This is a genomic window from Candidatus Methanomethylophilaceae archaeon (assembly GCA_017524805.1).
GTDB lineage: Archaea > Thermoplasmatota > Thermoplasmata > Methanomassiliicoccales > Methanomethylophilaceae > Methanoprimaticola.
The window spans coordinates 1-57,671 of record JAFXUX010000031.1 but is presented as its reverse complement, the minus strand read 5'-3'; the positions used below and the strand labels follow the sequence as shown (position 1 = coordinate 57,671).

Genomic DNA, 57,671 nt, shown 5'->3' with positions numbered 1-57,671 from the left:
TTCGCGATATGGAAAGCGGCCAAACCCGGTGAATGCTCCTGGGATTCCCCCTGGGGCCCTGGAAGGCCCGGGTGGCACATCGAATGCTCCGCGATGATCGAGAGATACCTTGGGGAGCAGATCGACATCCACGGCGGAGGCAACGACCTTGTGTTCCCGCACCACGAGAACGAAATCCTTCAATCGGAAGCCGTGACCGGGAAACCCCTGGCGAACTATTGGATGCACAACGGGATGCTCATCGTCAGAGGCCAAGGCATGAGCGAAGCCGAGAAGATGTCTAAATCCAAAGGGAATTTCTTCACCGTGAAGGATGTCTCGAAGAAATTCGACCCTCAGACCATCAGATTCTACTTCCTCAACGCGCACTACATGAGCGAGCTGGAATACAGCGAGGACATCCTCAACGAATCCAAGGCCGCGCTCTCGAGGCTCGCCAACAACTACGAAAGCTTAATGGAATGCGCCAAGAACGGCCCTGATGGGGATGCCGAGAGCGACGACTGCTGCGATCTCATCGAATCCTACAGGAAAGCGTTCAGGAACGCAATGGACGACGACTTCAACACCCGCGCCGCCATCGAAGTGATGTACCAGATGGCCAGGGCGACTAACAAAGCGATGGGCGAGAAGACCCTGTCCAAGAAGGCGGCTGAGAGGCACCTGAAGCTCATAGATGAGTTCAACGGCATATTGAACATAATCCCGAAGCCGAAAGAAGCAGACGATGGAGCTATCGATTCGCTGGTATCAATACTCATCGACCTCCGCGGGGAGATGCGCAAGAACAAGATGTATCAGTACGCCGACATGATCCGCGACAGGCTCAAAGAAGCGGGCATCCAATTGGAAGACTCCGCGGATGGAGTGAAATGGAAGAGGATCTGATCGGATCCCCTTCCTAAACCGTTTCTGGCGGCTTGCTTCGGAGCCGCCGATTATTTCTTGAACAGGCCTTTGAGAATGCCTTTGCCGATCTCCCTACCGGCGGTGGCCGCCGCTCTGTTGATGGCCTTCTCCGCGACTTTCGTTGCCGTGCTTTTGGACGAGCGGCTTTTGGCGGATGCTGTCGCGGCAGATTTCGGAGCGGCTTTGGCTTTGGATTCCGCGGCCTTCGCTTCCATCTTCTGCTTCTCCTCCTCCATGCCCTTCATAGTCTCGTATGCGGATTGCCTCTCCTGGCGCTCCCTGTACTTGGATTCGAAGCGGGACGATTTTATGATGCTCTCATACTCTGCCGGGCTCAGAGGATCCAGGCTGCTCTGAGGCGGAAGGATGAAAGCCCTCTCGACTATCGAAGGTATGCCTTTCTCGTCCAGGCAGGAGACCAACGCCTCTCCCACTCCCAACTCGGTGATGGCGGTCTCGGTCTTGAACTTCTCATTGGTGCGGAACGATGATGCTGCCGCCCTCACCGATTTCTGCTCCGCCGGAGTGTAAGCGCGGAGGGCATGCTGGACGCGGTTGCTCAGCTGCGCAAGGACGCTGTCCGGTATGTCCGAGGGGCTCTGAGAAACGAAATAGATTCCGACGCCTTTGGATCTGATGAGCTTGACCATCTGCTCTATGTTCTGGATCACCGGCTTCGGAGCGTCTGAGAACAGCATATGGGCCTCGTCGAAGAAGAACACGAGCTTCGGCTTCTCTGGGTCCCCGGCTTCCGGAAGCCTCTCGAACAGCTCCTGGATCAGCCACATCATGAACGTGCTGTAAAGCTTCGGGCTCCTCGCCAGCTTCTCGGAATTCAGGACATTCAGAACGCCCTTCCCGTTCTCGTCCGTCCTTATCCAATCGAAGATGTCCAAGGCCGGCTCGCCGAAGAAGAAATCGCCGCCCTCATCTTCGAGAGTGCGGACGGACCTTTGGATCGCCCCCAAAGTCTGGGAGGACATGTTCCCGTATTCCGCGATGTAATCGTTGCGATTCTGGGCGATATGCTGGAGAACGGAGATGAGGTCCTTGGAATCGATCAGGTCCCAGCCTTTGTCCTTGCATATCCTGAATATCATAGCCAGAACATCGCTCTGGACGTTGGTGAGATCCATCAGGCGAGCTAATAGGGAAGCGCCCAGAGAGGAGACAGTCGTCCTGACCGGATGCCCGCAATCCCCGTATACGTCCCAAAAAACGGTTGGGAAGCCTTTGAATTCGAATCCCTCGGCGCCCAGCTTCTCCGCGCGGCCGCGCATTTTCTCCGTATCTTCCCCGGCCTTGCATACGCCGCCGACATCCCCTTTCATATCGCTGAAGAAGACTGGCACGCCCGCGTCGCTGAACGATTCGGCCAGAACCCTCATGGTCACTGTCTTCCCGGTTCCGCTGGCTCCCGTAATCAGGCCGTGCCTGTTGGACATGCGGGGAAGCAAATACACCCTCTCATCGCCTTTGGCTATCCAGATCTTCCCTTCCGAATACATTTTAACACCGCCGGCACTGCCGGGCCATAAAAGTAAGCGCTTTCTGATAAATAAGTGATTGTCCGGAGGAAAAAGGAAACCATGAAAATACAATGACACTATAGTTCTATCAACTATAGGGTAACTATTCAGAACCCTCTCCAGACTGTAGTCTTACCTCATTAAATTGAACGTGTTTTCGATAACTCCATAGGTATAAATTATACCTACATATGTCAAAATAGGTATATTTATATATACCTATTACTATATAGTTGCGGTGGAAGCGACGTCTATCGTGAAAATGACCAACAAGAAGACCGGGGTGACCTATGTCTATGAATCCACATCATACTGGGACAAAGATAAGCATCAGGCCCGCAACAAGCGCAAGTTGATAGGAAAGATTGATCCAGACACGGGCGAGATCGTACCCACGGGCAGAAGGGGATCGGCAACATGGTCCGCTGCCGCGGACCCCCAATTACCGAAATCTTTCGCCGAGGGGCACAAATTGAGTCCTACCCAGGACGAAAAGGATGCGGAAATACTCGAGCTTAGAAAGAAAGTGCTAGATCTGGAGATGCAGCTCAGCAAGAAGACGTCAGTGCTAGACAGAATCAGGCGCGCCCTCGAATCATCCGAGTGAGAGATGGAAGAGCATTCCGATTCATACCGCAATGCCAGCAGAGAAGATCTGCTGGCATACATCGATCGTCTGCTACAGGATTGCCTGGCCAAGGACGAAATGATCAAGGCGCTCCAAGAGAGGATCAAAGAGCTGGAAAGGAGGACTAGGATGAATTCGACAAACAGCTCTAAGCCCCCTTCCAGCGACGGCTACGCGAAGCCTGCGCCCAAGAGCCAGCGCGTCAAGAGCGGCAAAAGGCCCGGCGGCCAGCTAGGGCACGAAGGGCACAATATGAGTGTCCCCCACGAACCCGACGAGGTCATCCCTTGCATCCCTGAAAGCTGCTCGGGCTGCCCCAATCTGGCCAAATGCATTAGCGATAAAACCCTTGAGGCTGGCGAGAGCAGATTCGTGGTAGACGCGGTCATGGACGTGAGGGTCCGCGAATACAGGTCTATGGGCGCCAAATCGTGCCCTATGGGGAACTGGCAGGGTCCAGAGGAGATGTCGCGCGTTCGGTTCCCCGAAGACGTGGATGCGCATGTCCAGTACGGAGATTCCTTCGCAGCCGTGGCTGGGATCCTCAACACGTACGGGGCGATCAGCTTCTCGCGTGTCAGTGACATAATCCGCAGCATGTTCGGCGTATCACTGTCTCCGGCTACGGTCGAATCCATGGTCCGCAAATGCGCCGAGAGCGTCGAAGACGCTTTGGAAGGGATCCGCCAGAGCATCGTCAAACGCGATGTGTGCCACTTCGATGAGACCGGAGTGAGGTGCGGCGGCAAACTCATGTGGGTCCACAATTCTTCAACGGCAGAACTGACCTACCAAACCATCAGCGAAAAGCGCGGGATAGAAGGGATTCTGGAGAACGGTGTTCTTGGGAAGTTCAGGGGGATAGCCGTCCACGACTGCTGGCTGTCGTATTGGGGCGGCTTCGAGGTCGAGCATTCCGTCTGCTGCGCCCACATTCTTAGGGAGCTGACAGCGATAGAGGAGATGGAACCGGGCCATGAATGGCCCGGAGAAATGAAAAGGCTGCTTCTACAGATGAAGTCCGAGAAGGAATGTGCGCTGTCCACGGGGAGGAGGTCCATCGACGCAGTCACTCTGGGTTACTTCGATGAAAGGTACGACAAGATACTCAGCTTGGCGGATTCCGAGCGCCCTCCTCCGCCGGTTCAGGACGAGAGGAAGAGGGGGAGAATAAAGCTTGGCAAGGAGCGCGCTCTCATCGAGCGCCTCCGCGCCCTGAAAGGTTCGGTGACGCTTTTCCTCCACGATTTCAGGGCACCGTTTGATAATAATCAAGCCGAGCGTGACATACGCAACCTGAAGACGAAGACCAAGGTCAGCGGATGCTTCCGCACAGTCGGCGGTGCCAGAAGGCATCTTTGGGTTATGTCATATCTCAGCACCGTCAGGAAACAAGGCGGAAACGCCTTCGGATCCTTGAAAGAGGCACTTTCAAAGCTTCAGAACTCTGTGTAAGTTTTCACACCATAGTTCTATCGAAAGAGAGGGTTCTGAATAGTTACACTATAGGACTCAAGTTTCAAGATACCTGGATGTCACTCTGATTCGCGAGATTACAGACTATAGTGCTATTATAAAATAGACTATAGTCTTACAAACAGCACAGCAAACGATATACGGACGCAACGAAATCTTCAGTCATGGGCGAGACCAAAGACCACCACGTTATGGAAGTGCTCGGATTGGCCGTAGTCACCGTCGAGAACGGAAAGATAGTGAGCATCGAACCTCCGAAGCTGAGATTCTGCCCTTTGTTCAACAAATTGCTGGGGATCGAGAATATCGATACGGAAGCCGTCCGCAAGAACATCGAATTCCGCATAAAGGACTTCGGGCTCTTCACGGAGAACCGCGTCGCGCGCGCCGGAGACTACGTAACCTTCGGAGTGTCGGAGATCCTCTCGACGGCGCTGTCCAAGGGACAGATCCAAGCCTCGGTGATCGTGGCCGATGGGGCCGGAAGCTTCATAAGCGAAGACCCGGAGATCGTCCAGGGGATGTGCGGCAGGATTTCCGGGATAATCGAGACCAGCCCTCTGAAAAAGGTCATTGCCGATGTTGGACCGGAAAACGTTCTTGACCCGGATACGGCAAAGATAGATCAGAAAGCGTGTGCGGAAAAGGCCGCCGCCCGCGGATATGAAAGATTCTCGGTCACCGTCACCAATGCGGACGACGCCAAATTCATCAGAGAAAAATACGGGAGCAGAGCCGTGATAATAGCCGTCCATACCTCCGGCACCAGCAGATGCGATGCCAAAGCGATGTTCGATAACTGCGATTTCATAACAGCCTGCGCTTCCGGGCCTCTGAGGGAAGAGGCTCTGTCCAGAAGAGACGATATAATAATCGCGGGAAACAAAGTGCAGATCTTCGCGGTCACCGACATCGGGAAGGAGATGGTCGTAGGGAAACTGCATTCGATAGGCAAAGAGCCGTGGGACGGAAGCCCGGAGTGGGTGAATCCGAATCCCCTTCTGCGATCGCGCCCCGCCGGAGATTCTTCTCCTGGCCTCCTGAAGGAGCTCGCAGGATTTGCACCGGTTGCCCACGGTCGGCTCCCCGCATGAACAAAGCTTTAGATTGGATGGGGGCAGCTCCCTGTACAGCATCGGACGCAGCGTGTCGTACGAAGAAAGGATGCTGAATTTCGAGCCGGGGGAGCGCTCCTCCAAATCGTCGACTATGTCGCGGTACTGATTTCTGAGGGCTTCTTTCCAATAGGGGCATTCCCCGTCCCAGAACTCCAGCCCGGAGACCAACGCATACAGAAGAGTCTCTTTCTCCGGGATCGTCCTCAAAGGAAGGAATCTGGGTATGAGCCCGGGCTGGACCTTCTCATGGGGACCAAGACGGGCAAGCCTCTCCACGTCTCCGCGGACGAAGTTCATCATCACGGATTGGGCCATATCGTCAAGGTTATGGCCGGTAGCCAGGTATTTCGCGCCGATCTTCCGCGCTTCGTCGTTCATCAGACGGCGCCTGAACACCCCGCAATAAGTGCATGGACTGCTCTCTTCGGACAGCGGCGCGATCCCGTCCATGGTCACCCCCAACTCCGTGAAAGACCTGAGATGGAAAGCTATCCCGTTGGATTCGCAATACCTGCGGACTATGTCCACGCTCGGCGGACGGTATCCCTCTATCCCCTCGTCGATTGTTATCGCATGAACTTCTATCCCATTCCTGGGGCCGAAAACAGACGATACCATCGACAGAGCCAGCATGCTGTCTTTGCCGCCTGAGACGGCCACGGCTATCTTGTCGCCCGAGTAGACGTGGATCTGCTTCCTGATCTCTTTCTTCACCCTTCTGTCGACATAGCGCATGAAGTGCCTGCCGCAGAGGTGCGTGCCGTTGTATCTGATGAAGGTGACCGCGTCCTCTCCGCAGATGTCGCATCTCATTCGGAAGCCTTCTCGATCAAGGTTTCGACCTTCTCGGCCAGGACCTTAGACGGGATTCCCGGGAGGGATATCCTCGTGGTCCTGCCGCTGGCCTCGTTCACGACCGCCGTCTTGATGACGCCCAGCTTCTCAATGTCTTGGATGTAGGTCCAGAATTGGGTGTGCTTCCTCGGGGTCTCCCCGTATTCCTCGCAGACAACGGCGTAAGTCTTCTCCGCGGCCGTGATGCTTATCGACGTCTGCTTTCTTATCGCCCTGGAAACGGCCAGCAGAGCCAGCATCCTGCTCCTGTCCAATGTTTTGAGCTTGGATTCGGACACTGTGCTGTATATCATGGCCTTCGCTCCGCGCACATGCTCCGCATCGATCTCGTCGGCTCCCTCTCCCTCGGCCATATTAGCGGCCCTGTCCAGAAGCTCTATCGCCATCCTGGCGTCGCCGTATTCGGAGGCGGATTCAGCGATCATGTCGATCGGCTCGTCCCCTATCCTTCCGGGCAATATCCCGGCGTTGGCTCTCTGGAGGACTATTTCCCTCAGCTCCGGCATGTCATATCTGTCGAAGATGACAGAGTTCGTCCTGCGGAAAGAGGAGAATGAAGCCTCGTCCAAGAGATCGAACAGCGGCTCCTGGGAGATCATGACCAGCGATACGGAGCGGCCTATGTCCGGACCGCCTTCCGTAAAGCGCGATATCTGATACACCAGATCCATCGAGCTTTTCTTCAGGAGAACATCGACCTCGTCCAGAACTATGACTATATCCTTCCCTTCACCCGATATCTGCTGCCTGAGCGCCCTCCACATCTGGTCGGGCGAGAAACCCCTGTCCGGGAACCCTCTGTCGAAATGCTGGACCATCTGGAGGAGCACGGCCGCCTCGGAGTTTCTCGCCCTGCAGTTGACGAAGATCGCCTCTATGGGCGAGCCTTTTTTGGCGCAGTGCTCGGCCAGGTCCCTGCAGAAGCATTTCGCGGCTGCGGTCTTTCCGGTTCCGACCGGACCCATGAGAACGGCGGTGCAGGACCTTCCGTATTCCGCAAGAGGGCGGAAGAGGAGCTCCATCGTGCTCAGCTGCTCATCCCTGCCGATCAGCTTCGGAGGTACGTAGTCGTAATCGAAGACCTTGGGGTCGCGGATTATGCGGGAGCCTCTCTCGAACATCTCAATTCCTGCTGTGGCGCGTGAATCCTGAGCAGGGGATGATCTCTATCCCCTCTCTTTCCCAGATATCGCATATGAGATTGACGCCCAAAGAATCCGAGGACATGTGCCCGGATATGACCAGATTCACGCCGAACTTTCTGGCCTCTTCGAGATGGCTGTCCGGAAAATGCATTCCGATTACGGTTCCGACGCCCGCCCAAGCCAGCTTCTCATAGATCTCCTTGGGGGACGAGGTCCCGCCGTTCATCTTGCAGATCACCTTCCCGCAGCGGGAATCCGGATTGCCTACCATTATCTTCGGAGGAGAGTTGAACCTCGCTGCATCGCGGTATTCCGGCTCCGTGTAAAGGGCGTCGATGATGTCTGATAACCTGTAAGGATTGACTCTGCCGAAAAGATCGGTCAGATAGCTCTGGACCATGTTGTCAGCAGGGCAGTGGACGTTGAACAGAGGGATCCCGAGAAGCCTGGCCGCGTCCGCCCCCTGGTTGTAGTTGGATCCCATTACACCCCTCAGAACCTCCTCGGTCCTCGGCGCTATGACGCATTCGGCGATGTTTATCGGCACCCCTGCGTTGTGGTAGAGATCGGCCTGCAAACTCACGACCTCCGGGAAACATGTGCGGGCGGTCCCGATCGGATGGTGGGCGGCCACCGCAGAAATCGTTCTCCCTTTCTCCCTGAGCCTGTCGGCCAGCAGGATCTCCGCCGGCCCTATGTCGATGCCCCACATGATGGCCTCCGCCTCCAGATCCTAGGCTTCCTCGGCCATGACGGAGAAACGGGAATCGGCATATGGATTCCAGAGGCGCTCGGGATCGAAAAGATCCTTCCTGTCCTCGGGAAGGCGGTCATACGCTTCCTTCGCCTTGGACAGGGCCCTCTGAATCTCTGCCTGAGGGCGCGGGTCCTTGGAGATCCCGGCTTCGATGGCCATCCTATAGGCATCGTATATCTTCATGCGCAGGGTATCTGAAATAAGGCAATTAAAAATATCCGCGAACTTCCCGCATCTCTTTTATATCTTCTCGGCATGGAATCTATGGGATGCGTAGCGGTAAGACCCGTTCCTTATGCATGGAGACGACCGAGCTCCTTCAATTTGAACTTGGACAGGCCCGCGTCAGGCGCAATCGCCTGCGCATCCTTCAATTCTTTTCTATCTCGTAACGGATCAGCCAGCCCAGAATGATTCCTACGCCGGCTCCGGATACGACCCCCGTAAGGAACCTGGTGATGGGAAGGTCTCCGAAATAGGGCTCGACCGCCCATTCGACTATCGTGAAGCAGACCATCGCAGAGGCTATGGCGATCTGCTTCCTCCCGATCTTCAAATCGGCAACGAGGTGCGCCAAACATCCGAGCGCGAATCCCAGCAGCAAACCGGTGTCCCTTATGCAGACCGGCATCTGAGACCCGTTGAGAACGAAGCTTCTCGCCGCCTTCTGATGGCACAGAATATCCCCCAACAGATACGGGAATTCGGAGATGCTCCAATCATGGTCGATGTGGGCTGGGCTGCCGTCCAGACCCCAATACGTCCCATAAGGGGCGGCGAAAGGTGCCAAGATGAACATCGCCAAGAAGATCGAAGCTATCGCGACGAAGAACAGCATTATGCGCTTCATACGACGATCGCAGCCCTGCGGCATTGTTTGATGCAGACCATCGACGAAATCTTGATAACCTTCTCAAACCAGGAGTATGCGTATTCCCATGCGTCCAAGCTCTCCGAATCGAAAGGCATCTCCGCTCTGAGGGCGCGCTCCCTTTTGGTCTCGGCGTTCGGCACGAAGACGCATCCCACCCTCGAAGACAGCTCATCTGCTTTGGACAGTATTATCTCCGGGTCCGGGAAGCCCTGCCCGATGCGGATCTCGAACCAAGCGACGCCCTCGGACAATCCCGCCACGAAATGCAGATTCTTGATCCCGGGATCGAACTTCATCCGATCTTTCTTTCCCGGCCTATCCGCGCGCACGCTGGAAAGCTCACCGATCCTGTCGTAGAGCCCCGACCAAAATGGCTCCAGCTTATCTTCGCCCAACATGATGGGAGAAATCACGGACACAGATTTAACCGATGCCGTGTATGCGCAACCATGCCCACCTTTTCCTTCGGCGACATCAGAAAATACGAAGGATGCCCGCAAGCATACAGGCTATCAGCCATGTCGGATGACTGGAGGATCTCCCTCCAGGATTGCCTGGACATCTCCGTCCACAGGATGATGGCCCATGCCAACAGCAGGCGCGTTATGGGGCACAAAGTCTCCGCCGCGGAAGCCCTGGCCATGTTCAGGGAGGAGTGGGACGCCTGCATGGAAGATGTCTGCACGGGAGAGGGGCAGGACATCGCCGAATTCTACAGGAAAGGAGAGGCCTGCACCAGAAAATACGCGGAATTCATCGCCGAATCCGACGGCAGCAGCATCATAGCATTCGATATCAGAGGTGTTCAGAGCCTTCCGCGCGGGAAAACCGCCAGAGTCTCTATCGATGAGATATACAGGAGAGGCGATTCGGCCGTCCTGTGCAGATACATAACAGACGACGCCGGCCTCAGGAAGGATCTGACCGAGGATCTGGAGTCCAAGGTCTCTGCATTGTGGGCGACCTACAGCCTCCAGGGGACCGACAGGATCGTCCTGCAATGGAGATACCTTCTGACCGGCGACGAGACGGAATGCCCGGTGAGGAAGCAATCCATGGGCGAGGCCGCAGAGAAGCTGTCGGAAAGGATAGGGGAGATCGAAGGGGATCTGAATTATCCTCCCAAACTCGGGGAAGGATGCGCATACTGCCCCCACAGAAACAGATGCCAGCCTTATCTCTCCTCGATCAACGGGAAAAAGAGGATGCCCGCGGAAGAGATCGAAGAGCTCGTCCAAGAATACTCCGATCTGGACGAGAAAATAGCGGCCCTCAAACAGCGCATGGAAATGCTCCAAAGCAGGAGGGACACAGTCAAAGCGAAGATCGTGGCATACGCGGACTCGGCGAGATGCGATCTGGTCGACGGCAGGGATGCCACCATCAGCATACGCCGCTACAGAAGGGCCAACCTTCCGAAGGACAAGACCGCCGTCATAAAAAGGCTGAAAGAGACGGGCCAGTACGACAGCATCAGCATGGTGAACTATTCCAGGCTGAGGGCGGACATCGCCAAGGGAATCGCCGATCCTGTGATATCGGATATGGCGGACATCACATATGACATCAGGATGTCTCTCATCAAGAAGAAGCGAGATCAGAAATCGACGCGGGAAACCCTGACGGCTGCGGAGCATGCCATAACGTGGACGCAGATGATGACGCTGAGAATCGCCAGCGGGATTATTAGATCGCTAAACCACTCGCCGGAGAGAAGCCCGTAAACCCATGCGGCCAGCCCGGCCGTGCCCATCAGGAAACTCACCGAAGTTTTCATCATCATCAGAGCCATGTATGCGATGATGGGGAAGAAAACGAACAGAGACATGCATATGCACAGGCTGTTGTTCTCCGTGATTATCATCCCGTCGTTGACCTGCGTGTCGTAAAGGACCGTAGCAAGAGTCAGCACGAAAGATACCGCAAGAAAAATCACGGCCGGCTTCCAGACGAATGCCCTCACCCTGCCATTCTTTTTCCTCATCTCTGCGCTGCGCCTCGCCTGCAGCTCCGGATCGATGCTTTTGGCGATATCGAGGATCGAACGGCCGTCAGTACTGTCGGCGGCAGAGGCTGCGCTAGGCTCCGCTGTAGTTTTAGAAAGCAGACCGACGGATTCTGGCATCGCAACGGGGATGCGCGAACTTATGGTTAAAATTGACGCAAGGAAAAGCGGGGCCGGAAGACGGATGATGCCGTCCCAGGCGCCCTGAGATGTCCGCATGACGCGGGATGGAGGGGGATGGGCCGATTCGCAGGACTTACAGCGGTCAGATCAGATGTACATGTAATCGGAGGACTTCTTCCAGGCGTCGCTCTCGATCATCTTCTTGATCTCCCCATCGACCTTGTCCACGGTGTCCAAGGACATCTGGATGAAGGTTGCGACCACTTCTGGCTTGAGGTTGATGACGCAGTCCGGTATGCTGTACTGGAACACTGGCGCATATCCCTCATCTATCGGGTGAAGGTAGAAGCGCCCGTAGCGGATGTCGTTGTTCAGGGAGTTTATCCTGTCGAGAACTCCGACCTTGTGGGATTCGTCCACGGAGAAAGACATCAGAACGAGTATCCCTATGGAGTTTTCGTCGGAAGCCGCGACAACCCTCATGGGTATGTCATCGCCCATCACGTCACAGATAACGCTGCCGTTCTCATCGACATCATACTTGTATTCCATCAGATCGAAGGATTTCCTGACGGTTTCCTTGATCTCGGAAAGGCTGTGCCCCTTCCCGGCGGACACCCTCTTCTTAAGCCCAAACATGATTGGGTCAATAGATTAAGCATTATGAAAAACTATTGTCATAATACAGACAGTGATTGTTAATTTTCGAACATCACTATCACTATAGTGCTTTTTATAGCAAATCGGGCGGGAGCAATGGCCCCGCCTTCATGATTCAGGCGCGAATACATCGGAAAACTATTCCGCAGCAGACGCAGAAAATTATCTGGCCGATCGGGCACATCAGACAGAATCTCCACAGCATCTTTCTGATCCCTTCTCCGCTCCCGAGGCTTCCCATAAGCACCGCTATCGTTGCGCAGAGCTCCGCCAGATACACCGAAAGCACGGCGGCAGTCCCGTCCATGCCGGCGAATCCGTCAATCTGCGACAGGGGCGCCAGCATGGAGACGCTCATACCCAAAACCATAGGCGCGAAGAAGACCGCGGTCACCAGCATCATGTCAGTCATACTCTTGAGATTCATCTCCAATCTCCGCCATGCGTGGTTCCTGTTCTGGAACTGCCTTCCCAGCGCTATCGCCAAGCGCCCGGCGTCTGTGACGTCCCTGCGGGAACAGCGGCAAATGTCTGCGAAAGCCACCGCCACATCCCCTGATATTGGTCTTATGGATCTTGCAACAGCCTTCACCGCATCTCCTTTGCATAGGGAAAGCTCCCTCGAATAAGCGGCTGCGGCATCCGCGCACTCGCTTCTGACAGCGATCGCACCTGAGGAAGCGCTTTCGAAATTGTCGCCTGAGATCATCCTGCTGCCCATGTCGAACACGCAATCCCTCAGGCCGCCTTCGCATTTCGCACGCTTCTTGTCCTCCGCTACGTCTTTCCACATGAAAGCCAGCGAGGCGACGGAAGCCGGAGCCAACGTGAATAGAACCAACTCGTCCACGCCCCCTCCAAGACTGAGGTATACTATTGCCAGAGGGATGGCCAGCAGAAGGGGGAGAGCGCAGCGGAGTTCGCGGGCCTCGAACTCGGCGATGAGAAATGGGTTGGTATATCTGAGCCAAAACGATATCATCAGAATGGCGGCCGGGATCAGAGCCAGAGTGACGAACACGATCGTTCCTTTGTCTATGGTCCCGATGCCCATCATGCCCCCGAGGCTGAGCATAGGCAATATCGACATCAGTATCATGGGCACGAGGATTCCTATCCCGAATACCGTCATGCACGGTGTGTTCAGTGATGCTCCATATTCGTCTCCCATATCCTTCACCGCGGTCAACGCGATGTCGGAGGCGTCCTTCAGCATGTTAGACCTCTCGTCCTGGCCGGAGGATTCCGAGGCCGCCATGCACATGTGGACCGCTCTCCGATATCCCGCCGCGGATTCCGGAAGCTCGGACATTGCATCGGATACGCATGAAGACATCGTCTCGGAGGATTTGGTGTCCACCTTCCTGACGATCGATGAGAAGAGCTTCCTGGACAGCGGCGGCCCCTCGGAAGCCACCATCCTCACAGCCGCGTCCCAAGATCCTCCAGACTCCAGCGACGATGTCATCATCCCGACCACTGTCGGGCATTCGTTCAGCAGCCTTTTGCTGTCGGTTCCGCTGAGAGCCTTCTTCATATCAGGGACACCCTCCTTTTGAGCTCGTCGAGAGCGGCTTCTGCCGGGGCCGACGGAGGCATCCTAGACAGTATATCATTGGACAGGGTGACCCATTCAGGGCCGAAGAATCTCTCGTCGGTCTTTCCCTTCTCTGCCAGCCAGTACCTCATCGCGGACCTAGCGCGGATGTCCTTTGCGGCTTCGGCCTTTCCCATCTGTGACATCCTCATCGCCCTTTTCATCGAAGGCGCCTCGAACATAACAGATTGGTCGGTCATGTCGATGAACTTCCCTGGCTCCGATGCGGTACAGACGAATTCCACCGCCCTTCTGACGAGGCTTCCGGTTCTCCTGTCCTTGACCGTTCCCAACGATACGATGGCATCGGTGGCCATGAACGCTTCAGGGGCGATTCCCATATCGTAGACGACGCGGTTGTATACCGACATGGCCGAATCGCCGTGGATCGTACCCATGATAGCGCTCCCGGCTTTCCCCGTCCTCATGCTCTGATAGAGAGTGCGAGCCTCGTCGCCTCTGACCTCGCCCATGACTATCGCCGACTCTCCCATCCTCAGCGAAACCCTGAGAGCCTCATCGGCATTGGTAAGCGGGCTGCCATCATTTCTGTCGTCCACCAGAATGGTCTGCACCTTGTAGCCCATGCTGCGCATCTGCTCCCCTGGCAGCTCGATAGTGTCCTCTATAGTGAGAATCCTCTGGCCCAGCGGGAACTCGAACATCAAGGCTGACAGAAGGGAGCTTTTCCCGGCTCCCCTCGGCCCGCAGATAAGGATTGTGGAGCGGTTGTTTACCATGAATGACAGCAGACCCGCCGCACGCTGATCTATCGTCCCGTTCGCCAGCAACCTAGTCAGCGTCCAAGGCCTCGCAGAGTGCTTCCTTATCGCCAAAGCATCCCCGTTGGGGCTCATCGGGAAACCGATGAGAGTTGCTCTGGCGTCGAACTCGCGGAAATCCGTCTCCAGAACCGGAGATGACTGGCAGAACCTGAGACCGCTCTCCCTCTTCAGGATGTTCACGATGTTGTCCATCTCCCTGCGGTCGGCCATCAGATTGGTCCTGCAGCGCATATGAGAATTCACGCCGTCGATGCCGTTGATCGTCACATGCACTCTGTTCCTGTCGCAAGGAGCATCGATGTACACATCCTCTATGTGCGGATCGGACAGAAGCACCTCGAAAATCCCTGCCCCGACGGAATGCCTGTATGATGCGGAGCATATGTCGTCCATCAGGCCATCCAGATTGGCGGAATTCCCGCAGGCTTCCTTTATGTCGTCATACCTGTTGGCGGCCAGCGCGCGGGCGGTGCCGATGACGGAATCGCGGTCCAACCTTCCGCCGTGCAAGCGATACTCTACGCGGATCCCGCGGATGACATCGGAAACCACCGAATTGACGGAATCGTCGAAGGAGTATTCCCGGGGCATCAGCGAGTATTCGGTCTGGCCGTCGTTGGCCATTCCTATGGTGACATGAGCGAACTGGGTCGAATAGCTTGATATCGCTTTGAGATTCTCCTGCGTCCCGACCAGCCAGCACTCGGCATACGAGGGCTTCGTCCTGAGGTCCTTCCAGACCATCGATGAGAACAGAGATGTGAAATCGTTCTTCGACGCGGAAGGGTCGTGCGGAAGGCTGGGCTCGGTCCTCGGCATAGTTCTGCTGACCGATTCCAGCGGATCGGCATCCCAATAGAACGGAATCTCCCGATCGTCATTGCTCCCGGCGGATTTGCCGTGGGAGAAAAAAGGCGGCAATCTGGCCATCGCAGAGTCCTCCCGGAAAGGTCCGCCATCCGCTCCTCTATCTCCTTGAGCCCGGTTTCTATCTGCTCTATTGCGCGGCGTGTGCGGAGGACGCAAAGATCGCATTCCTTGCCTTGGGGGCGCTTCCCTTCGACGAAAGCCAGAGCCTCCGCGATGCCTCCGGAAGGGAAACCGTCCCACAGGACGTCCATGACCTTGGACCTGGAGACCTCGCACATCCTGCACCTTCCTTTCGGGGCCTCCTGCGGGAACGACCATCTCATCACCGATGCTGCATCCTTGATGACCTTCCCGGAACGCCCGGCAATTTCCAGATCTTTTCCCGTGCGCAGAACGATCCTCCCGGAGCTACCTTTGGAGCACATCGACGATACCATGCATCTGATGCATTCCGCGGTCCCGGGATCGGGGGCATACCTGCACCCGGAGCAGTTGATTATCAAGGAATCCCCGGAAATCGCCGCCGGAGGCTCGTAACGTTTCGGGATATCCTGCCCCTTCCCTTTGGCGCGGGGAATTGCCCCGGCCATCCTTCCGATTATGTCCATGGGTACGGTTCGACGCGGACGCTTAATATTCCAGCGCGTGCGGTAACGCTGCGTCATCAGGATCTCCCGTAAAATGCTTATAAACTATTTATCCTAAGGAACACCGTGGAAATACTGGCGCCCGTAGGGTCTCCGGAAAGCCTCCCGGCGGCTGTCAAGGCCGGGGCTGATGCGATATATCTGGCTGGGAAGAGCTTTGGCGCCCGCGCTTTCGCGGGGAATTTCAGCGACAAAGAGCTCGAAGGGGCCGTCGGATATGCCCATGACAACGGCGTGAAAGTCCATGTGACGGTCAACACCCTCGTCAAAGATTCAGAGATAGAAGACGCAGTATCCTTCGTCAGATTCTTGGCGGACATCGATGCGGATGCCGTCATAGTCCAGGACCTCGGTCTTCTCAAGCAGCTCAGCAGCGTCGACATCAGGAAGCATGCGTCCACCCAGATGCAGATCCATTCTCTGGAGGGCCTGAGATGGTGCTCGGAGAACGGTTTGGACCGCGCCGTGCTCGCCAGAGAGCTCACCATGGATGAGCTGGGAAAGATGGTTCCTGAATCCCCCGTCGAAACCGAGGTGTTCATCCAAGGCGCGCTATGCTATTGCGTATCCGGAGGGTGCCTAATGTCCAGCCACATAGGCGGCAGAAGCGGGAACCGCGGGTCCTGCGCCCAGCCCTGCAGAAAGAAATACTCCACCGACGAAAAAGAAGGCTATCTCCTGAGCTGCGCCGATCTGTTCGGGATGGAATACATGGATAAGCTGCGCGAGATAGGCGTGGATTCCCTGAAAATCGAAGGGCGCATGAGATCCCCGGCGTATTCGTACCTGGCGGCCAAAGCGTATTCCATGGCAGAAAAGAAAGAGACGGGAAAAGAATTCGACGATACTATGGAGCTTCTGAGGACGGTGTTCAACCGCGGGACCTGCTCCGGGTATCTTGGGGAATTCGTATCCCCGGTCCAGCCCCTTTATCCCGACAACAGAGGGTTCTTCGTCGGGAACGCCGCCATCAAGGACAGGAAGCTTGACCCATCGCAATTGAGCGAGAAGATCGGCATCAGAGATGGGCTCTCCATTTTCGACGGGGACAAAAAAATTGGCGGTTTCAAAGTCACCGATCTGGTGTCCGCCCAAGTGCCTTTCAAGATCAAAGACGGGAAGTACAGCATCTATCGCACGTACGACCCGCGCATTGACGAGATCAAAAACGGATTCGGGCCGGCTCCGAAACTGGAAGGTTCCACGAAGAGGAGACCGGTCAAGCTGAAGCGCGAGAGCTTCCGCAAACCCGAGGAGAGAACCCAGCTGTCATTCTATGTGTCATCGATAAAAACGCTGGAAGCCGCTCTGCCCTATGCCGACCGCATATACTACGATGCCACCGGAAAGATCGGAGAAGCAAGGGAAATCTGCAACGCAGCAGGAAAAGAGATCGTCTCCTTGCTCCCCAGATTCGACCCTCTGGACGAGTTCGCGGAGACGAAGCATCCCGTCATGGTGAACACGGTGGCCCAGTACCGCGCTTGCAAAGGTTCTGAGAGAATCTATGGAAGCAGCGTGCTGAACGCATTCAACTCGTATTTCCCTCTTAAGCTGTATCAGACGACGCTCTCCACGGAGCTCTCCAAGGGCGAGATATCGGAGCTTACAGCGCATTATCCCATCAGGACGGAAGTCATGGCTTTCGGAAGGGCGGAGCTCATGATCACCCGCGATCCGGGCATGTCAGATTGCTCTCTGAAAGACGAAACGGAAGCTTCCTTCCCCGTCTACAAGGACAAACGCGGTTATTCCCACATATTGAACTCTGCGGACCTGAACCTCCTGGACAGGCTGGACGAGTTCAGGCGCTTCGGCGTCGCCTCCGCCGGATTGGACCTGAGGAAAAGGCCGGCCGCGGTGGCGAAAATGGTGGGCGAGATGTGCGTCAACCCTTCGGAGAAAACGCTGGGAAAACTCTCCGAGATGTGCGGCAGCAGCTTCACCAAAGGCCTGTACATCCGCGGGGTATGAGATCCGTCGATAACCGGCCTGATAACATAATCGGGATGCGACGTACGCGCACGCATCCCCTATTTTATCTGCCTAACGCGAAACCCTCCGCATGATAGGGAATAGAAGCGGCGAAATGGGATTCATGGAGGCGGTTCTGTCCATGATGGCAGTCGTCCTGGCGCTTACGGCCTTCCTCGGCGCCGCCGCATTGCTGATTTCGGCCGATTCCGAAGAGGATCTGCGCTTCAACGTGGGTATGCTCGGTGGCGAGATAGTGGACGGGGAATTCGTGCCGTCATATGAAGGATACCTGCAGGAATATCTCGACACCAGCGGGAAAGCGTACGTATCCGTGGAGGCGAACGTTCCGGGGGAATTCTGCGGGGACAGTTCCGTATCGCTGGGCACTGACCCGGGATCGGGATATTCGACGCTGTTCAAGACGATATCCATAGGATGCGACGGAGGGAGGAAAGTCCCGGCGATCTTCAGGGTGGTAATTTGCTGAAGGACAGACGCGGATTCACAGCGTATGTGGATGCCATCGCGTTCATGGCGATTATTCTGATGGCCCTGTCGGTTATCTCGATGCAATTCGGCATGGATGAGGAGAACGGCCCGAACGCATCCGAAGCTATGGACGCCATATCCGCGGCGAAAGTCAGACCGTCGGACGTATCAGATTTAGACGACGGCGCTGTAGTGTTCCTGACGGACGTCCTGGCCTATTCGTTGGCGAACGGGGATGGGAAGCCTCTGGAGTATCTGGAAGAGTTCCTGGATCTCCATTGCAGAGGCCATCCCTACCGCATGGAACTGTCGTACGGAGACGAGAACAGTTCGATCGGAGAAGAGGATGTCAAGGTCTATTCGGGAGCGGAATCGAGTTTCCCCGTCTCTCTGGGGGGAACGCTGTCCGCATCGCTCAAAATAGGGTTATGACATCGCCACGACGTCTTTCCTGCGCTCCTCTATCTTGCCTTTGATGGTGGATCTGATGGCTTTGGTGCACGGCCATGATTTGTCCATGTAATCGATGAGCTCGAGGATGTCCGCGTCGGGGTTGGTCAGCGCCAGATACACCCTGCTCATGAACATGGACACGGCATACGGGAAATCATCGCATATCTGCGGGCGGTCCTCCCATATGGTGCATCTGTTGTCCTTCCCAAGGAAAGCGCAAGGCTCGGTCTTGGCCAGAAGGAATCTTCCGTCGGGGGTGCGGGCAAGGTATTCCTGGATGAACTCGGCAATGGAGACGTTCGCTGCGCTGGCTATTCTCTCGAACTCATCCGGAGTGACGATTATATTGGGCTGATGGCAGCATTTCCCGCACATCTCGCAGGGAAACTCCGGCCTATATGACATGCAGATCTCGTATGCGATATCCAGGTTGGCTTTCATCTCGGGGCTGATGGTCCCAAGACCCTCGAGGATGTACTTGCCGCGGTATACCGCCATCAGAGCACCGCCGAATAGAGGCCGAGCATGAACCCAACCATACTGAGGATCAGCCCGATCGCCGCTATTGTCACGAGAACCGCCTTGTTGTCGCTGTTCAGCAGCCTTGGAACGTTGATGGCATATCCTCCCACGACCATTCCGACGGCACCGACAGCGGCCGCGGCGTATCCAAGATTGTCCATCATGCATAGGGCTGCGGCGATTACGCCCAAAGCTAGGGCGATCGCGCTGTATAACGCGGCATTCGTCTTCTTTTCTGGGACGTAAGGGATATCCACCCTCCAGTCGCATTGCTTGCAGAAGAGCGTGTCCTCGGAATTCTCGAATCCGCATTTCGGACATTTCATGCCCCGCAATAAAGCGGAGGGGTTCATATACTTGCGGACTGCGTCGGGCTGCGAAAGATTGAGGAAATTTTAAAACCGCAATCCGGATTGGGTGCCATGATCTGCCCTGAGTGCGGAGCCGAAACATCCGATGACTATGGGTTCTGCCCCAGATGCGGATCCACGTTGGATAAAACCGTAACCCCCGAACCCGGCCAGGAAAACCAATCCCAGCCGGAAGAGAAAGGGAAGATGAAAATCGGCATCAGGCATGTGGCTGCGATCGGCGCCGGGGCCGCCCTCGGATTCGCCATATCATTTTTCGTCGGGTTGCTCTGCCTCTTCGTAATACCGTTCATCGCTGTAGGGGGGAACGGGATGAAAATGGGAGGGGGCTTGATCTTCCTCTTCACCATAGGATTCCAGGCCGGGATGCTGATTGCCATCCTCTTGCGTCGCAACGCTTTCTTTTGAGGGGAAAAACGCAAATAAACGTGTCATGCATGGGCAGGAAAGATGACAGCATCCCCTTTCAGATCGGACGAATACAAGCTCGTGGTGGTCGTCAGGAACGACCTGAAAATGGGCAAAGGCAAAATAGCCGCCCAAGCTGCGCATGCGGCAGTCGAATGCGCCATCTACGTCCAAAAATACGACAGAAAGACGTTCGACGGATGGCACTCGAGCGGCCAGGCAAAGGTCGTCCTCAAAGTCGACTCTTTGGAGGAACTCATGCGCCTCGCAGCGGAAGCCAGAAGCGTGAAGCTCCCGGTGTCTACGATAACGGACGCGGGAAGGACCCAGATCGAGCCTGGAACGACCACCTGCATCGGGATCGGCCCTGCCCTCGCCGGAGAGATCGATCGCGTAACAGGAAGCTTGAAAATGCTCTGACTGGGATTCGAAGTTCCCAGCCAGATTGAAATGTTTCAGAGGTTGCGGATCTGGACGCGGGTGTCGAGACGCTCCGCATCCAGATTGTATATGGCATCCAAGAAAGCGGGCTTGAACGTTCCCGGGCCTTCGCATTTTGTCGCCGCATATTCCGAGGAGATGCTGAACACAAGCAGGGATGCGGACAGCGATTCCAACGAGACGCCGCAAGCTCCGATATAGGCGCCGGCGACTGCGGATAGCATGCATCCTGTGCCAGAAACGGTTCCTAGGAGCGGATGCCCATTCCTCAGCTCGACGCCGGATCCCCCGCGGAAAACGTAGTCCACCTCTCCGGTGGAAGCGACAGCGCATCCGAACTCGGAGGCCAGCTTTTCAGCGGCTGACTTCGGATCCTTGGAGCCCATGGAATCGACGCCTCTGACCTGGCCTCCGTTCCCGGAGAGAACGCCGATCTCGCCGTGGTTCCCTTTGATGACGGCGATATCGACCCTCTCCAGAAGCCTGAAAGCGGTCTCGGTGCGGTATCTCGTCGCTCCGACGCCGACCGGATCCAGGAGGACCGGTATGCCGGCCTTGTTGGCGGCACGTCCGGCGGCTTCCATGGAATCGACGGTGCGGCTGTTCAGCGTCCCGATGTTCAGCACGAGCGCAGAAGCTATGCTGACCATCTCCGCCACATCCTCGGCCGCATCCGTCATGACCGGCGTCCCCCCGCAGCAGAGGCAGGCGTTCGCGCAGTCGTTGACGGTCACGTAATTGGTCATGCACTGGACCAGCGGCCTCTTCGCCCGGACCTTTCCCATGTAATCAGACGGTCTGCTCATACCAACACGTACATATCCTCTATCTTCGACGGCTTGTATGCGTCATCGAAGATGTCTCCGAGATCGTATCCGCTGCGGTTGCTCCAGGTCTCCCCGGTAGTGGTCGTCTCCACATAGACATACTTCTTCCCGTTTTTCGTCGCGACATTATCGCCATAGTTGTACGAATCGTTCACGAAGTGTATCGATGCCATGGCATGGTCGCGGAATATGAGCAGCGCAGTATCGTATCCCATCTTCTTCATGAGAGTGCAATACAGAATCGAGGAATCCTCGCAGTCTCCTCCGCCGTCCCAGAACAGTTCGGCCGGATATTTGATGAACTCCATCTTCCCGCGCGAGCTCTCATCATACAGATAGGGAATCGTCTCCACGAATTTCATGACGAAATATGCGAAATCACGGTCGTTCATGTTATAGAGCGACTTGTATTCGAGCAGTTTCTCGCACGCGATCTTTACATATGGGTCATCATAGGTGAAGTACTTGGACATCGCCCTGTAGGAGCTGAAATCGGCCCTGTCCGTATCCTTTGAATAATCATACAGATCGTTGTAATGCATGGTGAAGGACATGGAATAACTGTTCTTGCCGACTTCCCAAGTGCAGGAGAACGTGGAGGTCTTTTCCTTATAAACCCTCAGAATGCATGGGACAGGTTCTCTGCTGTCGATCGGCGTGAAAATTCCGTTCACCCTGTCGCTGAAGGTAACGCCAGTGTTCATGTTGTATTCCTTGCCTTCATCATCGTAGATGGTGACAGGGCTCACAAGATGGACATCTTCGAAATATAGCGTATTCGATTCCAGAACGTAATATTCTACGTCTGTGCGCGCTTCATATACCTTATCTGGAGTTGCGCGGTCATCCGTCAGAGTGCGGCTGATGGGTTCCTGAAGCTTCCCGTCGATGTACCAGCCGTAGAAATCCTGTCCATACGCAGTAAGGGTCAGAGTCTCGCCGATGGCGAGGGTGGTATAACCTGTGACGGTAATCCCATATTCGGCATATACCGTAGGCTCGAAATCCCCGACGATATTATTGACCTCATAGACTTTGGTCAAAGAATAGTTCAGCTCCAGCCCAGAATCGAAAGTCTCGATTTTCAGCGGATAGAAACTGCGGTATACCCACTGCTTCTCTGTCCCGTCTTCAGACTCCCAAACCTCGCAGACATATGACTTCTGTCCATTTCCGAAGAAATTCCCGGTTAAGGTTTCATTGCCGCGATAGAAGAAAACCGTATCGTCGCCGTCATCGTCATCCGTCCAGTAATGCTCGGTCAAATCAAGGACGTCGGCCGCCTCTTCCGTAGTAGTGCTGCCGAATATGGTGGACCACCAGTACGGTATCGTGATTCCGCTGTACCAGTGTTTGGTACCGATTTTCATGGTACGCTCCACATAATAGGCGCCGTCATCTTCGCCGAGGTATTCCCATGTAGCAGTCCCGGTATAATTCCTCTTGAAGACTATGGAGGGGGAAGAGCCGTCGATGCTCATGGTGAATCCGGTACCGACTTTGCTTCCGGACCATGCTGCATATAGCGTCAGATCGCCGGTCTGGCTTTCCAATATCGCCCCGATCGGCGTGGTGCATCCCTCATCCGTGAACCATCCGTCGAAGAACAGCCCTCCGTTTTCAGCGTAAGGTAAATCGGCATATTGGCCGCTCTCATATGTTTTGGGGGCGGTGCCGACCAGAGTGCCTCCGTTGAGAACATAGCTTATGCTGTACGTGGCTTTGGGGACATCCGGATCCACAGGATCGACTGGCTCTTCGGGATCAGTCTTCTGCTGGCCATCGTCTCCAGAGCCTCCCAAGAATATGGCGGCGCCTACGATAATGACTATTACAGCCACCAAAAGCGCCACTACTCCAGAGCTTGACATTGCCGGGAGAATCGCAATACTCGGATAAAAACAGAACCTTCAAAGGCGTACCGCCATCGTTTTAAGTATGACGGGGGATTAGAGTCCATGGTCAGGATAGAAATAGAGTACAGGCACACGGATGCGCCTATAGACGACCCCGTAGTCAGAAGAAGGTCCTCCGCAGCGATGGTTTCGTACATCAAAGACCTGATGTGCGACTTGGAGATGGAAGATATCCCCTGCACCTTCAAAGAGACAAAAATAGAAAGCGGATCGAGCTCCATCATAATCAACGGAAAAAGCGTCCAGGAAATCGTAGACGGGCTGGCGATCAAATATCTCGAAGCCGACGACGACCCTGACCAACCCGGAAAAGTGACTTTCGGGCGCCCGATCCTCGATTGGAAGAGGGAATACGCCGAAGACGTACCCGATACGATCATGAAGAACGCCATAGCGAAGGTCTACGCCGACGGCGTGAAGAATGACCTTCCAGTGATGAACTGATTTCAGATAAAAACCGGCGGGGATGCCCCTGCCGGCATGTTTCTCATTCCTCGGCGCCGGTGCGGACCTTGACTGCGATGCCTTTCTTCATGAAAGGTATCTCTTTGGGCGTCAGGAACATGCGGCCGGTGGCCACGGGATTGCCGTCCTTGTCGGTCACTATGGCCTCCTCCATCGGGCGCAGCTCAGGATCGCAGGACAGCACGAACTGTGCGAACACGTTGCGCCCGTCGGCAACGAATGGGACGGCATCATCCATGATCGCCACACGCATATATGGTGCTGGAACCGACGAGACGATTCTCTTCGCTCCCTCCAATCTGAGAGTATACAGCCCGTCTCCGGCGCGCATCGAGAGAACGTGCTCGCCATCCGATATGACGTTCCTTATTTTGCCGGTCTTCTTGCTCTTGACGAACGTCACCTCGCCTCTGAAAAGAGCATCCGCGGCCTCGTTCCCGAACTGATACCTCGCCACGGCTTTCGCCCTGAGCATGTCGGCATCGTATTCTATGGAGCCCCCATCCGGAATCTGACCAGGCTCTATCGCCTTTCTGAATCCCATCATGCTCAAAAACTGGAATGTCAGCCTTTCAGATTCGTTCTCGGTCTCATCATCCTGTATCGAGGGGAAGAGAGATTGGGCCAGAGGGTACATCTCATCCAGCTCCGCCGGAACCGGTCCGAACGGGGAGACCACAATGGGGGTGTATCCCGCCTTCCTTGCCCTGTCGAAATCCTCGGCATACGGCCTGCTGTACGGCTTGCCCTGGCAATCCGGGAACAGGACGGCTTTGTCGGTCGGAGGCACGTATCTTTTCCCAAGCCTGTCCAGATATCTCAGATAGACCGGCCTTCCGCGGGACTCCGAGCCAGTATAGAATATGGCTCCGTCCCTGCTGAGGGGGTCGCTGAGCTCCATCTGAGCCTGATGCTCTTTCAGCCTGCGGAGAGCGTCCAACAAAGCAGGATGGGCCCTGCAGCGGATCTCGGCCAGCTCCCAGAGGCGACCTTCCTGAAGATAGCGCCTGACGAGAGCCAGCTCGCGCGTGATCTGATACAGATTGTGCTCGGCGATTATCTTCGTCCTGCTCTTCTTGTCCAGCCCGCGGAGCTCCTCGACTCTGCGCCCGCGGCACGCTGGGCAATCGCAATCCAAAGATTTCATGTCGGCAAGCCTGAACGTTCCGTCGATGAACATCATCCTGTCGTCTCTGGCGAATTTGGCGTACCCAGCGGAATCGAACAGATCGCATCCCATCAGAGTGGCAAGGGCCAGAATCATAGGGTGGCCGGCGCCGAACAGGTGGACGGGGCGGCTGTGGTTTATGCCCCTTTTGGAAGCCATGACCACATCGACGAGCTCGGAATAGCGGTATTGCTCCATCAGAGGGACGACGCCGCCTATGGGGTGGACGTCTATGTCCATGGAAGCCATCTTCCTGGCGCAATCCTCCCTCAAATCCTGGTATACCGAGCCTTGGATGACACCGTTGATGAGCATGTCGCCCTTCATTTCGCAGGCTTTCTCCGTTCTCTCCAAAGTCGTAACTATGGATTCGGCCGTCTGCTCCTTGGTCCAGAAAGGCTCGGTAAAGATGTCCAGCACAGTCCCGATGTCCGTCCCGATGTCCTTCTGGAACTGGACTATCTCCTCGTTTGTGAGATCGACCTCTCCGTACATATGGGACTGGAAAGTCCCGGAATCGGTCATGATGACGCCGGGATAGTCGAGCAGACCGTGCAGTCCCAGCTCCAGAGCCTTATCTTTGAGCTCCGGCGAATTCTTGATTATGTATGAATTGGTGATCAGGGCTTTGAACCCGAACCTTTCGTAAAGCTCGCGCGGAGGCACGGTGTTTATCTTGGGATTCACAACCGGAAGCAGGGCAGGGGTCTCCACGACCTTCCCGTGGACCTCGAATCTGCCCATGCGCGCCATGCCATCGCGCTTTATGATCTCGAACATATCCGACGTTAACTTGTCTTGATATTAATTGGGTTGGCCCGTAGCCCCTATGGAATCTTCGGCCGCCTTGACGCATGCCATGAGATCGTCGGCGGTATTCCTCATGGTCCCGGCGGTCTCTGACTCCGCCCTGAGAACTATGGAAGCGCCTTCGAGAGCGGATTCTACATACCCCGCGTTGTCCGGGGCCAGAGCATCGAAAACCGCGCGGGCGGTCCTTTCGTCCGGATAATCTATGCGTATCTCTGCCTTTATCATAGAACCTCATCTCTTAGATGGCATACAGCTTCCCATAGAATCGATCGTCAAAGAGATGCGTCGCCCACGTATCCGACGAACAGATCCGCTCCTGTCTCCTCGTCCACGATGGCCATCAGGAACGGGATATCGCAGCGGAATTCCACTATTGACAGATCGGATCCGGGGATGACGGACAGCTTTTCCATCGTTATCTCCGTGACGGCGGCCGCTTCGGTGCCTTCCTCGTCGACTATCATCCTAGCCTGATGCTTCCCGCCTTCCACTGACAGCGGAACGCCATCTATCATCCCGCTGAACGTTGCAGATTCGCTCAGACCGAGCTCCGACAGGATTTTTTTCAGATCCAGAGATTCAGAAAGATCCAGCTTGGGCAGAGAGATATCGGCATCGACAAGGGCCGGAGATCCCAGCTTCCCCATGAAAGCCTCCCTGTTCTCCCAGGATTCTGACTTCCATTCCTTCAGAACCTCTGTCGAGGAGGGATCCTTAGGAAGGATGATGCGCATGCAAAGGCCTTCCCGAAGCTCGGAATCGTATTCCAGCTGGATTCCCCTGAATCTGGAATCCTCGTGATAGCGCACGCCTTTGAGAGTCCCATGCATCATCGGAACCAGTGAGACAGAGCCGCCGTCGCCATGGAAATATTCGTCATACGTCAGATCGGAATCGAAAGGAACGTTCCAGCTTCCCTTGAAATGCACCACGTTCAGCAGGTCGCATACCGTATCTTCCGTGGCTATCGACTCGTAATCCGGGATCAGGCCGCAGGTCTTCTCGCTGACCCATTCCTTGATCAGAGCCTTCACGGCATCCAAATCCCCCGAGAAATCGGCTTCCGATACCGCGCCGCCGCAATACCTCACCACAGCCTTGGCGAAATCCTCGGACACGGACGTCCCGGCGACGGCAGAGCGGTCCACCATCACCATTCCGCAGGAGACGAACTCCTCCCCGTTCGCAGCCAAAAGGGAATCCAGATACGCATTCAGAGAATCGATGCCGTCGGAATGGAGGATTCCGAGCATCTCCTTTTCCGCCTCGGACCCGGATTCAGAGCCGTTGGCCAGCATGCCCAGTGCGAAGTATATCCCATACGGCGAGAGCAGGATGTTCCCGCCATCGGCGGCATCGAAACAATCCCATCCGAGGGCGTTGACGCTTCCGGATGGGACTGCGCCGTCCTTAACATCCATGTCGGAGACGTCAGGGACGTGGAATTCCAGAGGAAGCCTGCGCTCCTCCGTGCTCCCAGGAATGCAAAGAGCCGCAGCGACGATCAGCAATGCCGCAGCGACCGCGATCACAGGCAAAGCTTTCATGCGCCGTCGATTGCCGTGCTGGGATTTATCCTTCTCGGAACATCCGCTATGCGGGCCGTTAGAAGGGTATGAGCCTCGGACACATAGGAAATGGCTGATACCAGCCGATATAAAGGGAGTTTCTGACGCCTCCTCGGAGATTGCTTTAAGTCCTATGTGATTATAGCAGCCAGCGTGGTAAATGGTTCGATTCCTCCTGATCAAAGAATGAAGTCGGCCGCGTCCTTGAACGGGGAGACAATGGTGAAGCTTCTCGGAAGCAACGAAAATGGGCTTTATAACGAAGAAGTGACGACATCCCGCATTCAATACGGGAAAAATGAAGTCACCAACCATAACAAACATATCGTTCTGAAAAGGCTTTATCACGCATTCGTCAACATTTTCATAATCGCACTGGCCGTCATAGACATCCTTTGGATGATTCTGGACCCGGACATCATTTATTTTGTAATCCTCACGACTCTGATTGTCGTCAGCGGAACCATGACCTTCATCCAGGAGACCCGCAGCAGCAAAGCCGCGTCCAAACTGGTCAGCATGGTCACTACGATCATAACCGTGCGCCGCGAAGGCGTAGAGGTGGAGATGGACTCCAAAGAGCTGGTCGTCGGAGATATAATCATACTTGACACCGGCGACGTCATCCCCGCCGACGTGAGAATACTGAAATCAAACCACCTGCAGGTGGACCAATCCTCGCTTACCGGCGAATCTGGGCCTGTCACGAAAGTCACCGAACCCAGCGCCAGCGTGGGAAACATCCTCGGATGCAACAACATGGCCTTCATGGGAACCAGCGTCATCGGGGGCTCCGCGGAAGCGATAGTCGTCTCCGTCGGTGACGACACCATCTTCGGGAGCATGGCAGAAGAGCTCTCCAAGAAGAGATCTGCGACCACCTATGACAAAGGAAGCAAAGCGATCGCGTCGGTTCTGATCAAGATCATGCTCTACATGGTCCCCCCGGTCTTCCTCATAATGGTTGCCAAGAGCTACTTCAACTGCGGAGAGTTCACTTTCGATGGGATCATGGAAGCCGTCATCTTCTCGCTGACTTTGGCGATAGGCCTCATGCCCGAGATGCTGGCGACCATCGTATCGACCAACCTTGCGAAGGGCGCCATCGACATGTCGAAGAACAAAGTCATCGTCAAGGACGTCACCTCGATCCAGAACTTCGGAGCCATGGATGTCCTTTGCTCGGACAAAACCGGGACCCTCACTCAGAACAGGATTTCCCTCGAGTCGTGCAACGATGTCTACGGCAACCCCAGCCATACGATAGAGATCTTTACCTGCCTGAACAGCAAGAACCTGACTTCGGCAACCAACCAGATAGATTGGGCGATCGATGAGTATGCGGAAGACAACGGCCTCTCCGACGAGCTGGACGGGTACAAATTCGTCGCCGACATACCGTTCGACTTCATCAGAAGGAGAGCCACCGTCGTCGTCGAGAAGAATGATGACGTCGACATGATGATCACCAAAGGAGCGGTGGCTGAGATCCTCGAGATCTCCTCCGGGTACACCGACGAGAACAGGGACATCCAGGTTCTCGACGACAGCACCATCAACGACATCATGGGGCTCGTGGAGTGGTACAGCAGCAAAGGCATGCGCGTCCTTGCGGTTGCGCACAAGTTCATGCCCGATGGGACCAACGTCACCTCTGCGGACGAATGCGACCTCATATTCGACGGATTCGTCGTGTTCATCGATCCCGTGAAGCCCACCGCCAAGACCGCGATCAAGGATCTGGCCGATTATGGCATAGCCGTCAAAGTGCTCACAGGTGACAACGAATACGTTTCCGGGTACGTCTGCGACGAGATAGGCATCGAAGGCAAGGAAATCCTCGTCGGCGAAGCGATAGACGCCATGTCAGACGAAGAACTGAAGACCGCAGTGGAAACATGCAACGTGTTCGCAAGGCTCACCCCCGAAAACAAATCCAGGATAGTCACCACCCTTCGCGGAAACGGCCACACCGTCGGCCTGATGGGAGACGGGATAAACGATGTCGTCGCCATGAAGAACGCCGACGTCAGCATCTCGGTGGACACCGGAACCGACATCGCCAAGGACACCGCCAACATGATCCTGCTGGAAAAGGATCTGGGCATACTCAAGAACGGAGCCATAGAAGGCAGAAAAGTCTACGTCAACAGCATAAAGTACGTCAAGATGATCGGTTCGATCAACTTCGGATACATGTTCTCGCTGATCATAGCGACTCTGCTGTTCAACTTCGAGCCTATGGGCGCGATTATGATCCTGATCTTCAACCTGATCAACGACTTCGCCTGCCTGGTCATCCCGTGGGACAAAGTTGAAGACGAATTCGTCCGCGAACCAAGGAAATGGGATGCCATCAACCTGAAGAACGTCATGTTCAGATACGGGCTGATGTGCCCTCTGACAGACCTGATGACATGGGCATTCATGATCTTCGTGGTCTTCGCTACCATTCCCTTCGAAGGGTTCGACAGCGCCGCCGCCGCCATCCTCGCCAGGGAAGACCTGAGCGGCACCAACGTGGAGCTACTGTTCGAGACCCTGTGGTGCATAGAGCAGTACTGGATGCAGGTTTGGGCGATACACATCGTGCGTACCAACAAGCTCCCATTCTTCAGGAGCTGGCCATCCAACATCCTCGTTGTGACCACCATACTCGCGCTGGCAGCCGGAACGCTGCTTCCGTTCACCGGAGACCTGTGGCTTGCCATCGCGGAATCCGTAGGCATGGAAGGAGTGCTTCCCATCCCGCTGTGGTCGCTGCTTTGGATGCCGTTCATCGCAGTATTCTACTTCTTCGGGTCGCACCTCGTCAAGAAGAGGATGCTCAAGACGCACGGTTACTTCGCGTGCTGAGAAACATGGGGGAACCATCCCCCTGCCTTTCATAATTATGAAAAAGAAATGGCCTGCGGACGGAATCCGATCCGCAGGGTTTGAGATTTTAGTTTAATACGGAATCACTGGTTGGATTTCCAGAGGCCGTGCTTGTTGCAGAACTCCCATGCGGTGACTTTCTCGGCGGAAGTGGGGAAGAAAGCCTCGGGAGCGTCTCCGGGTTTGAGGTATTTCCTCATGAGGATGCCGTCGGCGCAGATCTGGATATACACGATGTAGTGGTCATCGGCCATGGGGTGGGCGGCCTCTTTGCCTACTTTGACCAGGAATCCCCCGTCCTTCTTCTCGATGTAAGGGACATGCTTCTCTTTGGCGAAATCGTCGGTTTTGGGCTCTACCGGGGTCATGGGGGATCCGCAGCAGCTGGGGAAGCACCCTCCCTTGTAGATGAGATCGACCGCGGTGCCGCATTTTGAACAAACGAAAGTTCTGCTCATTTCTGAACCTCGGACGGTCATCGCTCTGCGCAGGTTAATAACCTATCGCATAAAGGATTCTGCAACATATCCAAATACCAAATCCAAAATTTCTGGCGCATGGATATTCCGGCGGTGTTCGCTGTCTACGAGGATGGGAAGGTGAGAATCTCCGAGGGGCGGTTCGAAGGCGGCAGACCGGTCTTGGAAGGGCCGCTGATGCCGTTGTCTGCCCTCAGAGGCATAATCATTACCGAGGAAAGGTCGCCGATAATCGCCGCGGATGTGAACAGCCTCAGATAGGGATGGTTCTGCGAGGGCGTAATGAAACGTCTGAGAGTAAGAGGGGCTTACCTATGGCTGATGACTTCGATCGAGACGACGGAAGACCTCATGGACGCGTTCAATTCCTCCGCGGACATGATCATCTCCCCTTACCATGTCTCCCTCTCGGATGCCATACTGAAGGACATAATGGACGTATCGGACAGCTTCATCCCCGCGGTCTACGTCGCTGACGGGATGGGAATCCGCAGGGGAGGAAGGAAATCATATGTGGAGGATATCTTGGACGAGCTCATGGACATGAATTACTTCAGGATATGCGTGGTCGACTCGGACATGTCCCTGACGGACAGACAATGGGAATCCATAGAGGACATGTGCCCATCCGCAATCCCGTTCCCGGGGGCCAGATACGCCTCCGTGCCGGCTTCCTTCGCGAACAAGATATTCCACGTCGCTCTGTGACGATATCGCAGACGAAGTCTCCGACAGCCTCTTTCAGGCCTTTTCCCCCGCGGTCGTCGGTTCCCGGGAATTCGAGATGGCCCGCCCACCCCATTCCAGCCGTTATCGAAAGCGCTCTCATCTCAGCCACGGCGCATGAGAAGCGGGCGTTCGGGCTTCCTCCGCAGAGCATAGCTGCCATCCTTCCTCCATGAGACCCTTTCCACCAATAAGGTTGGAACCGATCCATGACGGTTTTTATCAGAGAAGAAGGGCCGCTGAAATGTATCGGAGACGCCAGAATCAAGAGGTCAGACCCTTCGACGGCATCCAGGATTTCGGCCATGTCGTCGTCGATCGCGCATACTCCGGACGCGCATTTCCCGCACCCTGAGCAGTGGCGTATGTCCATCCCAGACGGAAAAACGATCCGAGCCTCCCAACCCAATCCGCGGAGGGCATCGGCCGCATATCCGCACATCCTTGCGGTGATGCCATCGGCGTTCATGCTCCCCGCGACGATCAGCGCTTTCATGGACCATAATCTGCGGTACAGATTAAATAAACAGATGCAATTATGAGGGGCATGAAGCTCGCGGAAGCGCTTAAGATGAGGTCTGACCTGGATCTGAGGCTCAGACAGCTTGAGATAAGGCTCAACAACAATTCCAAAGTCCAAGAAGGAGATGAGCCCAGCGAAGATCCGAAAGTTCTTCTCGCGGAGCTTGACACCATCACGGAACAGCTCACGGATCTGATCCGCAGGATAAACATCACCAACAGCCTCACCAAAGACAGGAACGGAGCTACGCTTGCTGAGCTTCTGGCCCGCAGAGACGTCATGAAGAGGAAAGGCGATATGCTGAGAACCTTCATCGACCATGCCAGCAACAGGGCTGAGCGCCGCGTTTCCACCGACATCAAGATAGTCAGCACGGTTGACGTCAAGGCTCTGAGAAAGCAAGCGGACAGAATCTCCGAGGACGTGAGGAAAACCGACAATTCCATCCAAGAGCTCAACTGGATTACAGAGCTGATCTGACGCAGGAAGGTAGCCTTTCCGGAGCGGGTGCAAACCCTTGTCCGCGGGTTAAGCGGATAGCATTGGGTCCGGGGCGGGACATCTATACATCAGTTAAGCCCCCATCGTGACATCCAACGCAGACGGATATCTTTACTACCGGGCACCGGCCGGAATCGTGAGGGTGGGTACGGGGAACCCTCGTCAGATTATTCGCTCCATAATCCGTCATTTTTTAGTGTATTTGAGCGGACAGTCTTTAAGTCTGACATCCATATGGGTTCCAGTGAACATGACGGAAGAGTTCATGAAATGGAAAGTGGCCGAGTTCCCGCGCAACGTCAACGCCGGCCACAATGCGCTGAGATCCGTCAGAGAGATGTGCGACGAGCTCAAGATAGGGCGCACCGCCACGCTTATATCCGGCGAGAAGACGATGAAAGCCGCCGGAAAAGAGGTCGCCGAATATATGAGCGGATACGATCTGGACGTCTGTCTCATAGGCGACGCGACGATGGAGAACGTCAAAACCGCCGAAAACCAGATCAGAGAATTCAAATCGGATTTCATTCTGGCGGTCGGCGGCGGAAGCAAGATCGACACGGCCAAAGTCGTCTCTAAGGATCTCGACATCCCATTCATCAGCATTCCCACATCGGCTTCGCATGATGGCATCGCATCCAACAGAGCATCATTGAAAACCCCCGCGGGATCCAAATCCATAGAATCAGGCTCCCCGATGGGCATAATAGCCGATACTGCCGTCATCTCAAAGGCCCCTTACCGCCTTCTGGCCGCCGGATGCGCCGATGTCATCTCCAATCTCACAGCTCTGAAGGATTGGGATTTCGCCAAAAGGCTCACGAATGAGAGTTACAGCGGGACGGCATACACGCTGTCCAAGTATGCCGCGGAATCAGTCATGAGCTCCGCGGACAAGATAAAACCCGGGCTGGAAACGAGCGTTTGGCTCGCGATCAAGCCCATTATCCTCTCCGGGATCTCGATAAACATAGCGGGGAGCTCCAGACCCACCAGCGGCGCGGAGCACATGATCTCGCATAGGCTTGACCTCACATGCCCCGGGCGCGCGTTGCATGGGGAGCAGTGCGGTGTGGCTTCGATACTGACGATGTATCTCCACGGAGGGGACTGGAAGAGCATCAGAGACGCTTTGCGTATGATTGGTGCCCCCACAACCGCCAGAGGACTGGGGATAACGAAAGATCAGATGATAGACGCCATGGTCCACGCTCACGAGATAAGGTCCGACAGGTTCACGATACTCGGTACGACAGGCATAAGCGAGGAAGTAGCTATGACCGTCGCGAGCGAAACAGGCGTCATTTGAGGAAGAAATGACATTGATAACGCTAATCGGCACTTCGCAGGCTCACGAAGGCAACGAATTCTATTTCGTCGGCCCGCTGAACGACTGCAGGGAATGCAAACTGAAAGGGGTGTGCTTCAATCTGGAGCCGGGATCCAAATACAGGGTCTTGGAAGTGAGGTCGCAGACCCACGAATGCCACGAATACCTGGGCGAAGAGGTCACCGCCGCGGTGGTCGAGAAAATCCCCACGCCCGCGTCAATACCCAAGAAGCAAGCCATCGACGGGAGCATGATCACTTACCAGGAATCTAAATGCGAGAACCTCGCATGCGAAAACTACCGGCTGTGCCATGCGCCCGGCAAAACCGAAGGCTCCAAATACAGCATAAAAACCGTCTATGGGGACATCGAATGCCCCAAAGGCGATAAATTGGTGAAGGTCGACCTCTTCTGAGGCCGCCTCACCTTAAACTTCCTTCAGAATTTCTCTCCGGTTATCCTCTCGTACATATCGACGTAGAGCTTGCTCACGCGGTCGATGATGTCCTGTGGGAGGGGAGGTATGTCGGGCTCTGGCTTCCCGGCTTCGCGGGCAGAATAGAGTGCATCATGGTACCCGGTCTCGCGGTAGTATTGGCGGACGAATTCCTTGGAGAGCTCGACTATCCTTCCGGCGGCATACTCATCCGCGTCCCACCAGCGATCCTCGTCGAGAGTTCCGAAGGTGTCCACGACCATGAGCTTCCTGTTCTTGTCGTAAGCGAACTCCTTCTTCCCGTCGCAATGGATGAGATTCCTCTTCCCGGCTTCCTCGGCGATGATAGCGTCGATCTTCAGCACGGTGGCTTTGATCTCCTCGTATTCCTCATCCGAAAGGCCGGCCATCTTCTTGGCTTCCTCGTCGGTCAGGTTCTCGTCATGGGCCTCCAGCTTCGTGGTGCACTCGATGAACGGCTTCGGCAGCTTGTCGCCTTTCTTGACCTGATATCCGGCGGGGAATCCGAGGTCTTCTGGCTTGACCTTGCCGGATTTTATCCTGTCCAGAAGGGATCCTGCTGCATAGTATCTGCAGATGACCTCCAGAGGAATCAGATAGTTCTTGGTCGTGCCGTCGATCCTGCTGTAATCGCGGATGATGTCCACGCGCTCGACCCTCATCCTGTCTTTGGACGGCTCGCTGATGAAGTGGTTGCGGATGCCGTTCTTGGTCAGGATATTGAACCAAAACTTCGCGGTTCTGCAGAGGGTCTCCCCTTTGTGCGGAATTTTGGACGGTATGATCTTGTCGAACACCGAGATGTTGTCGGTATAGGCGAACTCAAGGGTGTCGTCGTCCACCTTGTAGACCTCTTTGACCTTTCCGGTCATTACATGTTCCATGGGCCGCTAATCATCCAAGTGTTAGATAAGTGCTTGCAAAACGTCCGATCGATCGCTCTGGACCGACCGGAAAAAGAGCATTCATCGCTTCCCGCTGAAATCGGCGGTCTGCATCGACATCGAGCGGAAATCGACTGCCACAAGCTTCCCTGCGGTCTCGGTTCCCATGCCCGAGATTATTTTCAGAGTCTCGATGGCCTCCATAGCGGCGATCGCAGAGACAGCAGCCCCGAAAACGGGAACGCCCTCGCCCTCTCCGGCGCATGTGCCTATCATATCCCTTAAGCTCGGCGTCTGACCAGGAATAGACACGGCTATCTGGCCTTCGAACCCGCTTATGCCGCCGTGCACCAAGGGCTTGCCGTTACCATAGGCGTAATCCGCGAGCTTCATCCTGCTTTCCATGTTGTCCAAGCAATCCACTATGATGTCGCACGGATAGAACATGGATTCGGTGCCCTCTCCGAATGGTTCGGGATGGACCTCGATCTCAGCCAGCGGATTGATAGCCGTGATCCATTCCGCCGAAATCTGGGACTTCGGCCTCTGGTCGCCCGCAGTATAGATGAACTGCCTGTTCAGATTGGTTATGTCCGGATAATCCGGATCCGATAGGATGTAATGGCTCACTCCCGCCTCTGCCAGCAAGGTTATCAGAGTCACTCCCAGGCCGCCGCATCCGGCGACGCCTACCGTTGCGCCCATGATCTTCTCCTGGCCTTCCTCGCCGAACAGAGGCAATTGCCGCTCGAATCTCCCTCCGATCATAGTTTGCCCTCCAGCAATTCCCTCATGACCTCGCATGCAGTGGAGACGGTCTGCTCCCTCACGGAATCCCTGCCGCCCTCGAACACGTTGCGGCAGACTACTGTCCTGGGGCCGTCGGCCACGGCGATATAAACCAGACCGACGGGTTTCTCGGGGGTCGCCCCGCCTGGCCCGGCTATTCCGGTGACCGCAATGGCCGCATCCGTTCCGAACGCCTTCTGCGCTCCGGCCGCCATCTCCGATGCCGTCTGCTCGGAAACCGCGCCGAATCTCCGGATCGTCTCCGGATCAACGCCGAGAAGATCCGTCTTGGCTTCGTTTGAATAGGAAACTATACCTCCCATATAAACCTCGGAAGAGCCTGGGATGGCCGTCAGAGCGCCTCCGATAAGACCTCCGGTGCAGGATTCGGCAGTTGACAGAGTCTTTCCCATGCTTGCGAGAAGGCTTTCCAAGGCCTCGGCTTCGGAGAGGGGCGTTGTCTCCACCTCCAGAGATGTCTCTGAGCCTTCCGACCCCGTCTATGTCGTCCATCACTTCTGATACGGCTTTGGGCACGAGCGACCTCCATTCCTCCTCGGCGACGATCCTGCGGCGGATTTCGGTGCCGGAGTAGACATCGCGGTTGTAGAGGGGCGATGCGCGGACTTCGAACCCGGCCTCCTCGAACAGGCGCTTAGTAAGCGGATTGTTGGTGTACACGCGCCTGAAAGGAGGCGACATCGACACCACATGGGAAACCCAAACGGAATAGCGGTTCAGATCCTCCATCGGGACGATGCTGTAGTTGTGGATCCCCGCGTCATCCAGGGAATTCTCGATCATCAGATATCTCTCGCCGGCGGTGAAAGGGTTGTCCGGGTGATGGGAATACTGGGCGCTCCCGATTCCGACGATGAGATGGTCCGACTCTGATGCGCACTTCCTGATGACGTCCATATGGCCGTTGTGGAAAGGCTGGAACCTCCCCACCACCATGGAATACGCACTGTAGTCGTTTCTAGACATGCCATGGAGTACTGCGAATCCGTATAAAACACAATTGCGGGATGCCAGTCTGCATTCGCGCGATTATTACTCTGAACGTATCCAGCCGGCAGTTTTCGCCGAAAGTTTCGGGATTCGGATATGCCCAGCGGATCGCAAATCAGAATTCAAATGGAAAAGTGGGCGGGGGTTGTGGCCCCCGTGATTTGGGCTTGGACCCGGCCCTCATCCCCTGAACGGCTTCAAGGGGTCTTTCGTCCCTTTGCCCAGGTCGTCTTCGATGTTCCCGGCGGAAGTGTATCCCGACGGGGGAGCGCTCGGAGACGGAGCGGACTTGGAAACCGGTTCCGGGATCGGAGGCTCTTCCGGAGGCTTCTTCTGGGCGGGAGCCTCGGGAGGAGGGTTGTGGTAGACGTATTCCACGGGAGGCTCGATTCTCTTGACCGTGGACCCGCCGCTTTCGTTGAGCGGAAGGAGCTTGTCGAGGTACTGCTGCTTCATAGGGCAATCCACGAAAGCATACTCGAAGACGTCTCTGAGGGTTTCGACGGTGTATATGTCCATGGTCTTGTAGAATCTGCTCTCGACCATGACGTCCTTGGCGTTGTCCTTGGGTATGAGCGCGATTTTGATTCCGGAAGCGGCCGCAGCCTCCAATTTGGCTGTGACTCCGCCCACGGGCAGGACCATTCCTCTGACGCTCAGGGAACCGGTCATCGCCAGATCCTGGCGGATCGGTATCCTCTCCAGCGCAGAGATTATGACCGTAGCCATCGTGATGGAAGCGCTGTCTCCCTCGACTCCGTCATAAGTTCCGATGTATTGGAGATGGATGTCGCTATCGGAGAGGCTGGTCATCGTGTATTTCTTGATGACCGCCGAGATGTTGTCGACGGCTTCTTTGGCGATGGTGCCCAGCTGACCGGTTGCGATGATGCGGCCTCCCTTGCGGACTTGGGAAGGCGATACCTCTGCGACGATGGGGAGAACGATTCCCGAGTATTCGGCCATGTTGGAGCTGGCGTTGAGCGCGGCAAGGCCGTTGATCATTCCAATCTCGCTGCCGGACGTCTTGAACATGGAATAAGCGGCGCTGTTCTCGATATATCTGTCTGCGATCTGCTGCTCGATGCTGCGGGCGGATCTGCGCGCGGCTACGACATCGCCCATGGTCACAGAGGGGGAACCTCTCTGATATGCGATATCCCCGGCCACACGGACGAGACCTCCGAGCTCTCTCATCCTGAGGGTGAGCTCTCCTTTCCTTCCGGAACGGCGCTGGGCCTCCCTGACGATCTCAGCCACGGCAAATCTGTCGAAATGGGGGATCTTGCCATCTTTCTTGACTTCCTGGGCCACGAAACGCGCTATGTTGAGACGGTTCTCGTCGGTGTCGTGCATGGTGCTGCGCATGTACACCTCGTAACCGTAACCTCTGATCCTCGATCTCAGGGCGGGGTGCATCCCTTTGATCGCATCCAAGTTGCCTGCGCAGACGAGGATGAAATCGCATGGCACAGGCTCGGATTTGACGAGAGCGCCGGAAGACCTCTCGGACTGTCCGGTAATGCTCATCTGCTTCTCCTGCATGGCAGTGAGGAGAGCCTGCTGGGATTCCATCTTGAGGACGTTGATCTCATCGATGTACAGGACACCCTTGTTGGCTTTGTGGATGGCTCCAGCCTCTATCCTGCTGTGGGACGGGGTCTCAAGGCCGCCTGATTGGAAAGGATCGTGCCTGACATCGCCCAATAAAGCTCCGGCATGGGTACCTGTGGCATCCACGAACGGCGGCATCTCTCCGGCGTCATGGCCGACAAGAAGCTTGGGAACAAGTGCATCCTCGTTCTTCGTCTGCATAGGGGTCCTGAACAGCATTATTATGATGAATGCGCCCAGCATCGCCGCCAGCGCGATCATGAAATTGTTGAATATGAAAGAACCCACCAGACCGAGTATTATCAGCGCCATGCAGGCATAGACCCACATCGTGTTGGACTGGTTCTTCCTGGCGGCCGCGGCGGCTTTCTGCTCAGCGACAAGCGTCTTGCCCTTACCGGCGGGGAATACCCTGATCCTGGGCTCATTGTTATCCTCAGGATTGTTGTAAGCGACTATATCTTGGAGATCCTCGGAAGAAAGGCTTTCGACCATGGAGTTAGCGAGCATGGATTTCCCCGTCCCAGGCTCGCCTATGAGCATCACATGCCTTTTCTGAGAGGCCGCCTTCCGCATGACTTCCACGGCATCGTCCTGTCCGATCACGCGATCCGTCATGGAATCGGGGATCCTTATGTCGGCCGTGGTATCGAAGGTCTGCTGTTCCGCCCACTCCTCGACGGAAATCTTTGACCTCTCAACGTCTTTCTCTTTCATATTTCAATGACCCCATTTGAACAGTTTGTTCTTTTATAAAAAGATTTCTTTATTTCCTCTCAGAAATTCCCTTGCCTCACTCCGACGAACAGAGCGAGCACGACTATCGCGGAAATCACTGCCATCGTCAATACTGGACCGTATTTCTTATAAAAAGGCGTATCGTCTGGATATGGATAGCCTTCCCTTTCCAAGCTGGGCGGAACCAGCCCGTTCGGATCTTTGAGATCCAGATCTTCATAATATACGGACGCGAAAGCCGAGCCCGATGCGGGCGTGGCGCTTCCGACCATGGTCAACCCGTTGATAACGTCCACTGCATACCATTTCTCGTCTGCGACGCACTCGTTCCAATAGGCGACCTTCCCGTCCGAGGAATCGCCGTAGAACATGCCTTTGACGGTGACCGCTTCCAAACCGTTGTTCGAAGCGACATACGTGAATGCGGCGGCGATTCCGGCGGAAGACGACGACCTTTTCACGAGCGCATCGTAAAGATCGCTGATCTCCCCCTCCTCATCATCCTTCTTGGATATGCCGGAAAGATCCTTGGCAATCGATTTCGCTTTGGACGAATCGCTCCCCGAATAGGTTTTGAGGGCATCTTTGACGGAATCCAATGTCTTCTGCACTGAATCGGCGTATTTTTCCTGCACTGAAATCTGGAACGACACCGATCTGACGGCGTAATAAGTCGTGGGATCCCCGGTCAAAGTCACCGACGCTATTTCAGACTCGACCTCTATTCCTTTCACTGGGAGGTCCCAAAGCCATATGCAAAAGGGATCGCTCAGATAGACGGCAGCGGCCGCATCGTTGGCTTCGGAGGCGGCGTATCCTTTCGCTTCCTCTTCGCTCAGGAAAAGGACTACATTCGGGAATTCCGCTGAGATTGTCTGGGTGGCATCCACGCTTCCCGATAGATTTGAGATTTCCGCGTATACCGCCGACGAATTCGCATCCAGCTGCGATACGTAATCGTCGCTCGCGCCTTCCGAGTCCGCGGACTGGACGGATAGCGCGAGAAGCATCGCTGCCGAGATAGCCAGAAACGCCCAGACCCATTGTTTCATGCTTGGGCTATATTGGGATTATAATTAAAGATACCCTATGTCAGAAATAAGGACCGCCATGTTATTATCGAACTGGACATATGGAAGAGCATATGCGGGTCGACGAATTGGACATCCCCGAGCGCATCGCTGAAGCGCTGAAGGCCGAAGGCTTCCTGGAATTGCATCCCCCTCAGGCGGAGGCCATTCCGGTGGCGTTGGAGGGGAAAAGCGTCGTAGCCGCTATACCAACCGCCAGCGGGAAATCCCTCATCGGGTACATTCCGGCGCTGAAAACGATAACCCGCGGAAGCAAAGTCCTGTACATAGTGCCTCTGAAGGCGCTTGCATCGGAGAAAAAGGACGATTTCGATAGATTCTCCGATTTGGGGGTGAAAGTCCATCTCAGCTCGGGCGACCTGGACGCCGAAGACAGAGGCATCTCAGAAGCCAACGTGGTGGTCGCGACCTCCGAAAAAGCGGATTCGATGATCCGCCATGGCAGCGAATGGATCCGCGACGTCGGTTTGGTAATCGCGGATGAGATCCACATGATTCACGACCCTGGAAGAGGCCCGACCTTGGAGGTCGCCCTGACCAAACTCATGCGCAGGAACAAAGACCTCCAGATAATCGCCCTGTCCGCGACCATATCCAACGCCGAGGACCTCGCCGAATGGCTCCATGCCGAGCTCATAAAAAGCGACTGGCGCCCGATTCCTCTCAAGGAAGGCGTCTATTTCGACGGCACCATAAGATTCGGGGACGGAAGCAGACGGGAAGTCGAATCGACCGGCAAAGATGAGGTCTGGAACCTTGTGGAGCAGACGATCAGAGAGGGCGGCCAAAGCATAGTGTTCGTGAACAGCAGGCGCTCCACGGAATCCTTGGCCGCCAGATTCGGCAAGCCGCTGTCCAAGATAGTCGGCACAAAGCTATCCGGAGCGGAGGCATACATCCTGGAGGGAGAGGCCGAATCCACAGCATCCGGAAGGAAGCTGGCCGAATGCGTGAGATGCGGGGTGGCATTCCACAACGCCGGGCTCACGTACAGGCAGAGGAAGTTCATCGAGGATGGCTTCCGCCAAGGCAGGATAAAATGCATAGTGGCTACCCCCACCCTCGCAGCCGGGATCAATCTCCCAGCAAGAAGAGTAGTGATCAGAGACACGACGCGCTTCGAGACAAACGCAGGCAACGTGCCGCTCCCCGTAATGGAGATAAAGCAGATGAGCGGCCGCGCCGGCAGGCCGAGATTCGATCCGTATGGGGAAGCCGTCCTGATAGCGAAGAACATCAACGACGCCGACCATCTGATGGACGATTACGTAAACCACGACACAGAAAGGCTTACATCCAAGCTCTTCGGGGAGAATGTCCTCAGAAGCCATATGCTCGGACTGATAGCCACCGGAGACGCCTGGTCCGAAGATACGGTCCTGGATTTTCTCAGGGACACCTTCTTCGGGACGACCTCGCAGATGTTCGGGATAGAATCGGTTGTGGAAAGGACCATCGGATTCCTCGAAGAGGAGTGCATGGTGGTCCGCGAAGGGAGCAGGATAGTCGCACTCCCGTTCGGAAAAAGGATCTCCGACATGTGCATAGATCCGATTTCCGCGTCGATATTGAGGGATGCGGTGATGAAGATAAGGGACGACACCGAGACGTTCCCGATCCTAGTCGCTGCCGCCATGACCCCCGATGTGCTGGGCATGTTCCCCAAGAAATGCGACGGGGATTCCCTTACGGCCGCCGCCGCGAGGATGGATGACGCGTATCTCGTGGATCCCGATGACATCGAAGATTACGACCCCGAATTCCTTTACAGCGACCTGAAGACGGCTCTGCTGGCCGAGAGATGGATCGAGGAGATTCCAGAGGAGATCATCACCGATGAGATGGGGATTGGCCCCGGCGACATAAGATCAAGGATCGACATGATGGACTGGATCCTGTACGCCATGGGCGAGATCGCCATGATATTCAACCCGGACGCGACCGTGAAGATCAAACCGCTGATAACCAGGATCAGATATGGAGTCAAAGAGGAGCTCCTAGGTCTGGTCGGATTCCGCGGAGTGGGACGCAGCAGGGCTAGAGTCCTGTTCGACAGCGGGATCAAAACCGAGATGGATGTGATGGCCGCCGACGAGTCTTTCCTCGCCGATCTCCCCAAGATAGGGAAGGCACTGGCCAAAAGCATGAAGTCGAAATTCGGAGGGGGAAACCATGCTCAGGAGCCTTCTGCACAGCCTTCGTTCTCCTCCGACATGCCCGACGATGAGGAGGAAGCCATGCTAATCGCCATGGCCGAGGAATACGGCATGGCGGCGGAAGAGAAAATTCCCGAGCCGGATCCGGAGAAACCGAAGAGAACCAAGAAAAAAGCGGATATAGACGCCGGGGGACCCCGGCAGTCCAATCTGTTTGATTTCTGACCTCTCACTGGGAGAGGATGCGCTCGACTTCTGCGACGGAATTGCCGCATTTGATCGGGGGAGCGCAGTTGTTGATGATGGTGTCCGGATCCTTGAGGCCGTTTCCGGTGCAGATGCAGACCGCCCTCTCATCCCTGTCGGCGATGCCCATCTCGCGGAGCTTCTTCAGTCCGGCCACGGATGCGGCGGAAGCAGGCTCGACGCAGACGCCCTCTTTCCTTCCGAGGAGCTGCTGTGCCTTGATGATCTCGTCGTCAGTCACCGTCAGCGAATAGCCGCCGGTGGAATAGATGGCGTGGAGCGCTTTCCTTCCGCTGACCGGGTTCCCGATCCTAATCGCGGTGGCGACGGTCTCCGGATTCGGCTCGGCGACGAAATCTTTGGTCTTGGCCTTGAAAGCCTTAGCGACCGGCGCGGAGCCTTCGGCCTGGATTCCCGTGAGCATCGGGACTTTGTCGATCCATCCGACCTCTTTCAGCTCGGTGAGGGCTTTGTAAACCGCCCAGATGTTGGCTGCGTTGCCCACGGGAAGGATGATCCTGTCGGGTACGTCGTAGTTGAGCTGATCCATTATCTCGAAGAGAACGGACTTCTGTCCTTCCGGGCGGTAGGGATTGATGGAGTTGAGGAGATACAGCTTCCTCTCGTCCGCCATTTTCCTGGCCAAAGCCAGGGCGTCATCGAAATTGCCGTCGATCGACAGGACTTTGGCGCCGAAGAAAAGGGCCTGGGCCAGCTTTCCCATGGCGACCTTCCCGGACGGCAGGAAGACGGCGCATTTCATCCCGGCTTTCGCGGCGTATGCGGCGAGAGAGGCGGACGTGTTCCCGGTAGAAGCGCATCCCACGACTTTCGCGCCGAGCTCTTTGGCGTGCGAGACTCCGATGGTCATTCCCCTGTCCTTGAACGATCCCGTGGGGTTCAGTCCCTCGAACTTCACGAAGGTGTTCTCGACCCCGATCTCCGCGCCCAGAGCTTTGGTGGGGTACAGAGGGGTGCCGCCCTCCTGGATGGAGACTTTGTGGGCGGGATCCACGGGCATGAACGGAGCGTACCTCCAAACGCCTATGGGCTCCTTCCTGAGATCCTCGGGCTTCATCTCTTTGACCTTCTCCAGGTCCATCTTGACGGTCAGAAGGCCGCCGCATTTGGGGCAGATGTTGACGAATGGATCGTCGACTTCCGCTCCGCAATCCCAGCAGATGACTTTGTGAGCTGCCATATTCATAACCTCCTGCATCCGGTGCCGCAATCCGTGACCCAGGTGTCGCATTTCATGCCGTTGTCGGCGTAAAGCGCCCTGATGCTGTCAGCGATGGATTCGCCGTTGCGCAGGTTCTTGTCGTAAAATGAAATTATGCAGGGGCCTGAGCCTCCCAGGAAAGAGACGAGAGCGCCGTGAGACATGGCCGCATCCTCGGCTTCTTTGAGATGCGGAACCAGATGGGCCCTGGCCGGCTCGAAAACCGCATCCTTGACCGAGCGCCCTATCAGCGGGAGGTTCCCCGACATCATGGCGTAGACGAGGCAGGATGCGTTGCCGACATGGAAAACGAGATCTTTGACCGGGACCTCTCTGGGAAGAACCATGCGGGACTCCTTGGTGGGGACAAGAACGTCAGGCATGGCCACAACGATGCCGAGATCCTCCGGAGGCTTAATGCTGATGACCTCGAAAGGCTCATACGAACGGATGATCGTGAATCCTCCCAGTATGCAGGGGGCCACATTGTCCGCGTGGAATCCGCCGGATGTGACGTCTTCAGCATGGGCGGCACAGAGGACGACTTCGGTGGGGCTGAGCTTCTCTCCGCAAAGGATGTGCGCGAGATATGCCCCTCCGGCGGCGGAAGCCCCTGAGGACCCTATTCCGCTGCAGGGCCTGATGCCTTTCTTTATCTTCAGCTCGATCCCGAAATCGGCGCCGCATCTCCTGAGAACCTCGGCGGCGGCGATTCCCACCGAATTCTTCTCGGCATCCAAAGGGATGGACTCCGAACCGGGTCCGGAAACCTCCGAAATCACTATCCCAGATTCGATTTTCCTTCCTTCTATGATGTCATAGGGCTCGTTGAGGGCGATCCCGAAAATATCAAAGCCAGCTCCTATGTTGGATGTGGTGGCTGGCGCTGAGATTCTAATCCATTCTTCGGTCATTGGGCTCACGCTTTCTGCCACGCCATCATCGCATCATTAAATTAAGTTTGTCTAACGGCATATCCCATTTGCCGATAAGTAAGGGATTCCGCCTCGGACGCATCATATTTAAGGCTGGGAGCCATGATTCGCGTACATGGAAGCGCAGGTCATCGGCATGAGAGGGAAAGCCGGGTTCGACGATATTATCGGGCATTTCACGTCCATGGGCGGGGAATGCGTCCTTCTCGATCCCGACATGGTCTGCGGGAAATGCCATGCAATGTCGGCTTTCATGCATGCGAAAAGGGCCTTCGAGGAAGGGACCAACAGATCCAAGACAATCATGTCTGAGATCATACTTTATTGCGCCTGGGAAAGGCAGATCGGCAAAGCCATGGCCAAGATGAGGCCGAAAGAGGGCAGGGACGAATACGTCGCCGTTCTTCTGGGCATAGACGACCCCGAATTGGATGCCATCGGCATGGAAAGGGACGATTCCCTCGCGGATGCCACCGAAGAGAAAGCGAGGAAGCTGGGCCTGAACGATGGTTTCCTCTCTTACGAGGACCAAGCTTTGGAGAACGTGGCCTGCGTCGAGCTCCTGAAAACCTGAGATGAATCTCCATCCATCTTTATTCAGAAATCATACGGCGTCTTCCCGCCGAATTCCTCTCTGACGATCTTGGCGAGCGTCTCTAAGTTGCCTTCATTGTTCGCCGCGATGAACGCGCAGGCATGGTCATAATCGACGGGGCCCTCCATGGAGACCATGAATCCTCCGGCCTCCGAAAGGATGACGGAAGCGGCCGCATAATCCCAGGGGCACAGGCGTATTTCGAAGAATAAGTCCACGGCGCCTTCAGCCAGCATGCTCAGTTCTATTGCGGCCGTCCCGATCCTGCGTATGTCGTTGCAGATGGGATGCATCCTCTCGCTGACCCTGAAACATCCGGACGCATATTGCTTGTAATAAGCGCACCACGCCGTGCAAAGCAGGCAATCCTCCATCGGGCGGTCGGAGACGCGTATGGGAACGCCGTTCTTGCGGGCTCCTTTCCCTCTCTCCGCGCTGTATAGATTGTCTGTGTATGGATTGTAAACAACTCCCATAAAAGGCTCCCCGTCCTTCAGAAGCCCCACGGATATGCCGATCTCTGGGATTCTGCGGGCGAAGTTCGTCGTGCCATCGATGGGATCGACTATCCATGTGTATCCTTTATGAGCGACCGGGACATCATCGCCTTCCTCGCCCTTGAAAACGGAGCCTGGAATCAGCGATAAAAGCTCTCTCTTCAAGAAAATCTCATTCTCGACGTCGACGGAGGTCACCACGTTCTCCTTGGTGCCTTTGTCTTTGACCGTGAAATCGGCGGTATCCCTGACCATGACGCCGGAGCGTCTCACAATATCCTCCAACTTGGATAGCACGGATGGGAAATTACGGCAACCATATTTATTGTAACCTACGTTCATAGAATATGCCCTATGAAGTCACCCAAGAGCTCGAAGACGAGCTGACGATGATACAGCGCAAGATTATCGACGAGGAGAAAGCTGTCCTCGTCGTTTTCGAAGGCCACGACGAGCGCGTCCAAGAGATGATCATAAACGAATTCCTGAACCTGCTGGATCCCAGGGTAGCCAGATACTCCCATTTCCAGGCCGGAGAGAAGAACGATCCCAGGACCACGATGAAAACCATCGGCCATGAGCCGGCCAAAGGGAAGATCGCCGTCTACGACCGCTCCTGGTATTCCTGGCTGAAGCCTTCGCAGATTGAGAAGGGCGATATGCTGAAGGTCGTCAACGACCTCGAACGCTATTTCACGTCCAACGGCGTTATCCTGGTCAAATTCTTCCTGGATTCGGTCAAAGACAGCCTTGGATCCGCCGGCGACCGCATGAACGGGCCCAAAGGTACGTTCCTCGCGGACGACCACGACTATGAGATATGGAACAGGAAGACTTCCTCGAAGATCATCTCCGAGACCGGAACGCCGACTGCCCCCTGGGACGTGATCAAAGTGGGCGACAGCGCCGTGAAAACCACGGACAGCGTCATCCAAACCTTCCTGGACCGCGTCAAATCCAGGATGGATTCCGGGTATCCCCCGTCCAACCTGAAAGTCGAGCCTCTGTTCGAGAACCCGCGCAAAAATTTGGATCTGAGCAAGACCGCCAAAAACTACCGCGCAGACCTTACCAGGCTTTCCGAGGAGCTGAACCGCCTTCAGGCCAAACTGGCGACCTCGGACAAAGCCTTGGTCATAGTGTTCGAAGGATGGGACGCAGCCGGGAAAGGAGGAACCATCAAGCGCGTCACCAGGGCGCTGAATCCCAGAGGCTATTATGTCAACCCCGTGGCGGCCCCGACTGGAGAGGAGAAGCTTCACACTTACATGTGGAGATTCGCCATGAAGATGCCGAAAGCGGGGCACATCTGCATCTATGACCGCTCCTGGTACGGAAGAATGATGGTGGAACCCATAGAAGGCTTCTGCTCGAAAGAGGAATACGGCCGCTCAGCCGCGGAGATACGCGGATTCGAGAAATTCCTGGCGAGCACAGGATGCATCGTGCTGAAGTTCTGGATGGAGATAAGCCCCGACGAGCAGCTCCGGAGATTCAAAGAGAGGCAGGAGAACCCGGTCAAACAGTACAAGATAACCGAAGAGGACTGGCGCAACCGCGAAAAATGGGGCGTCTACGAGGAATACATCGACAGGATGATCTCATCAACCAACGCCGAATGGGCCCCTTGGATCGCCATCGAATCGGAGAACAAGAAATACGGAAGGATCAAAGTCCTGAAAAAGATAGTCGAGACTCTGTCCAAGGAACTGGATTGATTCGTCTTTCAACGAAATTAATATTCGACACTCTTATATATAAACGGCCGAATCCTTCCCTCCATGGTCGACGAATTCAAACAGAAGATCGCCGGCGAAATCGCGCTTTCGCCCAATCCGGGACGCACGATCAGGAAATGGAGGGAGGAATTCGGCCTTTCCCAGAACCAATTGGCAGACGCCATGAGGATTTCCCATTCTGTCATCAGCGATTACGAATCCGGGAGGAGAAAATCTCCAGGAGTCAACGTCATCAGGAAGATGGTGGACGCGCTAATCGATCTGGATATGGCCAACGGTTCGCCCGTCATATCCAGATACAACCCCGACAAAAAGCTCGAATGCATAAAATCGATGGACGAGTTCCTGATAGGGGTCGGGATGGATACTTTCATATCCAAGATAAAAGGGAAGAACCTCAACCCGGACTGCCCGGCGAAGATCGTCTACGGTTTCACCGTGGTGGATTCTGTGAAGGCCATCCTGAGCCTTGGATCCCAGGATTATCTTAAGATATACGGGGGGAACATCGAAAGGGCCCTGCTCTTCACGAACGTCCACTACGGGCGCTCCCCCATGATCGCGGTGCGCGCGCATCCGCTCACACCCGCCATGGTCGTCTACATCAGACCGGAGACGGTTGACCCGTTGGCGGTTAAGCTGGCCAAACTCGAGAAGATCCCGCTTGTGGTCACGGACCTCACCGCGGAGGAGATCACAGCCAACCTTAGAGTTTTCAGAGAGGAATGAAGATGGAAGTCGGAATCGTTAGCTACGGGGCATACGTCCCAAGATACAGAATAAAGCCTGAGGAGATAGGCAGGATCTGGGGGATCGACGGCAAAGCCATGGGCAAAGGCCTGATGATCAACCAGAAATCGGTGCCTTCACCTGACGAAGACGTCGTCACCATCGCGACCGAGGCGGCCAGATTCATGATGGCCAGGGTCCCGGAGGTGGATCCCCAAGACATCGGCGCGATCTATGTCGGATCGGAATCCCATCCCTACGCGGTGAAGCCTACCGCAACCATAGTCGCGGAATCCATAGAGGCGACGCCGGCCATGACCGCCGCAGACCTCGAATTCGCCTGCAAAGCCGGGACCGCCGGAATCCAGGCGTGCATGGGTCTCGTCGGATCCGGGATGGTCAGATACGGCGTAGCGATCGGAGCGGACACCTCCCAGGGTGCGCCCGGCGATGCGCTGGAATACTCGGCTTCGGCAGGAGGTGCGGCATACCTCATCGGTTCGGAGAACGTCATAGCCAAGATCAACAAAACTCTCAGCTTCACCACCGACACTCCCGATTTCTGGAGGAGGGAAGGGCAGCCCTACCCGCTCCACGGAGGCAGATTCACCGGCGAGCCTGCGTATTTCAGGCATGTGACCTCCGCCGCCAAGATGATGCTGGAAGCCATGGGCACCCAGCCTTCCGATTATGATTATGCGGTGTTCCACCAGCCCAACGGCAAATTCCCGACAAGGGTGGCCAAGCAGCTCGGATTCTCGCCGGAGCAGATAGAGTACGGCCTTCTGACGCCGGAGATCGGAAACACCTACAGCGGAGCGGTGCCTCTCGGTCTGGCCAGCATCCTGGACCACGCCAAACCCGGGGACAGGATTTTCGTAACATCTTACGGATCCGGAGCCGGAAGCGACGCGTTCGACATCACCGTCACCGACGCGATCAGCAGGTACAAGAGGGACAACGCTCCCGTGCTGGAGAAGATCCTGGCGAATCCCGTCTATGTGGATTACGGGATCTATGCGAAATTCAAGGAAAAGATCGTCATGCCGGAGTGATTGGGATGAGAGACGTAGCAATCATTGGGGTAGGAACCACCGCGTTCGGAGAGCACTGGGAGAAATCCTTCAGAGCCATAGGGATCGAAGCGGGGATGAAAGCGATGGCCGACGCCGGGATCTCCGGGAGCGACATCGACGGCATGTACATCGGCAACATGTCTGCAGGCCATTTCATCAATCAGAAGAACATCGCATCGCTGATAGCCGACTATTCAGGGATGTCGACCAACCATGTCCCGGCCACCAGGATAGAGGCCGGAGGCGCGTCGGGAGCGGTCGCTTTCAGGCAAGCCTTCATGGCCGTGGCCTCCGGGCTCAGCGACATCGTCCTCGTAGGAGGAGCAGAGAAGATGACCGACCTGGATGACGTGAAGATCAATTCCGTTCTGGACACCACCGCGGACGCTGAATGGGAAGCTGGGATGGGGATGACCTTCGCCGGCCTCCATGCCATGATAGCGCAGAGGATGATCCACGACGGCATCGCGACCAGGGAAGAGATCGCGTCTTTCGCCGTCAACAGCCACTACCACGGCGCCCTGAACCCGGACGCGCAGTTCAGGAAAGCGATAACCCTCGATACTGTGCTGAAATCCGGCTTCGTAGCCAGCCCTCTCCGCGTGTTCGATTGCGCCCCCATATCGGATGGCGCCGCATCCGTGGTGCTCTGCCCGCTGGAGGACGCCAAGAAATACACCGATTCGTACGTCAAGGTGTCTGCGGCCGAGCAGGCCAGCGATACCCTCGCTCTGTTCCAGAGGGAAGACATAACCACTTATGGTGCGACCGTTGCCGCCGCCCAGAAGGCGTATGCGAAGGCAGGGATCAAGGCCGAAGACGTGGACGTCGCGGAAGTCCATGACGTCTACACCGTATCAGGGATCATGGCGCTCCAGGACCTCGGGTTCTTTAAGAAGGGAGAGGCAGGAAAAGCCGTGCTGGACGGGCAATGCCAGGTGGGCGGAAGCGCCGTCACCGTGAACACTTCCGGAGGGCTCAAGGCACGCGGGCATCCGATCGGTGCCACCGGCGTGGCTCAGATAGCGGAGATTGCGCAGCAGCTCAGAGGCCGCGCGGACAAGAGGCAGGTCGACGGCGCCAAATACGGTCTGGCCCAGAGCACCGGAGGAACCGGTTCCGTCGCCGCCGTGACCATAATGGAGGCGATCTGATGGCATCCGTAGCGAAGGAATGGAGAGAGATTCCCGGAAGGTACAACCTGATAGGCACCAAATGCGGGAACTGCGGGAAGATATTCTTCCCTAGCCGCGACTTCTGCCCCGTATGCAGAAGGAAGGGCATCGGAAAGATAGAGAAATACAACGTGTCCCGCACCGGCGAAATATACACATACACCGTGATCTACGACGCCCCCGACGCCAACGTAAGGCAGAAGCCCTATGCGGCGGCGATGGTCCGCACGGACGACGGCATCCTGATAAGCGGCCAATTAGTGGACGTGGACCTCGATAAGATAGAGATCGGCATGCGCGTCCGCGCCGTGCTCAGAAAACTGGATTCAGATGGGATCAGCGGAGTCATCCACTACGGATTCAAGTTCGTGCCGGAAATCTGACGGCACAAACCAAACCGCGCCCATCGCGGAATCTTTCGGCGCAGACTGATAATCGGCGCCTTCAACCTGTTTTGGGGGGTTCTTGCCCCCCATACCTCTTCGCTCCCGATTTCCGGGGATACGGGAACGGCTTAGCTGTGCACGATTACAGTGGCGCATCTGGCCATTCTGGTCAGCGACTCAGAAACACTGCCATAGACCAATCTCTTCACGCCCGTGCGTCCGTGGGTGCCGCATACTATGACATCATGTCCTTCCGACAGCGAAACGATGTCATTCACGGCATGGCCGACAGTGACCTTATAATCCACATCGACACCTGCGGCCTTCGCCTCTTCCATGACAAGGGAGAATACCTTCCGGGCATCCCTGTCTATCTCTTCCATAGAGTAATAGATCGGGTTCAGGCTGTAACCTATGTCCTTGACATATACCGCGGTAACCCTGCCTCCGGATTCCTTTGCCATGGAGATCGCTTCCCTCACGGCTGTCTTGCTTGCTTCCGTTCCGTCTACTGCTAACAATACTTTCTTGTACATTTCGTATCCCCGTAGTAAACATTTCATTAATTAATATTTAAAATATTACCATAAATGTCATGTTTATTGAGTTTACAATAAAAATAATGACTAATCTCAGGAAATTCCATGAGGGGTCTGTCCAGCGCCTCCGCAAACGCTTCCATTCGCCATTATAAAATACTGAATTCCTTTAACTCAAAGCATAGGAGCCATTCCATGGAAGAAATCGGAGATTGCTTGAGAACGGTGAGCACCGCCGAAGGTGACATCGGAATCTACAGCCTCAGGGAGCTGGAAAAGAAAGGCATCATCAAGGACCTCTCCAAGATGCCGTACAGCATCAAAGTGATCGTAGAATCCATGCTCAGGAGAAGGGACGGAAAGATTGTCACAGACGATGACGTCATCGCGGCCGCATCTTGGAACCCGAAGGAGAACACCGACCGCGATCTCCCGTGGATACCCGCCAGAGTCCTTCTCCAGGACCTCACCGGCGGAGCAGCCGTCGCCGACTTGGCTTCGATGAGGGATGCTGTAGCTGCCATGGGCAAGAACCCCGAGCTGATCAATCCGCTCGTGCCGGTGGATCTGGTCATCGACCATTCCGTCAACACCGACTTCGCCGGGAGGGACGATGCCAAGGAGCTCAACGAGAAGCTGGACTTCCAGAGGAACAAGGAAAGGTACGCGCTGTTCAAATGGGCGCAGAAATCGTTCAGGAACTTCCGCGCGGTGCCGCCTGGAAACGGGATCTGCCACCAGGTAAACCTGGAATACCTGTCGCCTCTGGTTCACGTAAAAGAGGAGAACGGGAAAAAGATAGCCTACCCCGACTCTTGCTTCGGAACCGACTCCCATACCACCCAGATAGACGGACTCGGCGTCGTGGGATGGGGCGTCGGCGGCATCGAAGCGGAAGCGGTCATGGTCGGGCAGCCCAGCTACATGAAGCTCCCGGATGTCATAGGATTCAGGCTCACCGGCAAGCTCAGCGCCGGTGTCACTGCCACGGACCTTGTGCTGACCATCGTGCAGATGCTCAGGAAAAAAGGCGTCGTGGGCAAATTCGTGGAGTTCTTCGGACCCGGTTACAAAACCCTTGAGCTCGCGGACAGAGCGACGATCGCCAACATGGGCCCCGAATACGGCGCGACCATGGGATACTTCCCCGTCGACGAAAAGACGATCGAATACCTGAAACTCACCGGAAGGGACCTCAGCCACATCGATGCCGTCGAGAAATACATGAAGGAGCAGTCGATGTGGTACGAGAGCGAGCCGGAATACACCGACACCATGGAACTGGACCTGTCGACCGTGGAACCCTGCCTCGCCGGCCACAAGAGGCCCCAGGACAGGATCATGCTGTCCGAGATGAAAGAGAAGTTCTCCGAGACCCTCAAAGCGTTGGGAGTCGAGAATCAGAGGAAGCCCGTGGCAGACGTGCTGGGTGACGGCTCGTTGGTCATAGCTTCGATCACCTCGTGCACCAACACGGCCAACCCGTCTGTCATGCTGGCCGCGGGATTGGTCGCCAAGAAAGCGTGCGAGCTCGGTCTGAAGCCCAAGAGCTTCGTCAAGACCTCCCTGGCGCCGGGATCGAAGGCGGTCACCGAATACCTCAGAAACTCCGGGCTTCTGGTATATCTGGAGAAGCTTGGGTTCCAGGTCTGCGGATACGGATGCATGACCTGCATCGGCAACTCCGGGCCGCTTTCCGACGAGGTCAGCGATTCCATCAGGGCTAACGACCTCGCCGTCGCCGCCATCGCTTCCAGCAACAGGAACTTCGAGGGACGCATCCACCCCTTGGTGAGGGCGAACTATCTGGCTTCTCCGCCTCTCGTGGTGGCCTTCGCCATCGCGGGGCGCGTCGACATAGACCTGGACAGGGAGCCTTTGGCAACCGTCGGAGGCAGGGACGTCTACCTCAAGGACATCTGGCCGGCCGATTGGGAGATTGAGAAGCTGAAAGACGAATACGTCACCAGGAAGGTGTACGAATCGAAGTACAAGGACATCTTCAAGGGATCCGAGAGATGGGACGCCGTGGAATGCGCCGATTCCCCGCAGTTCTCTTGGGACGAGGATTCCACATACATCAGAAACCCGCCGTTCTTCGACGAGATATTCGAGGAGCCCGGGATCAGGAGCATCGAGAGGGCCAGATGCCTGGCGAAGCTGGGGGACAGCATCACCACCGACCACATCTCCCCTGCCGGCGCTTTCTCCGAGGACTCCGACGCCGGAAGATACCTGCTGTCCAAGGGAGTCAGCAAAGAGGACTTCAACTCCTACGGATCCAGAAGGGCCAACCATGAGGTCATGGTCAGAGGGACTTTCGCGAACGTCAGGCTCAAGAACCAGCTGGTCCCCGGGACGGAAGGCAGCAGATCCGTATATCTCCCGGACGGAACCGTCGGGACCATATTCGAGACCTCGAGGAAATACGATGACGACATGACGCCGCTGATCGTCCTCGCCGGCAAAGAATACGGAACCGGAAGCTCCAGAGACTGGGCTGCGAAAGGCCCGCTTCTGCTTGGTGTCAAAGCCGTCATCGCCGAATCCTTCGAGAGGATCCACAGATCGAACCTCGTCGGCATGGGCATAGTCCCGCTCCAGTTCCTTCCGGGGCAAAGCTGCGAGACGCTACAGCTGGATGGGACCGAGACCTTCGACAACGATCTGGAGGACATGGAGCCCAAGGGATACGTCAGGGTCACCGCGTACAGAGGCGGCAAGAAGCTGGAGTTCGACACCGTCTGCAGGGTCGACATGGACGTCGAGATGGAATACATCGCGAACGGCGGCATCCTCCAGTACGTCCTGAGAAGGATGGCCGAGTGAGCCGCCGATAGGAGGGGAACCTCCGGGATCTTTTTTTCATTGCGGAGAGGGCGCGCCTGCCTTCTCCGCCTTTCCGAACGCTATGATCGCGTGGACGAGCATCATCAGTCCGCCGATTATCTCACCTATCGTGAGCAGGATCCACAGGGACCCGAGGGTGCCGAAACAGTAAGCTCCGAAGAAGAACAGCCCGGTCAGCATCAGATTTCTGGCGAGGGCGTTGTACATCCCTCCGCGAGCCCTGTCCACCGCCTGCATAAGCGATGACCCGGTGTAGATGAAGGACATCGCCGGCAGGAACACGCAGAACATGCGGATCATGTCCGTCATCTCGCCTTGCATATGGCGGAGGCCGTCGCTATGGGTGAAGACTGCGGCTATCGGATCGGACAGCAGGGCGGTGATTGCCGAGAACGCCACCAGAAGGACGAAAGCGCGGACGGCCGTGAAGCGGAACCCGTCGCGGATCATGTCGAACCTTCCCATGCCGTACTCTGCGGAGCATACGCTCACCAAAGCGCCTCCGAGAGCTTGGGCCGGGACCAAGAGGATGTAGAACACCCTCCAGCTGGACGAATAGATCGCTGCCCCGTCGGTTCCGCCGCAGACTATGACGCAGTAGTTCAGCGCTATGTTGAACACATTCATCACGGAGAGCTCCAAAGCTTCCGGAAGACCGACCGAGAATATGTCCTTCCTGACGGCGGCGTCGCTTCTCATGTACGCCTTCCTTATGCGCACGAAAAGCCCTCTCCCGCGGACGTACCATATTATCGCTACGAGGCACGAGACGGCGAACGATATGGCGGTGGCCCACGCCGCTCCGGCCACGCCCATGTCAAACCCGAATATGAAGATAGGATCCAGGATTATGTTCACGACCGCGCCGGTGGCCTGCATGAGCATGGAGCGCTTTGCGGCCCCTTCGCCGCGGAGCATCCCGGCCAGAATTCCGCTGAGGATTATCAGGAACGTCGAGATGAACAGCGGGTAAGCGTAGCCGAGGCACTCGCCGATGGTATCGCCCGCACCCATCGCAGGCATGGCATACGGGGCGATAAGGATCAGCGCCGGCGTCATGATGGCGGACACCTGGGCGGCAACCACGAATCCTTGGGCGGCTGCCCTCTCTGCCTTCTCCCTGTGCTTCATGCCGATGCTGCGGGCTATGGCCGCGGATACCCCGACACCCAACCCGTTGCCGATTCCTATCTGCACGCAATACAGAGGATATACTATCCCGAGCGCGGCCATGGCATCGCTGCCGAGATCGGAGACCCAGAGGCTGTCGACTATGTTGTTCAGGCTCTGGAAGAGAAGGGCGACAGCCAGAGGTATAGCCATCGCTACTATACCCTTTCTCTGGTTCCCCAGAAGCAACCCTACGCCTTCGGTCTCCCCTTCCATGGAATCGCCCCGACGCTGAAAACCGAGCCCATATTTATTTTCATCCACGGAAACGCCGTCCCACATATCAGAAAGGATGCCCGCGAAGGATTGGGTTGAGATTAATCGAACGGTCCGATAACGGTAATAACGATGCCGTCGGTGTTCATATGGAGTGTGCGGTTCTGCCCGGATTGGAAGAAGACGGAAAGCTTGGGTTCGGACTTATGCGCCTGCCGAAAAAGGACGGTCAGATCGACGTCGAGCAGGTCAAAACCATGGTTGACATGTATATGGGAGCTGGCCTGACATATTTCGACACCGCTTGGGCATATCCCGGAAGCGAAGAGGCCATAAGACAGGCCCTGATAGAGCGCTATCCCAGAGAAAGCTTCGCGCTGGCGACCAAGATCGCGGCTTGGAGATGCGAGAGCCGGGAGGAAGCTTTAGCGCAGCTCGGGACATCTCTGGAGCGGACCGGCGCCGGATACATCGATTACTATCTCCTCCACAACCTCGGCGAGAGCCGCACGGCATATTTCGACAGATACGGGATCTGGGATTTCGCTCAGGAAATGAAGAAAGCCGGGAAGGTCAAGCACGTCGGCTTTTCGTTCCACTCCAGGGCGAAGGAGCTCGAAAAGATACTCGAAGAGCATCCCGAGATGGAGTTCGTTCAGCTCCAGATAAACTGGGCCGACTGGGACAGCCCCACCATAGAATCCCGGAAATGCTACGAGACCGCCAGAAGATACGGGAAACCAATAATCGTGATGGAGCCCATCAAAGGCGGGCTTCTGGCCGACCCGCCGGAGAAAGTAAAGGAGATCCTGGACGGAGACAGGAGCGGAAAATCATATGCCAGCTGGGCGCTCCGTTTCGCAGCCAGCCTCCCGGGAGTTTCGAAGGTTCTTTCGGGCATGTCGAACGTCGAGCAGATGGCTGACAACCTGTCCTTCATGAAAGATTTCAGGCCGCTGGATGAGCGGGAGAAAGAAACCATAGCCGACGCCCAGGTTGCTATGGCCTCGTTGCCGATCATCCCATGCACCGCTTGCGATTACTGCGCCAAAGCATGCCCCAAAAACATCGGCATATCCGGGACGTTCTCAGCCATGAACATCGTGAACCTCTATGGGTATTCTGATTTCGCGAAAAGCGAAGAAAACTGGCTGGTCAAGCTCCATGGAAAGAACCCAGGGACCGAATGCATCGGATGCGGGGAATGCGAAAAAGTCTGCCCGCAGCACATCAATATCAGAGAGGAACTGAAGAAAGCCAACGCGACATTCTATCCCGGATGAGATCCAGAAAGGTGTTGGGCGGCCCCGATCCACCATATGCAAATCCTTATATCGGTCAAACAGATGCTCCGCATGTGGGCCCGTGGGGTAGCTTGGTATCCTTGTGGCTTCGGGAGCCATTGACTCCGGTTCAAATCCGGGCGGGCCCACTGATGTATTATGCTATTCAGCATAATTTTTGACCTTGTTTCTCGCGGTCTGGCTAATAGCGTTTGTGTTTTTCTAAATAGTTTTTTGAGTATTCGGGAAGGTGTGGGTCCGGCTTTTTGTTGTTGGGCCCACGCCCTCCTGCGTTCACACCTTGGACCCGCGCCTCAGGATCTCGTGGACCTCGCTAAGGACCGACTTGTCCCTGTAGCTCGCGTAGTACTTCTGGGTGGTCTCCACGGAGTCGTGGCCCATGCAGTACGACACGTACTCTATCGGCACGCCCCTGTCGAG

General features: G+C 55.9%; 55 protein-coding genes, 1 tRNA gene and 1 pseudogene (1 of these 57 running past the window's edge). 27 read left to right on the top strand and 30 right to left on the bottom strand.

Features of this window, described 5'->3' with window-relative positions; translation table 11 throughout:
• A protein-coding gene (gene cysS / locus IKP20_06595; GenBank protein MBR4504619.1) for a cysteine--tRNA ligase crosses the window boundary here: on the top strand, positions 1-888 show its 3' portion. It extends 558 nt beyond the left edge of the window; 888 of the gene's 1,446 nt are visible here — the last part of the coding sequence; its start codon lies beyond the left edge, outside the window; its stop codon occupies positions 886-888.
• Positions 889-938: 50 nt separating this feature from the next.
• Here the strand turns inward: cysS and IKP20_06590 are convergent, their stop codons facing one another.
• Entirely contained in the window at positions 939-2,417 is a 1,479-nt protein-coding gene (locus IKP20_06590; GenBank protein MBR4504618.1) for a DUF853 family protein, read from the bottom strand.
• A gap of 259 nt (positions 2,418-2,676) precedes the next feature.
• Between IKP20_06590 and IKP20_06585 the strand changes: the two genes are divergently transcribed.
• From IKP20_06585 to IKP20_06575, 3 genes are all read left to right on the top strand, one after another.
• A complete protein-coding gene (locus IKP20_06585) occupies positions 2,677-3,045 on the top strand; it encodes a hypothetical protein (protein MBR4504617.1) in 369 nt (122 codons plus the stop codon).
• A 3-nt stretch (positions 3,046-3,048) separates the two neighbouring features.
• Positions 3,049-4,521: an IS66 family transposase gene (locus IKP20_06580; GenBank protein ID MBR4504616.1), complete on the top strand. Its 1,473-nt coding sequence runs from the start codon at positions 3,049-3,051 to the stop codon at positions 4,519-4,521.
• A gap of 185 nt (positions 4,522-4,706) precedes the next feature.
• Positions 4,707-5,636, top strand: coding sequence for a DUF2099 family protein (locus IKP20_06575; GenBank protein ID MBR4504615.1), 930 nt, complete (start codon positions 4,707-4,709; stop codon positions 5,634-5,636).
• Here the strand turns inward: IKP20_06575 and IKP20_06570 are convergent.
• From IKP20_06570 to IKP20_06545, 6 genes and pseudogenes are all read right to left on the bottom strand, one after another.
• A pseudogene (locus tag IKP20_06570) lies at positions 5,592-6,473 on the bottom strand (TIGR00269 family protein). The gene IKP20_06575 and the pseudogene IKP20_06570 overlap by 45 nt on opposite strands.
• Complete coding sequence (locus tag IKP20_06565) at positions 6,470-7,636, bottom strand: AAA family ATPase (GenBank protein ID MBR4504614.1); 1,167 nt, start codon at positions 7,634-7,636, stop codon at positions 6,470-6,472. Before IKP20_06565 ends, IKP20_06570 begins: the two are co-directional and overlap by 4 nt.
• Position 7,637: 1 nt before the next feature.
• Positions 7,638-8,372 (bottom strand): hypothetical protein, encoded by a 735-nt coding sequence (locus tag IKP20_06560; GenBank protein MBR4504613.1) that lies wholly within the window; start codon positions 8,370-8,372, stop codon positions 7,638-7,640.
• Between the two features lie 21 nt (positions 8,373-8,393).
• A complete protein-coding gene (locus tag IKP20_06555; protein MBR4504612.1) occupies positions 8,394-8,600 on the bottom strand; it encodes a hypothetical protein in 207 nt (68 codons plus the stop codon).
• 187 nt (positions 8,601-8,787) lie between these two features.
• Positions 8,788-9,267 (bottom strand): DUF2085 domain-containing protein, encoded by a 480-nt coding sequence (locus IKP20_06550; protein ID MBR4504611.1) that lies wholly within the window; start codon positions 9,265-9,267, stop codon positions 8,788-8,790.
• Positions 9,264-9,689, bottom strand: coding sequence for a hypothetical protein (locus IKP20_06545; protein MBR4504610.1), 426 nt, complete (start codon positions 9,687-9,689; stop codon positions 9,264-9,266). Before IKP20_06545 ends, IKP20_06550 begins: the two co-directional genes overlap by 4 nt.
• 51 nt (positions 9,690-9,740) lie before the next feature.
• Between IKP20_06545 and IKP20_06540 the strand changes: the two genes are divergently transcribed.
• Positions 9,741-11,015, top strand: coding sequence for a hypothetical protein (locus IKP20_06540; GenBank protein MBR4504609.1), 1,275 nt, complete (start codon positions 9,741-9,743; stop codon positions 11,013-11,015).
• A 551-nt stretch (positions 11,016-11,566) separates the two neighbouring features.
• On the opposite strand, the gene IKP20_06535 is transcribed toward IKP20_06540, so the two are convergent.
• The 3 genes from IKP20_06535 to IKP20_06525 all read right to left on the bottom strand — a co-directional run bounded on the left by IKP20_06535 (position 11,567) and on the right by IKP20_06525 (position 15,391).
• Positions 11,567-12,058: a YbjN domain-containing protein gene (locus IKP20_06535; protein MBR4504608.1), complete on the bottom strand. Its 492-nt coding sequence runs from the start codon at positions 12,056-12,058 to the stop codon at positions 11,567-11,569.
• Between the two features lie 136 nt (positions 12,059-12,194).
• A complete protein-coding gene (locus IKP20_06530; protein MBR4504607.1) occupies positions 12,195-13,616 on the bottom strand; it encodes a hypothetical protein in 1,422 nt (473 codons plus the stop codon).
• Positions 13,613-15,391, bottom strand: coding sequence for a type II/IV secretion system ATPase subunit (locus IKP20_06525; protein MBR4504606.1), 1,779 nt, complete (start codon positions 15,389-15,391; stop codon positions 13,613-13,615). Before IKP20_06525 ends, IKP20_06530 begins: the two co-directional genes overlap by 4 nt.
• 153 nt (positions 15,392-15,544) lie before the next feature.
• On the opposite strand from IKP20_06525, the gene IKP20_06520 reads away from it, so the two are divergent.
• From IKP20_06520 to IKP20_06505, 4 genes are all read left to right on the top strand, one after another.
• On the top strand, positions 15,545-15,868 hold the full coding sequence (locus tag IKP20_06520; protein ID MBR4504605.1) for a hypothetical protein: 324 nt from the start codon (positions 15,545-15,547) through the stop codon (positions 15,866-15,868).
• A gap of 176 nt (positions 15,869-16,044) precedes the next feature.
• Entirely contained in the window at positions 16,045-17,952 is a 1,908-nt protein-coding gene (locus IKP20_06515) for a U32 family peptidase (GenBank protein MBR4504604.1), read from the top strand.
• A 91-nt stretch (positions 17,953-18,043) separates the two neighbouring features.
• Entirely contained in the window at positions 18,044-18,442 is a 399-nt protein-coding gene (locus tag IKP20_06510) for a hypothetical protein (protein MBR4504603.1), read from the top strand.
• Positions 18,436-18,876 carry a hypothetical protein gene (locus IKP20_06505; GenBank protein ID MBR4504602.1) on the top strand — a complete coding sequence of 147 codons (441 nt, stop codon included), beginning with the start codon at positions 18,436-18,438 and terminating at the stop codon, positions 18,874-18,876. Before IKP20_06510 ends, IKP20_06505 begins: the two co-directional genes overlap by 7 nt.
• Here the strand turns inward: IKP20_06505 and IKP20_06500 are convergent.
• The gene (locus IKP20_06500) at positions 18,871-19,395 is read right to left on the bottom strand and encodes a YkgJ family cysteine cluster protein (protein MBR4504601.1); all 525 of its coding nucleotides are present in this window, start codon (positions 19,393-19,395) and stop codon (positions 18,871-18,873) included. The two genes, IKP20_06505 and IKP20_06500, sit on opposite strands and share 6 nt — an antisense overlap.
• The gene (locus tag IKP20_06495; GenBank protein MBR4504600.1) at positions 19,395-19,745 is read right to left on the bottom strand and encodes a zinc ribbon domain-containing protein; all 351 of its coding nucleotides are present in this window, start codon (positions 19,743-19,745) and stop codon (positions 19,395-19,397) included. The genes IKP20_06500 and IKP20_06495 overlap by 1 nt, the downstream gene beginning before the upstream one ends.
• Positions 19,746-19,841: 96 nt before the next feature.
• Between IKP20_06495 and IKP20_06490 the strand changes: the two genes are divergently transcribed.
• Positions 19,842-20,198 (top strand): zinc-ribbon domain-containing protein, encoded by a 357-nt coding sequence (locus IKP20_06490; protein ID MBR4504599.1) that lies wholly within the window; start codon positions 19,842-19,844, stop codon positions 20,196-20,198.
• Positions 20,199-20,240: 42 nt separating this feature from the next.
• Complete coding sequence (gene pth2, locus IKP20_06485; protein MBR4504598.1) at positions 20,241-20,618, top strand: peptidyl-tRNA hydrolase Pth2; 378 nt, start codon at positions 20,241-20,243, stop codon at positions 20,616-20,618.
• Between the two features lie 35 nt (positions 20,619-20,653).
• Here pth2 and thiM read toward each other — a convergent pair whose 3' ends face one another.
• The gene (thiM, locus tag IKP20_06480) at positions 20,654-21,424 is read right to left on the bottom strand and encodes a hydroxyethylthiazole kinase (GenBank protein MBR4504597.1); all 771 of its coding nucleotides are present in this window, start codon (positions 21,422-21,424) and stop codon (positions 20,654-20,656) included.
• Positions 21,425-21,441: 17 nt separating this feature from the next.
• Positions 21,442-23,337, bottom strand: coding sequence for an InlB B-repeat-containing protein (locus tag IKP20_06475; protein ID MBR4504596.1), 1,896 nt, complete (start codon positions 23,335-23,337; stop codon positions 21,442-21,444).
• Positions 23,338-23,424: 87 nt separating this feature from the next.
• On the opposite strand from IKP20_06475, the gene IKP20_06470 reads away from it, so the two are divergent.
• Positions 23,425-23,826 carry a hypothetical protein gene (locus IKP20_06470; GenBank protein MBR4504595.1) on the top strand — a complete coding sequence of 134 codons (402 nt, stop codon included), beginning with the start codon at positions 23,425-23,427 and terminating at the stop codon, positions 23,824-23,826.
• A gap of 43 nt (positions 23,827-23,869) precedes the next feature.
• Here IKP20_06470 and tgtA read toward each other — a convergent pair whose 3' ends face one another.
• From tgtA to IKP20_06455, 3 genes are read right to left on the bottom strand one after another with little or no spacing between them, the layout of a single operon-like run.
• On the bottom strand, positions 23,870-25,795 hold the full coding sequence (gene tgtA / locus IKP20_06465; GenBank protein MBR4504594.1) for a tRNA guanosine(15) transglycosylase TgtA: 1,926 nt from the start codon (positions 25,793-25,795) through the stop codon (positions 23,870-23,872).
• 24 nt (positions 25,796-25,819) lie between these two features.
• A complete protein-coding gene (locus IKP20_06460) occupies positions 25,820-26,053 on the bottom strand; it encodes a hypothetical protein (protein ID MBR4504593.1) in 234 nt (77 codons plus the stop codon).
• A 47-nt stretch (positions 26,054-26,100) separates the two neighbouring features.
• Positions 26,101-27,375 (bottom strand): hypothetical protein, encoded by a 1,275-nt coding sequence (locus tag IKP20_06455; GenBank protein MBR4504592.1) that lies wholly within the window; start codon positions 27,373-27,375, stop codon positions 26,101-26,103.
• A 207-nt stretch (positions 27,376-27,582) separates the two neighbouring features.
• Between IKP20_06455 and mgtA the strand changes: the two genes are divergently transcribed.
• The gene (gene mgtA, locus IKP20_06450; protein ID MBR4504591.1) at positions 27,583-30,252 is read left to right on the top strand and encodes a magnesium-translocating P-type ATPase; all 2,670 of its coding nucleotides are present in this window, start codon (positions 27,583-27,585) and stop codon (positions 30,250-30,252) included.
• Positions 30,253-30,356: 104 nt separating this feature from the next.
• Here the strand turns inward: mgtA and IKP20_06445 are convergent, their stop codons facing one another.
• Positions 30,357-30,731, bottom strand: a complete 375-nt coding sequence (locus tag IKP20_06445) for a desulfoferrodoxin (GenBank protein ID MBR4504590.1) — start codon at positions 30,729-30,731, stop codon at positions 30,357-30,359.
• A 99-nt stretch (positions 30,732-30,830) separates the two neighbouring features.
• Between IKP20_06445 and IKP20_06440 the strand changes: the two genes are divergently transcribed.
• A complete protein-coding gene (locus tag IKP20_06440; protein ID MBR4504589.1) occupies positions 30,831-31,013 on the top strand; it encodes a hypothetical protein in 183 nt (60 codons plus the stop codon).
• A gap of 292 nt (positions 31,014-31,305) precedes the next feature.
• Here the strand turns inward: IKP20_06440 and IKP20_06435 are convergent, their stop codons facing one another.
• Positions 31,306-31,974 carry a flavodoxin family protein gene (locus tag IKP20_06435; GenBank protein ID MBR4504588.1) on the bottom strand — a complete coding sequence of 223 codons (669 nt, stop codon included), beginning with the start codon at positions 31,972-31,974 and terminating at the stop codon, positions 31,306-31,308.
• A 51-nt stretch (positions 31,975-32,025) separates the two neighbouring features.
• On the opposite strand from IKP20_06435, the gene IKP20_06430 reads away from it, so the two are divergent.
• From IKP20_06430 to IKP20_06420, 3 genes are all read left to right on the top strand, one after another.
• The gene (locus IKP20_06430) at positions 32,026-32,481 is read left to right on the top strand and encodes a DIP1984 family protein (GenBank protein ID MBR4504587.1); all 456 of its coding nucleotides are present in this window, start codon (positions 32,026-32,028) and stop codon (positions 32,479-32,481) included.
• A 271-nt stretch (positions 32,482-32,752) separates the two neighbouring features.
• Positions 32,753-33,811, top strand: coding sequence for an NAD(P)-dependent glycerol-1-phosphate dehydrogenase (locus IKP20_06425; protein ID MBR4504586.1), 1,059 nt, complete (start codon positions 32,753-32,755; stop codon positions 33,809-33,811).
• Positions 33,812-33,818: 7 nt separating this feature from the next.
• The gene (locus tag IKP20_06420) at positions 33,819-34,247 is read left to right on the top strand and encodes a UPF0179 family protein (protein MBR4504585.1); all 429 of its coding nucleotides are present in this window, start codon (positions 33,819-33,821) and stop codon (positions 34,245-34,247) included.
• Positions 34,248-34,270: 23 nt separating this feature from the next.
• Here IKP20_06420 and purC read toward each other — a convergent pair whose 3' ends face one another.
• From purC to IKP20_06390, 6 genes are all read right to left on the bottom strand, one after another.
• A complete protein-coding gene (purC, locus tag IKP20_06415) occupies positions 34,271-35,173 on the bottom strand; it encodes a phosphoribosylaminoimidazolesuccinocarboxamide synthase (protein MBR4504584.1) in 903 nt (300 codons plus the stop codon).
• An 81-nt stretch (positions 35,174-35,254) separates the two neighbouring features.
• Positions 35,255-35,941 (bottom strand): HesA/MoeB/ThiF family protein, encoded by a 687-nt coding sequence (locus tag IKP20_06410; GenBank protein MBR4504583.1) that lies wholly within the window; start codon positions 35,939-35,941, stop codon positions 35,255-35,257.
• A complete protein-coding gene (locus IKP20_06405; protein MBR4504582.1) occupies positions 35,938-36,285 on the bottom strand; it encodes a nicotinamide-nucleotide amidohydrolase family protein in 348 nt (115 codons plus the stop codon). The genes IKP20_06410 and IKP20_06405 overlap by 4 nt, the downstream gene beginning before the upstream one ends.
• On the bottom strand, positions 36,230-36,949 hold the full coding sequence (locus IKP20_06400; protein ID MBR4504581.1) for a nicotinamide-nucleotide adenylyltransferase: 720 nt from the start codon (positions 36,947-36,949) through the stop codon (positions 36,230-36,232). The genes IKP20_06405 and IKP20_06400 overlap by 56 nt, the downstream gene beginning before the upstream one ends.
• Before the next feature lie 204 nt (positions 36,950-37,153).
• Positions 37,154-39,304, bottom strand: a complete 2,151-nt coding sequence (gene lonB, locus IKP20_06395; protein ID MBR4504580.1) for an ATP-dependent protease LonB — start codon at positions 39,302-39,304, stop codon at positions 37,154-37,156.
• A gap of 59 nt (positions 39,305-39,363) precedes the next feature.
• Complete coding sequence (locus IKP20_06390; GenBank protein MBR4504579.1) at positions 39,364-40,377, bottom strand: hypothetical protein; 1,014 nt, start codon at positions 40,375-40,377, stop codon at positions 39,364-39,366.
• Positions 40,378-40,469: 92 nt separating this feature from the next.
• Between IKP20_06390 and IKP20_06385 the strand changes: the two genes are divergently transcribed.
• Positions 40,470-42,797 carry a DEAD/DEAH box helicase gene (locus tag IKP20_06385; protein MBR4504578.1) on the top strand — a complete coding sequence of 776 codons (2,328 nt, stop codon included), beginning with the start codon at positions 40,470-40,472 and terminating at the stop codon, positions 42,795-42,797.
• Positions 42,798-42,801: 4 nt separating this feature from the next.
• On the opposite strand, the gene IKP20_06380 is transcribed toward IKP20_06385, so the two are convergent.
• Together IKP20_06380 and IKP20_06375 are read right to left on the bottom strand one after the other, a co-directional pair.
• Positions 42,802-44,019, bottom strand: coding sequence for a threonine synthase (locus tag IKP20_06380; GenBank protein ID MBR4504577.1), 1,218 nt, complete (start codon positions 44,017-44,019; stop codon positions 42,802-42,804).
• A gap of 2 nt (positions 44,020-44,021) precedes the next feature.
• Complete coding sequence (locus IKP20_06375) at positions 44,022-44,954, bottom strand: homoserine kinase (GenBank protein MBR4504576.1); 933 nt, start codon at positions 44,952-44,954, stop codon at positions 44,022-44,024.
• Between the two features lie 136 nt (positions 44,955-45,090).
• Here IKP20_06375 and IKP20_06370 point away from each other — a divergent pair, with 136 nt between their 5' ends.
• Entirely contained in the window at positions 45,091-45,549 is a 459-nt protein-coding gene (locus IKP20_06370) for a hypothetical protein (protein ID MBR4504575.1), read from the top strand.
• 23 nt (positions 45,550-45,572) lie between these two features.
• Here the strand turns inward: IKP20_06370 and IKP20_06365 are convergent, their stop codons facing one another.
• A complete protein-coding gene (locus IKP20_06365) occupies positions 45,573-46,364 on the bottom strand; it encodes an inositol monophosphatase (protein MBR4504574.1) in 792 nt (263 codons plus the stop codon).
• Between the two features lie 50 nt (positions 46,365-46,414).
• Here IKP20_06365 and IKP20_06360 point away from each other — a divergent pair, with 50 nt between their 5' ends.
• From IKP20_06360 to IKP20_06340, 5 genes are all read left to right on the top strand, one after another.
• Positions 46,415-47,785 (top strand): hypothetical protein, encoded by a 1,371-nt coding sequence (locus tag IKP20_06360; protein ID MBR4504573.1) that lies wholly within the window; start codon positions 46,415-46,417, stop codon positions 47,783-47,785.
• 63 nt (positions 47,786-47,848) lie between these two features.
• Positions 47,849-48,535, top strand: coding sequence for a helix-turn-helix domain-containing protein (locus IKP20_06355; GenBank protein MBR4504572.1), 687 nt, complete (start codon positions 47,849-47,851; stop codon positions 48,533-48,535).
• 2 nt (positions 48,536-48,537) lie between these two features.
• Complete coding sequence (locus IKP20_06350) at positions 48,538-49,590, top strand: hydroxymethylglutaryl-CoA synthase (GenBank protein MBR4504571.1); 1,053 nt, start codon at positions 48,538-48,540, stop codon at positions 49,588-49,590.
• Between the two features lie 5 nt (positions 49,591-49,595).
• Positions 49,596-50,765, top strand: a complete 1,170-nt coding sequence (locus IKP20_06345; protein ID MBR4504570.1) for a thiolase domain-containing protein — start codon at positions 49,596-49,598, stop codon at positions 50,763-50,765.
• Positions 50,765-51,169 (top strand): Zn-ribbon domain-containing OB-fold protein, encoded by a 405-nt coding sequence (locus IKP20_06340; protein ID MBR4504569.1) that lies wholly within the window; start codon positions 50,765-50,767, stop codon positions 51,167-51,169. The genes IKP20_06345 and IKP20_06340 overlap by 1 nt, the downstream gene beginning before the upstream one ends.
• A gap of 131 nt (positions 51,170-51,300) precedes the next feature.
• Here IKP20_06340 and IKP20_06335 read toward each other — a convergent pair whose 3' ends face one another.
• Entirely contained in the window at positions 51,301-51,708 is a 408-nt protein-coding gene (locus IKP20_06335; protein MBR4504568.1) for a universal stress protein, read from the bottom strand.
• Between the two features lie 198 nt (positions 51,709-51,906).
• Here IKP20_06335 and acnA point away from each other — a divergent pair, with 198 nt between their 5' ends.
• Entirely contained in the window at positions 51,907-54,540 is a 2,634-nt protein-coding gene (gene acnA / locus IKP20_06330; GenBank protein ID MBR4504567.1) for an aconitate hydratase AcnA, read from the top strand.
• A gap of 36 nt (positions 54,541-54,576) precedes the next feature.
• Here acnA and IKP20_06325 read toward each other — a convergent pair whose 3' ends face one another.
• The gene (locus IKP20_06325) at positions 54,577-55,947 is read right to left on the bottom strand and encodes an MATE family efflux transporter (GenBank protein ID MBR4504566.1); all 1,371 of its coding nucleotides are present in this window, start codon (positions 55,945-55,947) and stop codon (positions 54,577-54,579) included.
• 149 nt (positions 55,948-56,096) lie between these two features.
• Between IKP20_06325 and IKP20_06320 the strand changes: the two genes are divergently transcribed.
• Positions 56,097-57,230, top strand: a complete 1,134-nt coding sequence (locus IKP20_06320; GenBank protein MBR4504565.1) for an aldo/keto reductase — start codon at positions 56,097-56,099, stop codon at positions 57,228-57,230.
• A 76-nt stretch (positions 57,231-57,306) separates the two neighbouring features.
• A tRNA-Pro gene (locus tag IKP20_06315) sits at positions 57,307-57,379 on the top strand.
• Positions 57,380-57,671: the final 292 nt, after the last annotated feature.

Coding starts and splice junctions, on each gene's coding strand:
- IKP20_06590 (MBR4504618.1), bottom strand. CDS start 2,417: ATGTATTCGGAAGGGAAGATCTGGATAGCCAAAGGCGATGAGAGGGTG.
- IKP20_06580 (MBR4504616.1), top strand. CDS start 3,049: ATGGAAGAGCATTCCGATTCATACCGCAATGCCAGCAGAGAAGATCTG.
- IKP20_06575 (MBR4504615.1), top strand. CDS start 4,707: ATGGGCGAGACCAAAGACCACCACGTTATGGAAGTGCTCGGATTGGCC.
- IKP20_06565 (MBR4504614.1), bottom strand. CDS start 7,636: ATGTTCGAGAGAGGCTCCCGCATAATCCGCGACCCCAAGGTCTTCGAT.
- IKP20_06560 (MBR4504613.1), bottom strand. CDS start 8,372: ATGTGGGGCATCGACATAGGGCCGGCGGAGATCCTGCTGGCCGACAGG.
- IKP20_06555 (MBR4504612.1), bottom strand. CDS start 8,600: ATGAAGATATACGATGCCTATAGGATGGCCATCGAAGCCGGGATCTCC.
- IKP20_06550 (MBR4504611.1), bottom strand. CDS start 9,267: ATGAAGCGCATAATGCTGTTCTTCGTCGCGATAGCTTCGATCTTCTTG.
- IKP20_06545 (MBR4504610.1), bottom strand. CDS start 9,689: ATGTTGGGCGAAGATAAGCTGGAGCCATTTTGGTCGGGGCTCTACGAC.
- IKP20_06540 (MBR4504609.1), top strand. CDS start 9,741: ATGCCCACCTTTTCCTTCGGCGACATCAGAAAATACGAAGGATGCCCG.
- IKP20_06535 (MBR4504608.1), bottom strand. CDS start 12,058: ATGTTTGGGCTTAAGAAGAGGGTGTCCGCCGGGAAGGGGCACAGCCTT.
- IKP20_06530 (MBR4504607.1), bottom strand. CDS start 13,616: ATGAAGAAGGCTCTCAGCGGAACCGACAGCAAAAGGCTGCTGAACGAA.
- IKP20_06525 (MBR4504606.1), bottom strand. CDS start 15,391: ATGGCCAGATTGCCGCCTTTTTTCTCCCACGGCAAATCCGCCGGGAGC.
- IKP20_06520 (MBR4504605.1), top strand. CDS start 15,545: ATGCCTCCGGAAGGGAAACCGTCCCACAGGACGTCCATGACCTTGGAC.
- IKP20_06510 (MBR4504603.1), top strand. CDS start 18,044: ATGATAGGGAATAGAAGCGGCGAAATGGGATTCATGGAGGCGGTTCTG.
- IKP20_06500 (MBR4504601.1), bottom strand. CDS start 19,395: ATGGCGGTATACCGCGGCAAGTACATCCTCGAGGGTCTTGGGACCATC.
- IKP20_06495 (MBR4504600.1), bottom strand. CDS start 19,745: ATGAAATGTCCGAAATGCGGATTCGAGAATTCCGAGGACACGCTCTTC.
- IKP20_06490 (MBR4504599.1), top strand. CDS start 19,842: ATGATCTGCCCTGAGTGCGGAGCCGAAACATCCGATGACTATGGGTTC.
- pth2 (MBR4504598.1), top strand. CDS start 20,241: ATGACAGCATCCCCTTTCAGATCGGACGAATACAAGCTCGTGGTGGTC.
- thiM (MBR4504597.1), bottom strand. CDS start 21,424: ATGGGAAAGGTCCGGGCGAAGAGGCCGCTGGTCCAGTGCATGACCAAT.
- IKP20_06475 (MBR4504596.1), bottom strand. CDS start 23,337: ATGTCAAGCTCTGGAGTAGTGGCGCTTTTGGTGGCTGTAATAGTCATT.
- IKP20_06470 (MBR4504595.1), top strand. CDS start 23,425: ATGGTCAGGATAGAAATAGAGTACAGGCACACGGATGCGCCTATAGAC.
- tgtA (MBR4504594.1), bottom strand. CDS start 25,795: ATGTTCGAGATCATAAAGCGCGATGGCATGGCGCGCATGGGCAGATTC.
- IKP20_06460 (MBR4504593.1), bottom strand. CDS start 26,053: ATGATAAAGGCAGAGATACGCATAGATTATCCGGACGAAAGGACCGCC.
- IKP20_06455 (MBR4504592.1), bottom strand. CDS start 27,375: ATGAAAGCTTTGCCTGTGATCGCGGTCGCTGCGGCATTGCTGATCGTC.
- mgtA (MBR4504591.1), top strand. CDS start 27,583: ATGAAGTCGGCCGCGTCCTTGAACGGGGAGACAATGGTGAAGCTTCTC.
- IKP20_06445 (MBR4504590.1), bottom strand. CDS start 30,731: ATGAGCAGAACTTTCGTTTGTTCAAAATGCGGCACCGCGGTCGATCTC.
- IKP20_06440 (MBR4504589.1), top strand. CDS start 30,831: ATGGATATTCCGGCGGTGTTCGCTGTCTACGAGGATGGGAAGGTGAGA.
- IKP20_06435 (MBR4504588.1), bottom strand. CDS start 31,974: ATGAAAGCGCTGATCGTCGCGGGGAGCATGAACGCCGATGGCATCACC.
- IKP20_06430 (MBR4504587.1), top strand. CDS start 32,026: ATGAAGCTCGCGGAAGCGCTTAAGATGAGGTCTGACCTGGATCTGAGG.
- IKP20_06425 (MBR4504586.1), top strand. CDS start 32,753: ATGACGGAAGAGTTCATGAAATGGAAAGTGGCCGAGTTCCCGCGCAAC.
- IKP20_06420 (MBR4504585.1), top strand. CDS start 33,819: ATGACATTGATAACGCTAATCGGCACTTCGCAGGCTCACGAAGGCAAC.
- purC (MBR4504584.1), bottom strand. CDS start 35,173: ATGGAACATGTAATGACCGGAAAGGTCAAAGAGGTCTACAAGGTGGAC.
- IKP20_06410 (MBR4504583.1), bottom strand. CDS start 35,941: ATGATCGGAGGGAGATTCGAGCGGCAATTGCCTCTGTTCGGCGAGGAA.
- IKP20_06405 (MBR4504582.1), bottom strand. CDS start 36,285: ATGGGAGGTATAGTTTCCTATTCAAACGAAGCCAAGACGGATCTTCTC.
- IKP20_06400 (MBR4504581.1), bottom strand. CDS start 36,949: ATGTCTAGAAACGACTACAGTGCGTATTCCATGGTGGTGGGGAGGTTC.
- lonB (MBR4504580.1), bottom strand. CDS start 39,304: ATGAAAGAGAAAGACGTTGAGAGGTCAAAGATTTCCGTCGAGGAGTGG.
- IKP20_06390 (MBR4504579.1), bottom strand. CDS start 40,377: ATGAAACAATGGGTCTGGGCGTTTCTGGCTATCTCGGCAGCGATGCTT.
- IKP20_06385 (MBR4504578.1), top strand. CDS start 40,470: ATGCGGGTCGACGAATTGGACATCCCCGAGCGCATCGCTGAAGCGCTG.
- IKP20_06380 (MBR4504577.1), bottom strand. CDS start 44,019: ATGGCAGCTCACAAAGTCATCTGCTGGGATTGCGGAGCGGAAGTCGAC.
- IKP20_06375 (MBR4504576.1), bottom strand. CDS start 44,954: ATGACCGAAGAATGGATTAGAATCTCAGCGCCAGCCACCACATCCAAC.
- IKP20_06370 (MBR4504575.1), top strand. CDS start 45,091: ATGGAAGCGCAGGTCATCGGCATGAGAGGGAAAGCCGGGTTCGACGAT.
- IKP20_06360 (MBR4504573.1), top strand. CDS start 46,415: ATGCCCTATGAAGTCACCCAAGAGCTCGAAGACGAGCTGACGATGATA.
- IKP20_06355 (MBR4504572.1), top strand. CDS start 47,849: ATGGTCGACGAATTCAAACAGAAGATCGCCGGCGAAATCGCGCTTTCG.
- IKP20_06350 (MBR4504571.1), top strand. CDS start 48,538: ATGGAAGTCGGAATCGTTAGCTACGGGGCATACGTCCCAAGATACAGA.
- IKP20_06345 (MBR4504570.1), top strand. CDS start 49,596: ATGAGAGACGTAGCAATCATTGGGGTAGGAACCACCGCGTTCGGAGAG.
- IKP20_06340 (MBR4504569.1), top strand. CDS start 50,765: ATGGCATCCGTAGCGAAGGAATGGAGAGAGATTCCCGGAAGGTACAAC.
- IKP20_06335 (MBR4504568.1), bottom strand. CDS start 51,708: ATGTACAAGAAAGTATTGTTAGCAGTAGACGGAACGGAAGCAAGCAAG.
- acnA (MBR4504567.1), top strand. CDS start 51,907: ATGGAAGAAATCGGAGATTGCTTGAGAACGGTGAGCACCGCCGAAGGT.
- IKP20_06325 (MBR4504566.1), bottom strand. CDS start 55,947: ATGGAAGGGGAGACCGAAGGCGTAGGGTTGCTTCTGGGGAACCAGAGA.
- IKP20_06320 (MBR4504565.1), top strand. CDS start 56,097: ATGGAGTGTGCGGTTCTGCCCGGATTGGAAGAAGACGGAAAGCTTGGG.